This window comes from Lachnoclostridium sp. An14 (genome assembly GCF_002160755.1).
GTDB lineage: Bacteria > Bacillota > Clostridia > Lachnospirales > Lachnospiraceae > Lachnoclostridium_A.
The window spans coordinates 1-56236 of sequence record NZ_NFLE01000028.1 but is presented as its reverse complement, the minus strand read 5'-3'; the positions used below and the strand labels follow the sequence as shown (position 1 = coordinate 56236).

49 protein-coding genes, 5 tRNA genes and 2 pseudogenes are annotated in these 56236 nt (G+C 54.7%); 41 read left to right on the top strand and 15 right to left on the bottom strand.

The genetic code is table 11. The features are described 5' to 3' along the window. The first annotated feature begins 102 nt into the window (after positions 1 to 102). Positions 103 to 726 (top strand): site-specific integrase, encoded by a 624-nt coding sequence (locus tag B5E84_RS14650; RefSeq protein WP_162612869.1) that lies wholly within the window; start codon positions 103 to 105, stop codon positions 724 to 726. A gap of 27 nt (positions 727 to 753) precedes the next feature. On the opposite strand, the pseudogene B5E84_RS14645 reads toward B5E84_RS14650, so the two are convergent. Further along, positions 754 to 852 (bottom strand): annotated as a pseudogene (locus B5E84_RS14645) (FeoB small GTPase domain-containing protein); the annotation flags it as partial. A 145-nt stretch (positions 853 to 997) separates the two neighbouring features. Here B5E84_RS14645 and B5E84_RS14640 point away from each other — a divergent pair. Beyond that, a complete protein-coding gene (locus tag B5E84_RS14640; RefSeq protein WP_087224054.1) occupies positions 998 to 1732 on the top strand; it encodes a M15 family metallopeptidase in 735 nt (244 codons plus the stop codon). An 89-nt stretch (positions 1733 to 1821) separates the two neighbouring features. Here the strand turns inward: B5E84_RS14640 and B5E84_RS14635 are convergent, their stop codons facing one another. Continuing rightward, positions 1822 to 2058 (bottom strand): FeoA family protein, encoded by a 237-nt coding sequence (locus B5E84_RS14635; RefSeq protein ID WP_087224052.1) that lies wholly within the window; start codon positions 2056 to 2058, stop codon positions 1822 to 1824. A gap of 180 nt (positions 2059 to 2238) precedes the next feature. Beyond that, positions 2239 to 2940 (bottom strand): DNA/RNA nuclease SfsA, encoded by a 702-nt coding sequence (gene sfsA, locus B5E84_RS14630; RefSeq protein ID WP_087224050.1) that lies wholly within the window; start codon positions 2938 to 2940, stop codon positions 2239 to 2241. Between the two features lie 127 nt (positions 2941 to 3067). Between sfsA and thrC the strand changes: the two genes are divergently transcribed. From thrC to B5E84_RS14605, 5 genes are all read left to right on the top strand, one after another. Further along, positions 3068 to 4564, top strand: a complete 1497-nt coding sequence (thrC, locus tag B5E84_RS14625; protein WP_087224048.1) for a threonine synthase — start codon at positions 3068 to 3070, stop codon at positions 4562 to 4564. 182 nt (positions 4565 to 4746) lie between these two features. Next, a complete protein-coding gene (gene fba / locus B5E84_RS14620) occupies positions 4747 to 5610 on the top strand; it encodes a class II fructose-1,6-bisphosphate aldolase (protein ID WP_087224045.1) in 864 nt (287 codons plus the stop codon). Positions 5611 to 5765: 155 nt separating this feature from the next. Continuing rightward, complete coding sequence (locus tag B5E84_RS14615) at positions 5766 to 7883, top strand: glutamine synthetase III family protein (RefSeq protein ID WP_087224043.1); 2118 nt, start codon at positions 5766 to 5768, stop codon at positions 7881 to 7883. A 473-nt stretch (positions 7884 to 8356) separates the two neighbouring features. Further along, positions 8357 to 8614, top strand: coding sequence for an AbrB/MazE/SpoVT family DNA-binding domain-containing protein (locus tag B5E84_RS14610; protein WP_087224042.1), 258 nt, complete (start codon positions 8357 to 8359; stop codon positions 8612 to 8614). Next, entirely contained in the window at positions 8598 to 9014 is a 417-nt protein-coding gene (locus tag B5E84_RS14605; RefSeq protein ID WP_242963396.1) for a putative toxin-antitoxin system toxin component, PIN family, read from the top strand. Before B5E84_RS14610 ends, B5E84_RS14605 begins: the two co-directional genes overlap by 17 nt. A 199-nt stretch (positions 9015 to 9213) precedes the next feature. Here B5E84_RS14605 and B5E84_RS14600 read toward each other — a convergent pair whose 3' ends face one another. The 4 genes and pseudogenes from B5E84_RS14600 to B5E84_RS14590 form a co-directional block, all read right to left on the bottom strand. Further along, entirely contained in the window at positions 9214 to 11244 is a 2031-nt protein-coding gene (locus tag B5E84_RS14600) for a GH25 family lysozyme (protein WP_087224038.1), read from the bottom strand. Positions 11245 to 11264: 20 nt separating this feature from the next. Beyond that, complete coding sequence (locus B5E84_RS14595) at positions 11265 to 12101, bottom strand: hypothetical protein (RefSeq protein ID WP_442911399.1); 837 nt, start codon at positions 12099 to 12101, stop codon at positions 11265 to 11267. After that, a pseudogene (locus B5E84_RS21510) lies at positions 12096 to 12230 on the bottom strand (cell wall-binding protein); the annotation flags it as partial. The gene B5E84_RS14595 and the pseudogene B5E84_RS21510, both read right to left, overlap by 6 nt. A 345-nt stretch (positions 12231 to 12575) precedes the next feature. Next, positions 12576 to 14414: a phosphotransferase gene (locus tag B5E84_RS14590; protein ID WP_087224034.1), complete on the bottom strand. Its 1839-nt coding sequence runs from the start codon at positions 14412 to 14414 to the stop codon at positions 12576 to 12578. 392 nt (positions 14415 to 14806) lie between these two features. Here B5E84_RS14590 and B5E84_RS14585 point away from each other — a divergent pair, with 392 nt between their 5' ends. Next, on the top strand, positions 14807 to 16480 hold the full coding sequence (locus B5E84_RS14585) for a hypothetical protein (protein ID WP_242963395.1): 1674 nt from the start codon (positions 14807 to 14809) through the stop codon (positions 16478 to 16480). Between the two features lie 90 nt (positions 16481 to 16570). Then, positions 16571 to 18202: a hypothetical protein gene (locus B5E84_RS14580; RefSeq protein ID WP_087224032.1), complete on the top strand. Its 1632-nt coding sequence runs from the start codon at positions 16571 to 16573 to the stop codon at positions 18200 to 18202. 117 nt (positions 18203 to 18319) lie between these two features. On the opposite strand, the gene B5E84_RS14575 is transcribed toward B5E84_RS14580, so the two are convergent. Further along, positions 18320 to 19054 (bottom strand): UTRA domain-containing protein, encoded by a 735-nt coding sequence (locus B5E84_RS14575; protein ID WP_087224030.1) that lies wholly within the window; start codon positions 19052 to 19054, stop codon positions 18320 to 18322. Between the two features lie 171 nt (positions 19055 to 19225). Here B5E84_RS14575 and treP point away from each other — a divergent pair, with 171 nt between their 5' ends. The 4 genes from treP to B5E84_RS14555 all read left to right on the top strand — a co-directional run bounded on the left by treP (position 19226) and on the right by B5E84_RS14555 (position 24660). Continuing rightward, positions 19226 to 21211 (top strand): PTS system trehalose-specific EIIBC component, encoded by a 1986-nt coding sequence (treP, locus tag B5E84_RS14570; protein ID WP_087224028.1) that lies wholly within the window; start codon positions 19226 to 19228, stop codon positions 21209 to 21211. 19 nt (positions 21212 to 21230) lie between these two features. After that, positions 21231 to 22883: an alpha,alpha-phosphotrehalase gene (gene treC, locus B5E84_RS14565; protein WP_087224026.1), complete on the top strand. Its 1653-nt coding sequence runs from the start codon at positions 21231 to 21233 to the stop codon at positions 22881 to 22883. Between the two features lie 185 nt (positions 22884 to 23068). Further along, positions 23069 to 23782 (top strand): N-acetylmannosamine-6-phosphate 2-epimerase, encoded by a 714-nt coding sequence (locus B5E84_RS14560; protein ID WP_087224024.1) that lies wholly within the window; start codon positions 23069 to 23071, stop codon positions 23780 to 23782. After that, a complete protein-coding gene (locus B5E84_RS14555) occupies positions 23779 to 24660 on the top strand; it encodes an ROK family protein (RefSeq protein ID WP_087224022.1) in 882 nt (293 codons plus the stop codon). Before B5E84_RS14560 ends, B5E84_RS14555 begins: the two co-directional genes overlap by 4 nt. Before the next feature lie 228 nt (positions 24661 to 24888). On the opposite strand, the gene B5E84_RS14550 is transcribed toward B5E84_RS14555, so the two are convergent. Further along, positions 24889 to 25746 (bottom strand): MurR/RpiR family transcriptional regulator, encoded by an 858-nt coding sequence (locus B5E84_RS14550; protein ID WP_087224020.1) that lies wholly within the window; start codon positions 25744 to 25746, stop codon positions 24889 to 24891. Between the two features lie 391 nt (positions 25747 to 26137). On the opposite strand from B5E84_RS14550, the gene B5E84_RS14545 reads away from it, so the two are divergent. From B5E84_RS14545 to B5E84_RS14510, 8 genes are all read left to right on the top strand, one after another. Beyond that, complete coding sequence (locus B5E84_RS14545) at positions 26138 to 27751, top strand: ABC transporter substrate-binding protein (protein ID WP_087224018.1); 1614 nt, start codon at positions 26138 to 26140, stop codon at positions 27749 to 27751. A 70-nt stretch (positions 27752 to 27821) separates the two neighbouring features. Continuing rightward, positions 27822 to 28781 (top strand): ABC transporter permease, encoded by a 960-nt coding sequence (locus B5E84_RS14540; RefSeq protein ID WP_087224017.1) that lies wholly within the window; start codon positions 27822 to 27824, stop codon positions 28779 to 28781. A 19-nt stretch (positions 28782 to 28800) separates the two neighbouring features. After that, positions 28801 to 29694 (top strand): ABC transporter permease, encoded by an 894-nt coding sequence (locus B5E84_RS14535; RefSeq protein WP_087224015.1) that lies wholly within the window; start codon positions 28801 to 28803, stop codon positions 29692 to 29694. Positions 29695 to 29704: 10 nt separating this feature from the next. Continuing rightward, positions 29705 to 30733: an ABC transporter ATP-binding protein gene (locus B5E84_RS14530; RefSeq protein WP_087224013.1), complete on the top strand. Its 1029-nt coding sequence runs from the start codon at positions 29705 to 29707 to the stop codon at positions 30731 to 30733. Further along, entirely contained in the window at positions 30734 to 31744 is a 1011-nt protein-coding gene (locus tag B5E84_RS14525; protein ID WP_087224011.1) for an ABC transporter ATP-binding protein, read from the top strand. Continuing rightward, entirely contained in the window at positions 31741 to 32190 is a 450-nt protein-coding gene (locus B5E84_RS14520; protein WP_087224009.1) for a NanQ anomerase/TabA/YiaL family protein, read from the top strand. Before B5E84_RS14525 ends, B5E84_RS14520 begins: the two co-directional genes overlap by 4 nt. Before the next feature lie 61 nt (positions 32191 to 32251). Next, positions 32252 to 33169, top strand: coding sequence for a dihydrodipicolinate synthase family protein (locus B5E84_RS14515; RefSeq protein ID WP_087224007.1), 918 nt, complete (start codon positions 32252 to 32254; stop codon positions 33167 to 33169). Positions 33170 to 33250: 81 nt separating this feature from the next. Further along, entirely contained in the window at positions 33251 to 34687 is a 1437-nt protein-coding gene (locus B5E84_RS14510) for a glycoside hydrolase family protein (protein ID WP_087224005.1), read from the top strand. A gap of 96 nt (positions 34688 to 34783) precedes the next feature. On the opposite strand, the gene B5E84_RS14505 is transcribed toward B5E84_RS14510, so the two are convergent. Then, positions 34784 to 36130, bottom strand: coding sequence for a S8 family peptidase (locus B5E84_RS14505; protein ID WP_087224003.1), 1347 nt, complete (start codon positions 36128 to 36130; stop codon positions 34784 to 34786). A 339-nt stretch (positions 36131 to 36469) separates the two neighbouring features. On the opposite strand from B5E84_RS14505, the gene B5E84_RS14500 reads away from it, so the two are divergent. The 4 genes from B5E84_RS14500 (at position 36470) to B5E84_RS14485 (ending at position 41151) form a co-directional block, all read left to right on the top strand. After that, positions 36470 to 37504, top strand: a complete 1035-nt coding sequence (locus B5E84_RS14500; RefSeq protein WP_087224001.1) for an acyltransferase family protein — start codon at positions 36470 to 36472, stop codon at positions 37502 to 37504. 115 nt (positions 37505 to 37619) lie between these two features. Next, on the top strand, positions 37620 to 38702 hold the full coding sequence (gene serC, locus B5E84_RS14495) for a 3-phosphoserine/phosphohydroxythreonine transaminase (RefSeq protein ID WP_087223999.1): 1083 nt from the start codon (positions 37620 to 37622) through the stop codon (positions 38700 to 38702). Continuing rightward, complete coding sequence (locus B5E84_RS14490; protein ID WP_087223997.1) at positions 38702 to 39862, top strand: phosphoglycerate dehydrogenase; 1161 nt, start codon at positions 38702 to 38704, stop codon at positions 39860 to 39862. The genes serC and B5E84_RS14490 overlap by 1 nt, the downstream gene beginning before the upstream one ends. Positions 39863 to 39891: 29 nt before the next feature. Further along, positions 39892 to 41151, top strand: a complete 1260-nt coding sequence (locus B5E84_RS14485) for a DUF1015 domain-containing protein (protein WP_087223995.1) — start codon at positions 39892 to 39894, stop codon at positions 41149 to 41151. 140 nt (positions 41152 to 41291) lie between these two features. Here B5E84_RS14485 and B5E84_RS14480 read toward each other — a convergent pair whose 3' ends face one another. Beyond that, entirely contained in the window at positions 41292 to 41519 is a 228-nt protein-coding gene (locus tag B5E84_RS14480) for a helix-turn-helix domain-containing protein (protein WP_087223993.1), read from the bottom strand. Between the two features lie 59 nt (positions 41520 to 41578). Between B5E84_RS14480 and B5E84_RS20425 the strand changes: the two genes are divergently transcribed. The 9 genes from B5E84_RS20425 to B5E84_RS14440 all read left to right on the top strand — a co-directional run bounded on the left by B5E84_RS20425 (position 41579) and on the right by B5E84_RS14440 (position 48063). Further along, positions 41579 to 41800, top strand: a complete 222-nt coding sequence (locus B5E84_RS20425) for a hypothetical protein (protein ID WP_143469243.1) — start codon at positions 41579 to 41581, stop codon at positions 41798 to 41800. 451 nt (positions 41801 to 42251) lie between these two features. Next, positions 42252 to 43007: a C40 family peptidase gene (locus B5E84_RS14475; RefSeq protein ID WP_087223991.1), complete on the top strand. Its 756-nt coding sequence runs from the start codon at positions 42252 to 42254 to the stop codon at positions 43005 to 43007. A gap of 65 nt (positions 43008 to 43072) precedes the next feature. Next, a complete protein-coding gene (locus tag B5E84_RS14470) occupies positions 43073 to 43264 on the top strand; it encodes a hypothetical protein (protein ID WP_087223989.1) in 192 nt (63 codons plus the stop codon). Positions 43265 to 43348: 84 nt separating this feature from the next. Continuing rightward, entirely contained in the window at positions 43349 to 43717 is a 369-nt protein-coding gene (locus tag B5E84_RS14465; RefSeq protein ID WP_242963394.1) for a rhodanese-like domain-containing protein, read from the top strand. 227 nt (positions 43718 to 43944) lie between these two features. Further along, positions 43945 to 44511: a phosphodiesterase gene (gene yfcE / locus B5E84_RS14460; protein WP_087223985.1), complete on the top strand. Its 567-nt coding sequence runs from the start codon at positions 43945 to 43947 to the stop codon at positions 44509 to 44511. A gap of 12 nt (positions 44512 to 44523) precedes the next feature. After that, positions 44524 to 45681, top strand: a complete 1158-nt coding sequence (locus B5E84_RS14455; protein WP_087223983.1) for a THUMP domain-containing class I SAM-dependent RNA methyltransferase — start codon at positions 44524 to 44526, stop codon at positions 45679 to 45681. 3 nt (positions 45682 to 45684) lie between these two features. Next, a complete protein-coding gene (locus B5E84_RS14450) occupies positions 45685 to 46944 on the top strand; it encodes a lectin like domain-containing protein (RefSeq protein ID WP_242963393.1) in 1260 nt (419 codons plus the stop codon). Between the two features lie 16 nt (positions 46945 to 46960). Continuing rightward, positions 46961 to 47575: an RdgB/HAM1 family non-canonical purine NTP pyrophosphatase gene (gene rdgB / locus B5E84_RS14445; protein WP_087223981.1), complete on the top strand. Its 615-nt coding sequence runs from the start codon at positions 46961 to 46963 to the stop codon at positions 47573 to 47575. After that, entirely contained in the window at positions 47572 to 48063 is a 492-nt protein-coding gene (locus B5E84_RS14440) for a metallophosphoesterase family protein (RefSeq protein WP_087223979.1), read from the top strand. The genes rdgB and B5E84_RS14440 overlap by 4 nt, the downstream gene beginning before the upstream one ends. 134 nt (positions 48064 to 48197) lie before the next feature. On the opposite strand, the gene B5E84_RS14435 is transcribed toward B5E84_RS14440, so the two are convergent. Then, entirely contained in the window at positions 48198 to 48806 is a 609-nt protein-coding gene (locus B5E84_RS14435; RefSeq protein ID WP_087223977.1) for a cytidylate kinase-like family protein, read from the bottom strand. An 11-nt stretch (positions 48807 to 48817) separates the two neighbouring features. Further along, the gene (locus tag B5E84_RS14430) at positions 48818 to 50155 is read right to left on the bottom strand and encodes an MATE family efflux transporter (RefSeq protein WP_087223975.1); all 1338 of its coding nucleotides are present in this window, start codon (positions 50153 to 50155) and stop codon (positions 48818 to 48820) included. 517 nt (positions 50156 to 50672) lie between these two features. Between B5E84_RS14430 and B5E84_RS14425 the strand changes: the two genes are divergently transcribed. From B5E84_RS14425 to B5E84_RS14395, 7 genes are all read left to right on the top strand, one after another. After that, positions 50673 to 50747, top strand: a tRNA-Pro gene (locus B5E84_RS14425). 11 nt (positions 50748 to 50758) lie between these two features. Continuing rightward, positions 50759 to 50829 (top strand) — tRNA-Gly (locus tag B5E84_RS14420). A gap of 26 nt (positions 50830 to 50855) precedes the next feature. Further along, positions 50856 to 50929: transfer RNA gene (locus B5E84_RS14415), tRNA-Arg, on the top strand. A gap of 5 nt (positions 50930 to 50934) precedes the next feature. Beyond that, positions 50935 to 51008 (top strand) — tRNA-His (locus B5E84_RS14410). Between the two features lie 202 nt (positions 51009 to 51210). Further along, positions 51211 to 51283, top strand: a tRNA-Gln gene (locus B5E84_RS14405). Positions 51284 to 51417: 134 nt separating this feature from the next. Beyond that, entirely contained in the window at positions 51418 to 52215 is a 798-nt protein-coding gene (locus tag B5E84_RS14400) for a Fic family protein (RefSeq protein ID WP_087223973.1), read from the top strand. 188 nt (positions 52216 to 52403) lie between these two features. Further along, the gene (locus B5E84_RS14395) at positions 52404 to 53003 is read left to right on the top strand and encodes a hypothetical protein (RefSeq protein ID WP_087223971.1); all 600 of its coding nucleotides are present in this window, start codon (positions 52404 to 52406) and stop codon (positions 53001 to 53003) included. A gap of 135 nt (positions 53004 to 53138) precedes the next feature. Here the strand turns inward: B5E84_RS14395 and B5E84_RS14390 are convergent, their stop codons facing one another. Continuing rightward, on the bottom strand, positions 53139 to 54506 hold the full coding sequence (locus B5E84_RS14390; protein WP_087223968.1) for a restriction endonuclease subunit S: 1368 nt from the start codon (positions 54504 to 54506) through the stop codon (positions 53139 to 53141). Between the two features lie 9 nt (positions 54507 to 54515). Continuing rightward, the gene (locus B5E84_RS14385; RefSeq protein WP_087223966.1) at positions 54516 to 56093 is read right to left on the bottom strand and encodes a type I restriction-modification system subunit M; all 1578 of its coding nucleotides are present in this window, start codon (positions 56091 to 56093) and stop codon (positions 54516 to 54518) included. Between the last annotated feature and the right edge of the window lie 143 nt (positions 56094 to 56236).

Sequence of the window (56236 nt, the reverse complement as noted above, 5' to 3'; positions counted from 1 at the left end):
CTTGTTGCACTGATAGTGCATACCTGTACTTTTCTTTATGGGAAAAGTTCGGAAAATCGAGAATCTATGTGAACGACTATAAACGTCGGACGCTTGGATTCATTGACAAAAACACCAAACGATGTGAAATTTCCGAAAAAAATAAGAACCGAGGTTAGAGCGTTCCGGCCGGAGGAGGTATACGCCCTGTTGGGATGCGATGCTCCACAATGGGTCAAGGATGCGATCGTGATCGCGTTCCGGACGGGGATGCGCCCAGGTGAGATATTCGCCCTTAAATGGGGTGATATTAATTTGGATGCCGGCTACATATCCGTGCAGCGGGCGATCTCCAGGGCGTCATCAAAAGCAAAAGAAACTAAAACTCCATCAGGTACGCGCCGGATCGACATCGACAGCAAGCTAACGGCGTATTTGATGGGTATGGAGTTACGTGGTCTGTCTGAATACGTATTCCCAGGAACGCCGCAAGGTAAATATAAATACCGTATTCCGTGGAACATTGCTCAAATAATCAAGGGGATGTGCCGGGAAGTGGGAATTCCGGAACGGAATTTCTACAGTCTTAGACATACCCATGCAACGGTCCTCATGGAGTTGGGGATTCACCCCAAAATAGTCCAGGAGAGGCTGGGCCATAGTAGTATCCGGATAACAATGGATACCTACAGCCATGTGTCCCCCACCCTCCAGCGGGAGGCCGTAAACAGGTTCGAGGAGATATAGTTAATTTTGCCCCCTCTAACTTCATTAGCCGGTATGCTGCCTTAAGCCAGTCAGCCCATTGAAAATGGTGCTCTTGCCCACGTTGGGATTTCCGGCCAGGGCCACCACTGTGCGTTTTTCATCCATGAATGTCTCCCATATGAAATAGGCCTTATAGTTAGATATGCGGGGGACAGGGGCGGGGTGCGGAAAGGGGCGGCAGGGATTTCTGGGACAAAATCGTTTTTCCTTCATAAATTAATATAGAAAGAACGAAAAAGGAGAGAATCCTATGAGAGACATTTCACAGCTCTATCCCGCCCTTCAGGAAAAGCTCCGCCAGGTGCGCCAGGCCTGCGAGGAGCGGGGGCTGCCCATCGGCATCGGGGAATGTCTGCGGACGGTGGAGGAACAAAACGAGCTTTACGCCCAGGGCCGCACAAAGCCGGGCCATATCGTCACCAACGCCAAAGGCACCTCCTATTCCTCCATGCACCAGTGGGGCGTGGCCTTTGATTTTTACCGAAAGGATGGGAAAGGCGCCTACGAGGACGGGGACGGGTTTTTTGGCAAGGTGGGGGCCATCGGAAAGGAATTTGGATTGGAGTGGGGCGGTGACTGGAAGTCCATCACCGACAAGCCTCATTTTCAGCTCCCCGACTGGGGTTCCACCCCAAAAGAGCTGAAAAAGCAGTATAAAACGCCCCAGGCTTTTATGCAGACCTGGCCCGCGGGCGGCTGGCAGTTTGACGGCACCGGCTGGCTCCACCGGCGCACCGACGGCCTCTACACCCGCAACGACTGGGAGAAGATCGACGGATACTGGTACTGGTTCGACGGCGCCGGGCACGCCGTGGAGGAGAACTGGTATTCCTACAAGGGAAAATGGTACTACCTGGGCCGCGGCGGGAAAATGGTCACCGGCCTTCAGATCATCGGGGAAAAGGTGTACTATTTCTACGAGGACGGGATTATGGCCGAGGAAACGGTGACGCTGACGCCCGGGGAGGACGGGAGCCTGCGGTGACGGAGAAGAATGGGAGAAATTTCCGAAAAAAAGGGATTCCAGCGCCATGTTGGACGGTTGGAATCCCTTTTTGGGTGTCATCAGAAACCTCATTCCCCCAGCGGCCGCACAAAAATCTCCCGCGCGTTCACATACCGCAGGGCAATGACGGCATTCCGCACCAGATAGGCGCTCATGCCCCGGCGCCCCCGTTTCAGCACGCAGGAAACCGTCTCCCGGGGAGAGAATCCCAGATCCCGCAGCCGCCCAGCCATGCCGTCCTCGCTGGCGATCCACACCACCTCCGCGCTGGTTCCCGGGTCTATATCATTTAATGGAATGACCATATTGTTTCACCGTAAAGGTTCTGTTTACTTATTTATATGCGAGGTGGACGAGGAAATTGCCGCCGCAGTAGAAATGCCGCCGCAGTAGAAATGTCGCCGCCGCAGAAATTGCCGCCGCCGGGGAAATTGCCACCGCCAGTCCGCCGCAGTCTATCTGCTCCGCCTCGCGGCGCGCCGCCGCTAAGGCAGCCGCACTTCCACCTCTTTATCAATATTCAGCCGCAGCTGCCCGGTTTCTTCCTCATAGGCCACCGCGCAGTCCCGCGCCATCACCTTTACCCCGGCCTCGGCCGCCTCCCGCAGGGCCGCCCCAAACTCTGGCTGAGTGGCCATATTCGGCTCAAAATAGGAAATTCCCTTCATCTGGATCACAAACAGCACCGCCGTCTCCATCCCCTCCGCCGCCATCTGCGCCAGCTCCCGGATGTGTTTCAGCCCCCGCAGCGTAGGCGCGTCGGGAAACCGAGCCACGCCGTCCTGTTCCAGGGTCACCCCCTTTACCTCCATATATCCCTGCTGCCCGACCCGGGAAAAGGCCAGGTCAAACCGGGAATTTCCAAAGGTCACCTCCCGCCGTACCTGTTCCAGCCCCGGCTGGGTATTAAGCCACTCAAAGGCAGCCTGGTTGGGGGCCTGGGAGTCCATATTCACCAGCACATCTCCCTTCCACACCGCGATCAGGGAAAATTCCGTCTTTCTCCCAGCCGCCTTCGCCTCCGGGTGAAACTGCACCAGCACCTTCGCGCCGGGGATGAGCAGCTCCCTGCACCGTCCCGTATTTTTCACATGGCAGGTTTCCACCCTGCCGTCTATGTTCACCCGGGCCGTAAACCGGTTTGGCCGCTCCAAAAAGGTTCCCGCCCGCATCCGCTCATAAACCATATCCGTTCCTCCTTCTGTCAGTGGGGATTCACTGTTTTCCTACAAGATTCTACCGCAAAAATTCTTGTACGCCAAGGAAAAGTGTGTTAGAATTGGGGCAATTATTGAAGGAAGGAAGTGGACTGCCATGAATAGAACCTATCAGAGTACCAGAGGCGGAGAGAAAGGGCTGACCGCGTCCCAGGCGATTTTAAAGGGACTTGCCTGCGACGGCGGCCTGTTTATGCCCGATTCCATCCCCCAGCTGGACGTTCCCATGAAAACGCTGGCCGGCATGAGCTACCAGGAAATCGCCTACGAGACCATGAAATTATTCCTCACCGATTTCACCGAGGAGGAGTTAAAGGGCTGTATCGCGAAGGCTTATGACAGCAAGTTTGATACCGAGGAGATCGCCGAACTGGCGAAAGCGGACGGCGACTACTATCTGGAGCTTTATCACGGGAGCACCATCGCGTTCAAGGACATGGCGCTGTCCATCCTTCCCCACCTGATGACCGTTTCCGCGAAGAAAAACGGCGTTTCCAATGAGATCGTCATTTTAGCGGCCACCTCCGGCGACACCGGAAAGGCCGCCATGGCCGGTTTCGCCGGTGTGCCGGGCACCAGGATTGTGGTATTTTATCCCAAGGGCGGTGTCAGCCGCGTCCAGGAGCTGCAGATGGTGACCCAGAAGGGGGACAATACCGCCGTTGTGGCCATCCACGGAAACTTCGACGACGCCCAGACCGGAGTGAAACACATTTTCGGCGACAGCAGTTTCGCGGATCACCTGGAGAAGAACGGATTCCAGCTCTCCTCCGCCAACTCCATCAACATCGGCCGTTTGGTGCCCCAGGTGGCCTACTACGTGTACGCCTACGCGAAACTTCTGGAAAACGGGGAAATCGAGGACGGCGAGACCGTAAACGTGACCGTCCCCACCGGAAACTTCGGAAATATTTTGGCCGCCTACTTCGCGAAGAAAATGGGCGTACCCCTGGGCCGTCTGATCTGCGCGTCCAACGAGAATAAAGTGCTCTACGACTTCTTCTCCACCGGCGTCTACGACAGGAACCGCCCCTTTATCCTCACCAGCTCCCCGTCTATGGACATCCTGATTTCCAGCAACCTGGAGCGCCTGATCTATTTAAGCTGTGGCTGCGACACAGAGAAAACGGCCGCCCTCATGGCAAACTTATCCGGCGGCGGAAAATACGAGGTGACAGAGGAGATGCGCTCCTACATGGCCGATTTCTGGGGCGGCTTTGCCGGGGAAGGAGAGACGGCTGCCGTGATCAAATCCCTGTTTGAGAGCTGCGGTTACCTGATCGACACCCACACAGGCGTAGCTGCCGCCGTCTGCCGCCAATACAAGGAAAAAACGGGGGACAGCCATAAAATGATCATCGCCTCCACCGCCAGCCCCTTCAAATTTTCCGGCAGCGTCCTGGAGGCCATTGCCGGACCAGGGCAGGAAAAGGACGAATTCGCCATTGTGGACGAGCTGTCCCGCATATCGGGAGTGGCAGTGCCCGCCGCCGTGGAGGAGATCCGCACCGCGCCGGTGCGCCACACCAGAGAATGCGATCCGGCAGACATGGAAAAACAGGTGGCGGAATTTTTAGGCTGCCCGCTGGCGTAAGCCCCGGCGGAAAGCTTCCGGAAGGTTTCCCGTCAGCCCATTTCATAAAAATTTGTCAAAATGTGAAGGCGTGGCTGAACGGATACAATTTATTGCCCTTGTCCCCTTCTCAAACGGGGAAAAATATGTTATGATATGGGGCAGAATGTATCATACATTTCATTCATTGGAGGTGCTAAATTATGTTAGTTTCAGCAAAAGAAATGCTTGCAAAAGCAAGAGACGGCAAGTACGCCGTAGGTCAGTTCAATATCAATAACCTGGAGTGGACCAAGTCCGTTCTGCTTACCGCAGAGGAGTTAAAGTCCCCGGTTATCCTGGGCGTTTCCGAGGGCGCAGGAAAGTATATGACTGGCTTTAAGACCGTTGCTGCTATGGTAAAGGCTATGATCGAGGAGTTGGGAATCACCGTTCCCGTTGCCCTTCATCTGGATCATGGCTCCTACGAGGGCTGCTACAAGTGCATCGAGGCAGGCTTTTCCTCCATCATGTTCGACGGCTCCCACTATCCCATCGACGAGAACGTGGCAAAGACCCAGGAGCTGGTAAAGATCTGTGAGGAGAAGGGACTTTCCCTGGAGGCAGAGGTTGGCTCCATCGGCGGCGAGGAAGACGGCGTTGTCGGCCTTGGCGAGTGCGCGGATCCCGCAGAGTGCAAGATGGTTGCGGATCTGGGCGTGACCATGCTGGCTGCCGGCATCGGCAACATTCATGGAAAATATCCGGAGAACTGGCCGGGACTTCGTTTCGACGTGCTTGAGGCGATCAAGAAGGAAGTCGGGGATATGCCGTTAGTGCTTCACGGAGGCACCGGAATCCCGGAGGACATGATCAAGAAAGCCATCAGCCTTGGCGTTGCGAAGATCAACGTAAATACGGAGTGCCAGCTTTCCTTTGCAGAAGCTACGAGAAAATACATTGAGGCCGGCAAGGACTTAGAGGGCAAGGGATTCGATCCCAGAAAGCTCCTGGCTCCTGGCGCAGAGGCTATCAAGCAGACCGTAAAAGAGAAGATGGAGCTGTTTGGTTCCGTTGGAAAGGCCTGAGCTTGAGCGAGATCAGAAGGACGAAGGCGTTCTTCCCGGAAGGGGAGAACGTCTTTTCTTGAGTCATCTATGACGCAGAAACCTCCGGCGGGAGGTATGTTCCGCGCCGGCCGCCGGCAGGACCGCCATTTACAAAAATGAGAGGAAAAAAGAGGATGAGCGAACGGATAAACATTTCGGAAGTATTTGGAAAGAATGTATTTAACGAAAGCGTTATGAGAGAGCGCCTCCCCAAGAGCGTGTTCAAGAAACTGAAGGAAACCATAGAAAACGGCAAGGAGCTGGATCCGTCCATCGCGGATGTGGTGGCCCACGCCATGAAGGACTGGGCCATTGAGCGGGGCGCCACCCACTATACCCACTGGTTCCAGCCGCTGACCGGCATCACCGCGGAGAAACACGATTCCTTTATTTCCGCTCCCGGCCCCGACGGGAAGGTCATCATGGAATTTTCCGGCAAGGAGCTGATCAAAGGCGAGGCGGACGCCTCCTCCTTCCCCTCCGGCGGCCTGCGCGCCACCTTTGAGGCCAGAGGATACACCGCCTGGGACTGCACCTCCCCGGCCTTTCTGCGGGAGGACGCCATCGGCGTGACCCTCTGCATTCCCACTGCCTTCTGTTCCTACAAGGGCGAGGCCCTGGACCAGAAAACCCCCCTGCTTCGTTCCATGCAGGCCATCAACGAGCAGTCCTTAAGGATCCTGCGCCTGTTTGGAAACCACACCTCCAGCCGCGTCGTGCCCTCCGTCGGGCCGGAGCAGGAGTATTTCCTGGTAGATAAGGAAAAATATTTAAAGAGAAAAGATCTGGTTTACACCGGACGCACCCTGTTTGGGGCCATGCCGCCCAAGGGGCAGGAGCTGGATGATCACTACTACGGCGCCATCCGGGAGCGCATCGGTTCCTTCATGAACGAGGTGAACCGGGAGCTGTGGAAACTGGGCGTCACCGCCAAGACCCAGCACAACGAGGCGGCCCCGGCCCAGCACGAGCTGGCCCCCATCTACGCCCAGGTCAACCTGGCGGTGGATCACAACCAGATGATCATGGAGACCTTAAAAAAGGTAGCGGACCGTCACGGCCTCACCTGTCTCCTTCATGAGAAACCCTTTGCCGGTGTCAACGGCTCCGGAAAGCACAACAACTGGTCCCTGACCACCGATGACGGCATCAACCTGTTAAACCCCGGCGCCAGCCCCCACGACAATGTGCAGTTTCTGCTGGTGCTGGCCTGCATTTTAAAGGCGGTGGATGTTCACGCCGATCTGCTGCGGGAATCCGCCTCCGACGTTGGAAACGACTCCCGTCTGGGCGGAAACGAGGCGCCGCCGGCGATCATTTCCGTATTCCTGGGAGATCAGCTGGAGGACGTGATCAGCCAGCTCTGCGACACCGGTGAGGCCACCCACTCCAAGCAGGGCGGCACCTTAAAAACCGGCGTTGCCATGCTGCCGGATCTGGATCAGGACGTGACAGATCGGAACCGGACATCGCCCTTTGCCTTTACAAACAACAAGTTCGAGTTCCGTATGGTCGGCTCCTCCGATTCCGTTTCCCCTGCCAACGTGGTGTTAAATACCATTGTGGCTGAGGCGTTCAAGGAGGCGGCGGACGAGCTGGAGAAGGCGGATGACTTCCAGCTGGCTGTCCACGACATGATCAAAAAGCTCCTCACCGAGCACAGACGAATCATTTTCAACGGAAACGGATACTCCAAATCCTGGGTGAAGGAAGCAGCCAGAAGGGGCCTTCCCAACATTTCCTGTATGGTGGAGGCCATCCCGGCCCTCACCACGGAGAAAGCGGTAAAGCTGTTTGAAACCTTCCACGTGTATACCAAGGCGGAGCTGGAGTCCAGAGCGGAGGTAGAGTACGATTCCTACGCCAAGATCGTGCACATCGAGGCCCTGGCCATGACCAACATTGCCGGAAAACAGATTATTCCGGCTATCATCCGCTACACCGCCCGCCTGGCTGACTCCATGGCCAAGGTGCAGAGCGTCTGCCCGGAGGCGGAAATCAGCGTGCAGAGAGATCTCCTTTTGGAGGCGTCCCGCCGTTTGTCCGAGATCAAAGCGGCCCACAGCAAGCTCGTCGAGCTTCAGGACGAGTGCAAGTCCATCCGCAGCGCCAAAGAGAGAGCCATCGCCTGCCGCGAGCGCCTCGTCCCCGCCATGGAAGAACTTCGCCGCCCCGTAGACCTGCTGGAGCGCATCGTGGACAAGGATCTGTGGCCCATGCCGTCTTATGGAGACCTGCTGTTTGAGGTATAATAGACAGGAAAAAGAGATAGAGATGTAGATAACAGAAGGAGGAGACTTCCGGAGGAGGAAGGGCTCCTCTTTCTGCGTGTGGGGAGATTTTGGAAATGGAAGGTTTGCCTCATTTTGAGATTTTGTTTCATGAAACGATTTTATGAAACAGGGAGTTCACTAAATTTCCGGATTTTGTTCACTAAAATAATTTTATGAAACAAGAATTTCACTAATTTCCAAATTTTATTCACTAAAAACGATTTTAGAGAACAAGAATTTCACTAATTTCCGAATTTTGTTCACTAAAATGATTTTAGACAACAGATATTTCGCTGATTTCTTGAAAACTGTTCACTGAAATGATTTTAGTGAAGTGGGAGTTTGCTAATTTCCTGTTTTTGTTCATACAGGTTTACTTTCTTTATCTTATGAAATATAATAGAAGAAACAAAGAAAACTTTATTTCTCAAGAATTGAAAGGAGGAGTGTATATGAATTTGGCAAAAGTTTCTGCAAATGGCCAAATTACAGTTCCTGTGGAAGTCCGGCGGCAGCTTGGTTTGAAGTCCGGTGATAAAATCCTGTTTCTTCAGAACCAAAATGGGGAAATAGTCGTCAGTAACGCCTCCGCAGCGGCGATCCGAAAGGCTCAGGCTGCTTTTGCCGGAGTTTCGGAAACAATGGGGATTTCCAGCGAAGATGACATTCAGGCTCTTGTGGATGAAGTACGCTATGGAGAGGATCGGTGAAATGCGGATACTGATAGATACAAATGTTTTGTTTTCTGCATTACTCTTTCCGGGTTCAAAACCGGCAAAAGCGCTGCTTTATATCGCAGATCATTATGAAATAGTGTTGTGTGATCGAAATATCGTGGAGTTGCGGGAAATTTTGAGACGAAAAGCACCTAAATATCTGCCGGATGCAGAAGTGTTGTTTGCGGAAATGGCTTATGAATTGATTCCAGCGGTAGATCATGCGGAAAAACTGATCCGTGATGCAAAGGATCAGCCAATCCTGAATGCAGCTATTGTGGCGGATGTGGATATTATTCTCACTGGCGATAAAGACTTTTTAAGTTTGGATATGGAACATCCAAAATGTATGACGGTCGCGCAGTTTTTAGAAAGGGAAGATATAGAGGAATGATTTATCTGGTTCCGTTATTTACAAAATGGTGAGAAAAACGACGGTTCACCGGGATGTAAATAAAATCATTCTCATTTTAATAAGAAACATAAAACAGGCATATCCGCCCCAATTTCCACCTTTCAAGACACGGAATGATAAGGGATATGCCTGTTCTATTTCACTATAAAAATGTACAAAAGGAACCTTTTCTAATGCCTCACTGCAGCATCGCCCCAGGCCCCACCGGCGCGCCCGCGCCGCCGTCTGTCTGGTTAGCCGAATCCGTGCCCGCGCCGGAGGCCCCGCCTGTGCTGGCGCTGGAATCGCCTGCGTTCGTCCCGTCCGCCGCGCCGCTGCCCGTTCCGGCCTGTCCGTCAGCGGAATTTCCGGAATTTCCGTCATTTCCAGTCCCGGCGGTTCCGTCAGTCCCGGCTCCGTCCGTTCCGCCCGCCTGGGTTCCGCCGTCAGCCCCATCCGCTGCCTGGCTCAGCACGCCGTCCGCGCCGGCCTCGTAGGTCACGCCGTCCACCGTCACAGCTCGTCCGGCTGCCATGGCGCCGCCCGCTGCCGGGTCGAAGTAATAGTTCTTCCCGTCCACCGCAGTCAGTCCCGTCACCATCCTGCCGTCCGCGCCGAGATAATACCACACGTCATTTACATTCACAAGCCCGGTCTGCATGATTCCGTCGGAGCCCATATAATACCAGCTGCTGTCCAGATTCATCCATCCCGTCTGCATCACGCCCGCGCCGTTCAGATAGTACCGCGCGCCGTCTAAGTCGATCCATCCGGTCTGCATCCGTCCGCTCTGATCCATATAATACCAAGAGCCGTCCACTTCCACCCAGCCCTTCCGCATTTTCCCGTTCTCGTCAAAATAATACCAGGAGCCGTCCGTGCTGATCCATCCCGTCTGCATCACGCCGGAGCCGTTCATATAGTATTTCGCGCCGCCGTACTCAACCCATCCAGTCATCATCCGTCCGGAATCATTCAGATAGTAATGCTGTCCGCCGTCTTCCAGCCATCCGGTCTTCATCTTGCCGTCTTCCGCCAGGAAATACCAGCTGCCGTCCGGATTGATCCATCCGGATTTCCGGTCGCCGGAGGTCCCGAAGTAATACCAGGTGCCGTCAACGCTCGCCCAGCCTGTGGCCATGGCGCCCGACGGTTTCAGATAGTAGTGGGTGCCTTCAGATTCCAGCCACCCGGTCTGCATTTTGCCGTCCTCCGCCAGATAATACTGGCTGGAGCCTACGGTATTCCAGCCTGTCGCCATCACGCCCGTACCGGCAAAATAGTACCAGTCCCCATCCAGCTGCAGCCATCCGGTCTGCATCTTTCCTGTGCTTTCGTCCAGATAATACTGCTCCGAACCGGAAAGGAACCATCCTTTTTTCGTCTGCCCGTTCTCGTCGAAGAAATAGCGGGAGCCGTTGTCCTCCGCCCACGTATTCTTCTGCATGGCGTAATCCTTGTAAAAATAAGTCACCCCGTCAATGGTGCGCCAGAGCGTATCCGGAATCACTCCGGAGAAATCCTGGAACTGGAAATCAATATCCGTATTCCCTTCCACACCGGAAATGGAGCCGCTGCTGGTGGCCTGCCACATAACCGGATCCTCGTAAGCCGGTTTTCTTCCGTATCTTGCCACCCACACGTCGTAGTCGATGGCGCTTAAGTCAATTTTATTGGCCAGCCAGTTGTCATTGGCATAGACGATGGGGTAGTAGCCCGCGTCCGCGATCCGCTGGCAGAAGGCATTGATGATCTCGCTCACCTGTGCCGGTGTCAGGGTTCCCAGGGTGCCGTTGTCCTCCACATCGAAGGCCACGGGGTAGGAGATGGGATAGTCCTTGATCAGATTCAGGACGAAATCCGCCTCCTCCACCGCCATCTCCGGCGTGGTGGCGTAAGAATAAATGTACGCGCCCAGGGCGATCCCCGCCTTATGGGCGCCTTCCGCGTTCACACGGAAATAGGGATCCACATCCCCTTTATACCGCGTTCCCAGCATGACGAAGGAAACGTCGTCCGCCGCTACCGCGTTCCAGTCAATCTGCTGTTTCCAGTGGGAAACGTCAATGCCGCGGGCATATACATTTTCAATGGCCGTCCCGTCTTCCATGCGGTACACGCCGGAGCCGTCCTTATCGTAAGCCCCGTATGCCGTCATGGGAGCCAGGACCGCGGAAACGCTTAAAAGCCCGCTGAGCGCCAAAGCTGTCCAGGAATGATGTCTGTGCATAGGTTTGTCCTCCTCTGTACTCAGGCTACCGGCCCTGTGGTGGAAAACTCCGGGATTTCCCCGTCAGAGCTGGGTTTTTTGGAGTTGTAGTATTGGTAAGAGGAAGTGGTATTGCTGGAGCTGGAGGATCCCCCCGTACTTCCGCTGTTATCCGGCGGCCCGGTCACCACCGGGGTAGAGCCGGAGCTGCCGGGAGTGCCGGTTCCGGGAGAACTGGATCCAGGCGTATTGTTACTGTTCCCCGTGGAATTGGAAGGACTTCCCGTCACCACGTTGCCGCCGGAAGGCGTTCCGGTGGAAGGAGAGCCGGAGCCGTTTACCGGCGAACCGGAGGTAGGCGAGCTGCTGCCGCCGGTGTAAACGCCGTTGGAATCAAAGGAATACTGCTTTCCGTCGATGGTCACCGTCGTTCCCGCGTACATGACGCCGGTGCTGGGATCCAGGTAATAATAAGTACCGTTCAGGTTCTGCCAGCCAGTCTGCATATGGCCCACATCGTTAAAGTAGTACCACTTTCCGTCAATCTGTTTCCAGGCGATGGACATATCCCCGTTGGTGGCGTCCATGTAGTATTTGTTCCCGTTGCTGTCCGTCAGCCAGCCGGTGAGCATCTTTCCGTCCGTGTTCAGATAGTAATGCTTTCCATTGATCTGCTGCCAGCCGGTGAGCATCACGCCGGTGTTCTCATTCAGATAGTACCAGGTGCCGTCGATCTGCTGCCAGCCGAAGGCGCAGCGCCCGTCTGCCTTGAAATAGTACCAGTTGTTATTGATGGGACGCCAGCCGGTGACCATGACGCCGTCGCCTTTTACATAGTAATAGTCCTCGCCGATGTGGATCCAGCTGTTGTAAATCATGGCGCCGTAGTCGTCCTGCTTGGAATTCAGGTAGTAGTAGACCCCGTCCACCTGCTCCCAGCCCACGGCCATCTCGCCGTTGGACTTAAAGTAGTAGTATTTTCCGTTGATCTGTTTCCAGCCGGTGGTCATGCGTCCGGTGGTCAGATCCATGTAGTAGTATTTATTGTCCGTGGTGTGGATCCAGCCCTTGTAATAGGTGCCGTCGTCGTTCACATACACGTAGCTGGAGCCGTCCAGTTTCCAGGACGCGGCCTGAGCAGGGATAGCCTGGGCCAGTGTCATAAGCCCCACAAAGCCGACGCAGGCAGCCGCCAGAGGCAGTTTGTATTTCATATCCTGATTCCCCCTTATAGTAAAAATTGTATTGCTGAATGAAAAACGATGCCGGGACCGCCGGGCGCGAAACAGCCGTCCCCCGGCGCCTTTAGGTACAGTATATCACAAAGCTTCTCCCAAAAGATAACATTTTTATTACAATTTCTGTAGATTCTTCTGAACAATCCGTGAACAGTCCTTCGCGTACCGGTACATGATCAGGGTGTACTCCCCGAATTCGTCCCCCTGAGAGCTCTTATACACCGCCCAAAGGCTCCAGAGAAATCCTCCCAGAGCCATGCTGGCAAACACCACTGTCCGCTCCAATTCCTCCGGCTCCCGGTCCAAATACGCCTCCATCAGAGTTTCTGTTTCTTCTATATTATAATAGGAGTAAATGGAGCACATGGCCAGATCCATAAGCGGGTCGCACATCCCGGCGTATTCCCAGTCGATGAGCTTTGCCCGGCCGTCGGGCAGCATGAGGAAATTGTCAAAGTTGCTGTCAATGTGGGCCAGCACCTTCGGCCGCCCCAGCCCGTCCAGCCAGTCCATCAGCTCCCACATCCGCCCGCGGATTTCCCTGTAATCCTCAAAGGGAATGCCGCCGTGGTTCAGGCACAGGTTCTCGTAAAACATGATCCGCTCCCGGATATTAAAATCGTGTCCCACAGCCAGCCCCGACTGGTGGAAACGGCGCAGCAGCCCCATACACTTGGAAATGTCCTCCGGGTTGCGGGGATCCCCGTTTCTGGCCCCGTCGTAGTATTTGGCGATCTTGTAGCCCGTTTCCGGATCCAGGTAGAGGAGCCGCTCCGTAATGTCCAGATCGGCCACCACGCCGTAGACGTCAGCCTCCTGGCGGCGGTTGATGAGCATTTCCGTGCCCGGGCCGGGAACCCGGCAGATATAGGAAACGCCGCCGGCGTCAAAGAGGAAGGACTTGTTGGTCATTCCCGATTTCAGGCATTTGATATTTTGAATGTCCGACTCCGGTACCCCCAGCACCCGGGAAACCAGCTCCATGGCCTTGCTGTCGGAGTGGGTCTGATAGCGGGGGTCAAACTTCCGCAGCTCCTCCAGGTTTTCAAACTCGTAGACCTGGCCCTCCGGCTGGCAGTTGGCATACATCACCGGCGCCTCCCAGCCTTCCGGCAGAGAAACCCGGCCGTGGCGCAGACGCCGCTCCCAGTCTCCGTTTAAAATCTCCATGTAAACGTGCTCCCAGTAGAGCTGTTCCGTCCCCGGCAGCTCGTAGTAGCGCTCCAGCACCGGGAAAAACCGCTCCGAAAACTCTCTGGAGAAATAAGCCGGCCCGTACATATACCAGCAGTCCCGGCCTCCCACCTCCACGCCGGTGATCCGTCCCTTCTTATTAAAAGAGACGCACCACTCGGAGGTGTCTCCACCGGCGTGGGAGAGAGAGTACCAGGCGCCGCACTCGTGGGCGTGGTACATATTTTCCCGCAGCCAGTTGTCGGAGGAGAGGAGATACACATTCCTTCCTTTAAAGAGTTCCCTGGCGTGGTAGACGGTGGCCAGGGTGTTTTTGCAGGAATACTCCGGGTTATAGAGAAGTTTCACCTGGTATTTGTCGATCAGATACTCAAACTTTTCCTTTAAATAGCCCACCACCACGGTGATGTCCCGGATGCCCGCCTCCTGGAGCTGCCGGATCTGCCGCTCCACCATCCGTTCCCCGAATACCTCCAAAAGCCCTTTCGGCATCTCGAAGGTCAGCGGCACAAACCGGGACCCGAAACCGGCGGCCAGCACCACAGCCCCGTCCACCCGGTAGGTGTTCAAAAACTCCGTTCCCTGTTCCGTGAGGGAATAGGCCTTCCCATTCTCCTGTTCCACATAGCCCAGCGCCATACATTCCTTGATCAGGTTGTTTACTGTCCCCAGGGAAAGCATCAGTTTCTGTCCGATTTCCCGCTGGGTCATATGGGGATTTTCCCAAATGCTCCTGCATATCAGTCCGTGACGATCCATAAAAAGTCCTCCGTTTGGCTGTTTTTAATGAATGTTCAAAAACAGAATTTACTCAAAAGATATGAACATTATACCACGCCTCCCCCCATTTTCAAGGCCAAATTCCAGGATTGTACTCGAATCTGTACAATTTTCGTAAAAAACAGCGACTTCGTAATAATTACGTAAGAAAAACCACAGATAAAAGTTATGGTATTTTTAAAAGAAATGTACTATACTGTGTTTGTGATGAGGAGGTCACCTCCTTAGAGCAGGATTACAAAAAATTTTTGTTGTACCTTGACAAAAAAAGTATTGCTAATTTTCGCTTTAAGAAGTATAATGACCTCGTAGTGCAATTAAGAATTTCGAACAAAGAATTTCAAAAAAGGAAAAAGGAGAGTGCATTCATTATGAGAAAGCAGACTAAATTAGTTGCAGTATTATCTGCATCTGCCCTGTTAGCTCTTGGTGCATCCATGACTTCCTTCGCAGCTACTGGCTGGACCGAGGAGAATGGTACATGGGTATACTATGATAACGATGGCTATCAGGTAACTGACACTTGGAAGAAATCTGGAAACTACTGGTTCTGGTTAAACAGCGACGGCGAGATGGCTACCAACGAGCTTGTTGAGGACGACGGCGACTACTACTATGTAGACAGCAACGGCGCTATGGTTACCAACAGATGGATCCAGTTAGAGAATGACGACGCTGACGAGGATGATTCCGAGTACGTATGGTACTACTTCCAGAACAATGGTAAGGCTTACACCGCTTCTGAGGGCGACAGCGTATCCTTTAAGACCATCAATGGCAAGAAGTACACCTTCGATGACGAGGGAAAAATGCTCTGGGGCTGGGTTGATCAGAACGGCGACAGAGTAACTGATGAGGCTGATTGGGCAACTGGCCTGTACTACTGTGGAACCGCTGATGACGGTGCTCAGGTAACTGGATGGGCTAAGCTGCACGTATTAGATGAGAGCGTTGAGGAGAGATTCAACGACAGAGAGGATGAGGAGGAGCAGGATTACTGGTTCTACTTCAACTCCAATGGTAAGAAAGTATATGCTACTGCAGATAACATTAACGATGGCGTATATGTAACCAAGACCATTAATGGTCACAAGTATGCATTTGATGATGCTGGTGTAATGATGTTCGAGTGGACGGATGAGTTCGCCACCACTACTGAGGACTCTACTGCTACCGCTTCTACATGGCAGTACTACAATGACCGTGAGGCTGGTAACAGAGCTAAGGGCTGGTTCTATGAGATCCCGGCTGAGAAACTTGATGGCAGTGCATACGACGATGCAGAGGCGAAGTGGTTCTACTCCAAGAACGATGGTACTCTGTATGCTAACGTAATCAAGACCATCAACGGCAAGAAGTATGCTTTCAACGATAAAGGCGAGATGCTGAGCGGCCTGCAGGCTATTAAGTTTGATTCTGCTGGCAACATGATTGAGAGCTACAAGGTCGATGAGGAATCCGAGCTTGATAAGTATGTAGATGAGAATTCCGGCAGATACGCTGGCTCCGCGTGGGATATTTACTACTTCGGCGATAGCGCAGATGGTGCTATGAAACTGAGCAGCCAGAACGTAGAGATTGATGGTGAGGTTTATAACTTCTACTTCATGAAGACTGGTGAGAACAAGGGTAAGGGCTTTGGATCTGATAGAGTATACGAGGAGTATAAGCTGTCTAACGGAGCAAATGGCGGAAATGGCCTGTACGTAGAGAAGTCTCGCGTATATGATGACAAGGCTGTTTATACGAATGGCTTAAAGGTAACTGCTGACAGCGATCTGAGATATCAGGCTGTTGATGTTGAGACGGGTAAGACCTACAAGAGAAGCGACTTGAAGGGTGCAGCAACTAATAATAATCTTGTTCTGATCAACGCTTCTGGTTCTATCATGAAGAATAAGTCCAGCGTTAAGGATGGCGATGATTGGTACTACAGCACCAATAAGTATGGCGTAGTAACTGCAATTGCTTCCGATAAGGATTACCTTGATCCGAAGGATGAGAATCACGACAAGTGCATCTACACCAACACCATTGAGGACTAATTACTAGTTCACAGTTTTAGGAAAATGAAATTCTAATTGCCGAGCGGGTGGGGAATCTCCCCACCCGTTTTTATGAAAGGAGATACATACGTGAAGAAACACGGAAAGCTGTTGACAGAATGTCTTATGGTAGGCGGCTTTTGTATGACCATGGCTTTTTCTTCATTTGCAGAAGTACCGGATGAAGAAATGGTGGGATGGATTGAGACAGACGATGGCTGGATGTACTACGATGAAGACAGTTACCCTGTTACAAATGAATGGAAAAAAAGCGGCGATAATTGGTTTTATCTGGATGAGGATGGCTACGTTGTTTATGATCAGATCATTGAACATGAAGATTACATCTATTATGCCAATGAAGATGGAGCTATGGTAAAGAACCAATGGGTACAGCGGGCAAACGAGGATAATGATACTGCTGATGAGAAGAATGCCGCTGTAGATGTATGGTACTATTTCCAGAATAATGGCAGAGCTTATGTCGCTGGTGACAATGGGACATCCTTTAAAACAATTAACGGCGAAAAGTATGCGTTTGATTCTGATGGACGTATGCTTTGGGGCTGGGTGAATGATGTATCAGAAATGTGCAACGAAGATTATGACTGGCAGACAGCTATGTATTATTGTGGGGCTGAGAATGACGGTGCCAGAAAATCTGGATGGCAGCTCATTGATGTAGAAGAAAACAGAGAGAATCTGGCTAAAAATAAAGATAATGATAGCGTTATGTACTACTATTTCTATTTTAGAGAGAATGGAAAGAGAGTACAGGATACAACGAGAACCATTAATGGTCAGAAGTATTCTTTTGATGAATACGGAGCCATGGACTATGAATGGACGATGGCGACGGATTCCATAGCCAGCCTTTCTACTGCGACTGCATCTGTATACCAGTTCTTTAATTACGAGGATTATGGTAATCGTGTAAGTGGATGGTTCTATACAATCCCGTCTGAGGATATGCATAAGCAGGATCATGATGATGAGATTGAGCATTGGTATTATGCTACAGGAGGCGGAAACTTAATTACTGGCCAGTTTAAAACGATTGATGGGAAAAAATATGCGTTTAATCAGTATGGTGAAATGCTTTATGGACTCCAGGCAATCAGATTAAATGACAGTGATCCGACGATTATTGAAGATAGCTATTTAATTGATGATGAATCTGAGTTGGATGCTTACCTGGCGAGAGAAACTAATTATTCCGGTGACTACGGAACATTTAATTTTGATGGAACCCTGTTATATTATTTTGGCGAAGATAGCGACGACGGAGCCATGAAGACAGGAAAGATGAAATTGGAGTTTGCAGGAGATACATATAACTACTATTTCATCAAAACGGGATCCTACAAGGGAGCGGCTTTCGGCTCACTTGAAAAGGTAGAAGGAACTTACAAGGAAACCGAAGATGGAGAGTACGTATTCATTGATGATGAAAAGTACATTTATCGTGAAGGCCGCAGGATGGAAGCGGAAGATGATGTGAAGTATGAGCCATTCGATGCTTGGGGTGAGAAACCGGAAAGCATGGATGATACCACAAATGGTAGCTACTATCTGGTAAATACCGCCGGTAGCATTCAGAAGAAGAAAGAAAATCTGAAAGACCGCGATGGCTACTACTACTGCACCGATGCTAAGGGAGTCATTACATACCGTGGCGACGAAAAGTGTCAGAACCACAGCGACACCGAGCAGCATTCCTAATTAAAACACTATCAAAAACTCCGGCACACTGCCGGCAAAAACGGAGGGCGACCTCCCAAGCAAACCGCTTGGGAGGTCGCCCTCCGTTTTGCTGTCAACTCAGCAGAACCCGCCATCTCATCCTGCCGGCCGCCTCAATGCGTTGTCCTGAAACCGAAAGTAGTCCGGGCGGTGGCGGGATTGGGTGAATTCGAACATGACGCCGTCGCTGTTGTAGGTGTGGCTGGTGATTACCGCCAGGCAGTTGTAGTCGTTTACATCCAGCTCCAGGTATTTTTCGTCGATCTGGGTGATCTTTTCCACGGTCATCACCCGCTTGCTGTTGACGATGGTCATGTGGAGGCTGTTTTCCAGGTACTCGTAGATGGAGCTGGCGGCGATCTCCGGCGTCAGGCCGGGGGCGGCGCTCTTTAAAAAATAGTTGTGGTTTAAGATCAGCGGCTTTCCGTCCAGGGAGTGGACGCGCTGGATGTAGTAAAGCTCCGCGCCCACTGGAAACCCGGTGCGCTGGGACACACGTTCGTCGGCGGTGAGCTCGATAAACTGGAGAATCCTGGTGGTTCCCACCTTGCGGTTGCGGATGGAGGACTCCTTAAAGCTCTCGATGCCGCCGATGGTGTAGGAGGTCTGGTCCACGGGAATGAAAATATTGCGCACGCCCTTGCCCTGGATGGTCTGGACGTAGCCGTCAGTGACCAGGCGGGAGATGGCCCGCCGCAGGGTGTTGCGGGAACAGCCGTATATGGGAATCAGGGAGTTTTCCGATGGCAGCAGCTCTCCCTGCGGAAATTCCCCCGATTCAATCTTTAATTTCAGGTCTTTATAAATCGTCTCATATTTACTCTTAGGCATAAATGGTTTCCTCGCAATTTGCACAAAATAAAAATGGAAAAACTTGTTTAAACATCTGTGATTATTATATCGGTACAGGGGAAAAAAGTCAAGAAAAAGCCTTGACTTGTTTAAACAAGTGTGCTATTCTAAAGCTGTTCAAACAAGTTCGTGAATGGAGGAGGCACTATCATGGCGAAGTATCAAAATGAAGTTCGGGAGCTGCTGGACGCCATCGGCGGAAAGGCAAATATCTCCGCAGTTTCCCATTGTATGACCAGAATGCGTTTTGTACTGGCAGACGAGAAGAAGGCAGACGTAAAGGCGATTGAAGGCATCAAGTGCGTCAAGGGAACCTTTACCCAGGCCGGACAGTTTCAGGTGATCATCGGAAACGACGTTTCCACATTTTTCAATGAGTTTACCGCTTACGCCGGTGTAGAGGGCGTGAGCAAGGACGCGGCCAAGCAGGCGGCCAAGGGCAATCAGACCTGGATTCAGAGGCTTATGAGCAACTTAGGCGAGATTTTCGCCCCCATCATCCCGGCCTTAATCTGCGGCGGTCTTGTGCTGGGATTTCGGAACATCATCGACAGCATCGCGTTCTTTGAGAACGGCACCATGACTCTGGTGCAGATTTCCCAGTTCTGGGCCGGTGTGGACAGTTTCCTGTGGCTCATCGGTGAGGCGGTGTTCTGGCTGCTGCCTGTAGGCATTGTGTGGTCCATCACAAAGAAGATGGGCACCACCCAGATTCTCGGTATCATCCTGGGACTGACCCTGGTGTCCTCCCAGCTGCTCAACGGCTTTAACGTAGCCACCACCCCGGCAGACCAGATCCCCGTATGGGATTTCGGATTCGCTCAGGTGAGAATGATTGGTTACCAGGGCCAGGTGATCGCGGCGATGATGGCCGGTTTTGTGCTGGTGTACCTGGAGAAATTCTTCCGGAAACACTGCCCGGCAGTGATCAGCATGATCGTGGTGCCCTTCTGCTCCTTAGTACCGGCAGTGTTCGTGGCCCACATGGTAGTAGGCCCCATCGGCTGGGCCATCGGCAACGCCATCGGTGACGTGGTGTACGCGGGCCTGACTTCCAATATCCGTTTTGTATTCGCAGGCATCTTCGGCCTGTGCTACGCTCCCATCGTAATGACGGGACTTCACCACATGACCAACGCCATCGACTCCCAGCTGGTGACAGCTACGGGCGGCACCATGCTGTGGCCTATGATCGCCCTCAGCAACATCGCCCAGGGTTCCAGCGTACTGGCCATGAGCGTATTGCAGAAGAAAAATGACAGAGCCCAGCAGGTAAACGTACCGGCCCTTATTTCCTGTTACTTAGGCGTTACGGAGCCGGCCCTGTTCGGTGTAAACTTAAAATACGGTTTCCCGCTGGTGTGCGGCATGATCGGTTCCGGATGCGCGGCCCTGATCTCCGTGGGATTCGGCGTACAGGCCACCAGCATCGGCGTAGGCGGACTTCCGGGAATCCTTTCCATCTTCCCGCAGTTCTGGGGCATTTTCCTGATCGCCATGGTGACGGCCATCGTGATCCCCTTCGTGCTCACCTACATTGTGGGCAGCAAAAAGCTGACGGCAGAGGACCGGCTGGGCGAGGTCAAAGCGGAGGAGAGCAGTCCCGCCGCTGAGGCAGAGGGTGTGACAGAGATCACCGGCGCGGCCGGAAATGAGGCGAAGGCAGAGTGCGCCGGCGGCGCGGGTACCTTAAAGGCGTTCTTAAGCGGAACGGCAGTACCGTTGGAGAAGGTTCCGGATGAAGTGTTCTCTCAGCACATCATGGGAGACGGCATGGCCATCGAGCCCACGGACAACACCGTAGTGGCCCCGGCGGACGCTGAGGTGACCGTAGTGATGGAGGACTCCCGCCACGCCTGCGGCCTGACCCTGGCAAACGGCATGGAGCTGCTGATCCACGTAGGCATTGACACCGTAAATATGCAGGGCGACGGCTTTGAGATGTTTGTAAAACAGGGAGATAAGGTGCACTGCGGCCAGCCCCTGCTCCGGTTTGACCCGGAAAAGATCAAGGCGGCAGGATACCCCACCATCACCGTATTTGTGGTGACGGACGAAGGAAAGGCAAAGAATGTCACCTTTGCCACCGGCGAGGACGTGAAGGCCGGCGAGACGGACATTGTGCGGTTTGAGTAAGAAACAGGAGGCATTTATTATGGCAGATTTCAGAAAGAGCGTTGTATATCAGATTTATCCCAAGTCCTTTTACGATACCAACGGAGACGGGCTGGGAGATTTAAAGGGCGTGACGGCCAAGCTGGACTACATCAAGGAGCTGGGAGCCGATTACATCTGGATGACGCCGTTTTTCGTATCCCCCCAGAAGGATAACGGCTACGACGTAGAGGACTACTACAACATTGATCCCCGCTACGGCACCATGGAGGACTTTGAGGAGCTGGCGGCGGAGGCGTCCAAACGGGGCATCAAGCTGATGTTAGACATGGTGTTTAACCACACCTCCGACCGCAACCAGTGGTTCCAGAAGGCCCTGGCGGGAGATGAGAAGTATAAAAATTTCTACATCTGGAAAAAGGGCAAAGGGCCGGGCGTGCCCCCCACCAACTGGGAGAGCAAGTTCGGCGGAAACGCCTGGCAGTACGTGGAGAAGTTCGACGAGTATTACCTGCACTTGTTCGACGTCTCCCAGCCGGATTTGAACTGGGACAACGAGGAAGTGCGGGAGGAGGTCCGCAAGGTCGTCCGTTTCTGGATGAGCAAGGGCGTAAAGGGATTCCGGTTCGACGTGGTGAACCTAATCAGCAAAGGCGATTTTGAGGACGATTTTGAGGGCGATGGCCGCCGGTTCTACACCGACGGGCCCAACATCCACAAGTATCTCCAGGAGTTAAACCGGGAGACCTTTGGAACGGACGCGGAATTTGTCACCGTGGGCGAGATGTCCAGCACCTCCATGGAGAACTGCTACCGCTACGCCTCCGAGGACGGCAAGGAGCTGTCCATGGTGTTCAGTTTCCACCACCTGAAGGTGGACTTTATGGGAAATGAGAAATGGGTGCTGGTGCCCTACGATTTCCAGAAACTGAAAGACATCCTGTTCTCCTGGCAGAAGGGCATGGCGGAGCACCACGCCTGGAACGCGGTGTTCTGGTGCAACCACGACCAGCCGAGAGTGGTATCCCGCTTTGGCAGCGAGGGCAAATACTGGAAAGAGTCCGCGAAAATGCTGGGCACGGTGATCCACTGTCTCCGGGGCACGCCCTACATCTACCAGGGCGAGGAGCTGGGCATGACGAATCCTGGCTTTACGGATATTTCCCAGTACCGGGACGTGGAGAGCAAGAACCATTTCCGCATCCTTCAGGAAAAGGGCTTGACGGAGCAGGACGCCTACCGGATCCTTCAGGTGCACTCCAGGGACAACAGCCGCACCCCCATGCAGTGGGACGGCGGCGCAAACGGCGGCTTTACTACTGGCGAGCCGTGGATGGAGGTCACGAAGAACAGTTCCTACATCAACGCCCAGGCGGAGCTGGCGGACGAGGATTCCGTGTTCCACTACTACCGGAAACTGGTGCAGCTGAGAAAAGACTACGACGTGGTGGCCTACGGCGATTTTGAGGCCCTGGCGGAGCGCCATCCCCAGGTGTTCGCTTACCGCAGGACCTACGGCGGCGAGGAGCTTTTGGTGGTGAATAACTTCTACGGCAGGGAGACGGTCTGGGAGTCCGGGCTGGACACCGCTGGCTTTGAAAAGCTCCTTGGAAACTACGAGGGCGGCTGCCCGGCAGACGGGAAATTTGAGCTGCGGCCCTTCGAGACCATGGTGCTGTACCGGAAAAAGTAAGGCCACTGGTCATTTCGTTGAAAAATGGTAATAATTTTTATTCATAACGTATATTGAAAATAATTTTCTTCATGCTATAATGAGGGTAACAGAGGCGGACGGCAGCAACGGAAGGTACGGCCGTCCGCCTTCTGAGGTTGGTCCCGGAGGCGGGGCCCCTTATTATGAAAGGAGAGGTGTTAGTTATGGATAAGCAGGAGCTTTTGAGCAAGATCCGCGGGCAGATGATCATTTCCTGCCAGGCGGTGGAGGGAGAGCCGCTGTACGTGGAGGAGAAGTCGGTGATGTACCTGATGGCGAGGGCGGCAAAGCAGGCCGGCACCCCGGCGATCCGCACCAGCAGCATCCGGGACGTCATTGCCATCAAGGAGGAGACGGGCCTTCCGGTGATCGGACTGGTGAAGATTCAGTATCCGGGCTATGAGGGCTACATCACCCCCACCATGAAAGAGGTGGATGACCTGGTGGCCGCCGGTTCTGACGTGGTGGCTTTGGACTGCACCATGAGAAAGCGGGGCGACGGAAAGACCATCAACCAGTTTATCGAGGAGATCCGCGCCAAGTATCCGGACATCGTCCTGATGGCGGACATTTCCAACTATGAGGAGGGCGTAAACGCCTGGAAGTGCGGCGTGGACATCGTCGGCACCACCATGAGCGGCTACACCGACTACACGCCGAAGTTAGACCAGCCGGACTATGAGCTTATGAGACGGCTGTCCGCTGACCTGGACATCCCGGTGATCGGCGAGGGCAAAATCCACACGCCGGAGCAGGCTGTGGAGGCATTAAAGACCGGCGTCTGGGCCATCGTGGTGGGCGGAGCCATCACCCGGCCGCTGGAGATCGCCAACCGGTTTATGGCTGCCATCAAGGCCTCTGAGGGAGGAGCTCAATGAGGATCGCCGTTTTAGACATCGGCGGAACGTCCATCAAATCCGGCATCTGGGACGGGGAAACCCTCTCGGAGCTTATGGAGCGTGACACCAACGCCTGGGAGGGCGGAGCGCGGCTCATGGAGCGGGCGGCAGAAATCCTGGAGGAGTATGCCCCCTTTGACGCCATCGGCATCAGCACCGCCGGCCAGGTGGACACGGAAAGAGGGACGATTTACTACGCCAACGACAACATTCCCGGCTACACGGGAACGGAGGTGCGGAAACTCCTGGAGGACCGGTTTCACGTGCCGGTGACGGTGGAGAACGACGTAAACGCCGCAGCCCTTGGGGAAGGGAAATTCGGCGCCGGAGTGGGGGCGGAGGATTTTCTCTGCCTGACCTACGGCACCGGCGTAGGCGGCGCCATCGTGATCGGAGGAGAGGTCTGCACCGGCAGCAGCTGGTCTGCCGGCAGCTTTGGGGGGATTGTGATCCATCCGGAGCAGATCGACCCGCAGGTGGAGTTCAGCGGCTGCTATGAAAAATGCGCCTCTGCCACGGCCCTGGTAAAACGGGCCATGGAGGTGGATCCGGAGCTGAAAAACGGCCGGGCGGTGTTCGCGGCGTTTTCCAGGCCGGAGGTGCGCCAGGTGGTGGACGGCTGGATCGGGGAGATCGTGTACGGTCTGATCACCCTGGTTCACGTGTTCAACCCGGCGCGGATCGTGCTGGGGGGCGGCGTGATGGCCCAGCCCTACGTGCTGGAGCAGGTGCGGGAGCGCCTGGCGGCGGGGATTTCCCCCGGCTTTCGCGGCGTGGAGATCGTGACGGCCAAGCTGGGAAACCAGGCCGGCCTCATGGGGGCTGCCTACCAGGCGGTTTCAAAGCTGAAGGGATGACGGCAGGCGGGGAGTACCTGTCCGGCCGGAAATGAAAATACATAAAGGGGATGGCGGGGCGGAGGCCCTGCTGGTGAGTATAGGGATATAGAAACGGGAGAGGCCCAGGCTGGCGGTTCAGTCTGGGCCTCTCCCGCGTTTTTAGCTGAAAATGTGAGAAACCTGCGTGTTTCGCGGTGAAACTTTTATCGTGGCAAAACTTCTCCCGTGTCAAAATTCCCCCCGCCCCTACAGCAGTTTCCGCGCCGTGGCCTGGGCCGTGATTTCCTGGGCGGCCTCGCAGGCCTCGCTGTTTTCCCGGCAGTAGGCGTGGAATAGGTAGTCGATAATGAACATCTGGCCGATTTTAGCGGCGATGGAGCCGGATTGAAGGGGGCTTTCCGTGGAGCCGCAGAGCAGGACCACGTCGGAGAGGGAGGCTGCCGGGGAGTTGTAGAACCTGGTGATGAGAATGACAGAGGCGCCGCCTTTCTTAGCGGGACGGAGGACATCCAGCATATCCCTGGTGCTGCCGGAGTAGGAGAAAAAGAGGATCACGTCCTCGGACTGGCACAGGGCGGCCGCGGTGGCCTGCATATGGGAGTCCTCAATGTGGATGAATTTGGAGGCGGCGGTGGAAAAGCGGGCCCACGCCTCCATGGCGGTGACGTTGCTGCCGCCCTGGCCGAAACAGAATACCCGTCTGGCTTTCGTGAGGAGATCCACCGCCCGTTTGGTGTTTTCCGGATTCATCAGCTCCAGCGTTTCGCTGAGGGCCGCCACGTCCATCTGGTAGAGGTTCCGGCAGACGGATTCCAGCCCGTCTTCTTTGACCTCCCCGCCGTTTTCCGACGCGTTTCCCGCCTCCCCGCGGCCCGCCTGGGCCAGAGCCAGGGCCAGTTTCAGCTCGTTGTAGCCGGCCAGCCCCAGGGTGCGGCAAAACCGGGTGATGGTGGCCTCCGACACCCCCGCCGCCTCTGCCAGGGAGGTGATGGACATATATTGGACGGAGGAACGGTTGTTGAAAATGTAGTCGGACAGTTTCTTGGCGGATCGGGTCATAGAACTGTAGCTGCTGGAAATGGAATCTAATATGGTATTCTGCATGGTAAACCTTCTTTCTGATCGTTTCCTTCTATATGATATTAGGAAAAAGGCGTTTCCCCTTGTCTTTCGTGTCTTTCATATAAAATTCGATCCGGTCTGGTATTTCTTTTATTATAATGGATATTTTTCACAAACACAACTAACTTGTCATTAGAAGAAAAAATTTTTCATATATTATAGAACTTATTCACAGGGTGGACAGGGCTTAAAATCGGGCATTAAGGTCAAAAAATGTCGCAAAATCGGAGATAAAACAGGTGTCTTGTGCAATCTGCACTAAAAATAAAAATATTTTCATAAATATGACACATTGAAAATTATTACCAGAAATAGTATATTGGACATAACAAGAAGGGGCAAGAAGAAACCCCAAATAGAAGGAGGATGCAATATGAAAAAAATGTTAGCATTACTGCTGGCGACCACTCTGACGGCTGCCTCGCTTGCGGGCTGCGGCGGTGGCGGAGAGACTTCCGGAGATGCCACGAATGCCGCGACGGAGGCGGCTGCAAGCGGAGAGACCGCTGCTCCGGTGGCATCAGACGGTTCCTTAAAGCTGGCGGTGACCACCGGTGACGGTTCCACCACCGACGACAGGATCCCGACCCCCTGGTACAACCGGATTCTGGCGACGAACCTGATGTACCGCGGCCTGTTCCTGGCTGACAGCACTCTGACCGAGGTAGAGCCGGATATGGCTGAGAGCTATGAGGTGAGCGAGGACGGACTGGTATACACCATCACCTTAAAAGACGGCCTGAAATGGTCCGACGGCGAGCCGATCACCGTAGACGACGTACAGTGGTCCATCGAGACGGCTCTGGAGGCTGCTCAGATCAACTCCATCTACACCGCGGCGTTTAAGACGATTTCTTCCATCGCCACGGATGGCAACACCATCACCCTGACCCTGTCCGAGCCGTACGCGGCCATGCTGGACGTGCTGGCACAGTTCGCGATCCTGCCGAAACACTCCCTGGAGAACGCGGATCCGCTGAAACTGGAGTCTGACACCTTCTGGACCGCTCCCGTAACCTCCGGAATGTACGCTCTGGACGAGCTGAACGTAGGAAACTACTTCACCTTAAAGGTAAACGAGAACTACGAGGGCGAGGCTCCGAAGATCGAGAAGGTGACCTGCTACTTCGTATCTGATTATGTGACCGCAGCTCAGGCCGGCAACACCGACTACGTGTACGGCAACGCCGCTGACCTGGTAGAGGCCCTGCAGAACATGAGCAACTTCAACGCTCACGAGGTTGACGTGCTGTTCTACAAGTACTTCATCTTCAACATGAAGGGCATCGACGGAAACGAGAACCCGGCTATGCAGAATGTTGAGGTTCGTAAGGCCATCATCGAGGCCATTGACAGAGCTACTCTGGCAACCCTGTATCCGACGGCAAACGTGCTCAACAGCGGCGTTCCGAACTACGATCCGGCTTACAACGGCTTTGAGTACACCTTCGACGCAGAGAAGGCAAAAGCTGACATCGCAGCCTCCGGCTACGATATGAGCCGCACCTTAAAGATCTGCTACTACAACAACGACCAGACCACCATCGACCTGATCAACACCGTGGTTTACTACCTGCAGCAGGCCGGCCTGACAGTTGAGGCAACCCTTTCCAACGACGGTACGACGGACCTGTTCACCACCAGAGACTACGATCTTGGTTTCAAGGGCAAGAGCGCATTCTCCATCGACGAGTGGTACACAGAGTACATGAGCACGGACGGCCTGTTCGCCAACATCTTCGGCGGCGACACCTCCTTCGACGCTCTGGTAGCAGATCTCTCCAAGGCTGTTACGGAGGAAGACCGCAACGCGGTTCTGACCGAGCTCCAGGCGCTTGAGCAGGAGAAGGTTTACAAGGTACCGGTATTCACCGTTGGAACCTATGTATTCACCAGCAATAGAGTGAACATCCCTGAGGGAGTGGAGTTCTGCAATCCCCTTTATATGTGCGACCTGGATTTCGAGAACTGGGAGCTTGCACAGTAACTGAGAACGGTAGAATTTCAGGCGGCATTCCTCATGCCGCCTGAATTTATGAAAAGAATGGAGAGATCGTATGCTGAAATTCATCATTAAAAAGCTGCTCATGATGATTCCCATGCTGCTGCTTATCAGCTTTATCGTGTACTTCGGGCTTCAGCTGACCGGCATTGATCCGATCAACTTCATGGTCAGCCCGGAAATGCTTTCCGCAAACAAGGAGAACGTCGAGGCCTTAAGAGAGTCCTTAGGCTTAAATGATCCGCTGATCATCCAGTACTTCCGCTGGCTGGGCAACTGCCTCCGCGGCGATCTGGGATATTCCTTCGACGGATCCTCTATCGCGTCCATCATTAAAGTCCGCCTGCCCTATACCTTTGAGCTGGCTGGATACTCCTTAGTCCTGTCCGCCATCATCGGTATCGGCATCGGTATCATTTCCGCAGTGCGGCAGAACGGCGTCATCGACTACGTAGGCCGTGTGCTGGCAGTGCTTGGTCAGGCGGTTCCCCAGTTCCTGGTAGGCATTATCCTGATCCAGGTATTCTCCATCAAGCTGGGCTGGTTCCCGTCTGCAAACCGTGTGAGCCCCGATGCCACAAACGCCTTCGTGGACGCCTTCCAGCACCTGTTTTTGCCGGTGCTGACCTTGACCATCGGCATGGTTGCCGTGCTGATGCGTTACGCCAGAAACACCATGCTGGACGTTTTAAACAGCGACTACATCAAGACGGCCCGTTCCAAGGGAATCCCGGAGTGGAAGGTGTATTTAAAGCACGGTTTCCGCAACGCCATGAAACCGGTTCTGGTTATCCTGGTATTCCGTATTCCCATGCTGGTAGGCGGTTCCGTGGTTATTGAGAGCGTATTTTCCTATCCGGGCATCGGCCTGACCATGACCAACGCCATCGTGTCCGGTGACTATCCCATCGTGCTGGTCACCACCCTGATCATCGCGGCGGCGATGTTGATCTGTTCCTTCATGGTAGACGTGTTCAACGCCCTGTTAGATCCGCGGGTGCGTCTGGGCGAGTGATGAAAGGAGGAGTACATATATGAGCAATCCTGCAACGACAAGTATTAAAGAGCAGAATAAGAGCGCGGCCTCCTCTCTGTTCCGGCGGAATGTGCGCAAGTTTATGAACAACAAGCTGGCCCTTCTGGGGCTGGTGGTCGTGGTGGCCATCACCATCGCCTGTGTAATCGGCTTTATCGCCGGGGTGGATTTTAACACTCCCGTGCTTCCCGATATGAAGAAACCGCCGAGCTCCGTCCATCTGTTCGGAACGGACACCATCGGCCGTGACCTGTTCGCCAGAGTGCTGGTGGGCGGCTGCTATTCCATCCTCATCGGCGTGTTCTGCGCGGTGATGAGCTCTGTGATCGGCGCGGCTCTCGGCGCGGTGGCCGGATACTTCGGAGGAAAGACGGACACCTTCCTGATCCGTGTATCCGAGGTGTTCCAGGCATTCCCCCAGCTGGTGCTGGTTATGATGTTAGTTGCCATTGTAAACAAGAGAGGACTGGGAAACCTGCTGTTCATCTTCGTGTTTACCGGCTGGATGACCACCTTCCGTATGGTGCGCAATGAGTTTATGAGTATCAAGGGCGAGACCTACGTAAAGGTCTGCGAGGCCTTTGGAATGAGCAAGAACAACATCATGTTCAAGCAGATTCTTCCCAACGTAATGAGCCCGATCATCGTGTCCACAACCACGAACGTGGCCTTCTTCATTCTCCAGGAGGCGTCCCTTTCCTTCATCGGCCTGGGCGTCGCGGATACCACTCCCACCTGGGGCAACATCTTAAATGCTGCGAAATCCGTATCCGTGGTAACGAACCAGTGGTGGATCTGGCTGTTCCCCGGACTGGCGATCACCCTGTTTGTACTGGCGATCAACTTCTTAGGCGACGGCCTGCGCGATGTGCTGGATGCCAAGCAGCAGTAAGGAGGAAACCATGGATAGTAAAGAGATCATTTTAAATGTTGAAAAGCTGAATACCACATTTATTTCCGATAAGAAAAAGATCCGCATCGTAAAGGACGTTTCCTTCCAGTTAAAGAGAGGAAAGACTCTGGCGGTGGTAGGAGAGTCCGGCTGCGGAAAGAGCGTGACCATGAACTCCATCATGCGCTTTACCGGCAAGAACGCCATCGTAGAGGCGAAGAATATCCAGTACAACGCCTTAAAGGACGGAAAAGTCGAGGAGCACCACTTAGAGAGCATCAAGGAGCCCAACGGCCCGGAGATGCGCGCCTTAAGAGGCCCGGACCTTTCCATGGTGTTCCAGGATCCCATGTCCAGCTTAAACCCCGTTTACAAGGTGGGTGACCAGGTGGCGGAGGGACTGCTCCAGCACAACAAGGGCATGACGAAACAGCAGGCCAGGGAGAAGGTCCTGGAGATGTTCCGGAAGCTGGGAATTCCGGATCCGGAGGAGCGGATCGACTGCTATCCCCACCAGTTCTCCGGCGGTATGAAACAGAGAGTGGTGATCGCCATCGCCATGATCTGCAACCCGGAGCTGATCATCTGCGACGAGCCCACCACCGCCCTGGACGTGACCATCCAGGCCCAGATCATGGAGCTTTTAAAGGATCTGCAGGTAAACGACGGCAAGTCCATCATCCTCATCACCCACAACATGGGCCTGGTGGCGGAGATGGCGGACGAGGTGTGCGTCATGTACATGGGCCGCGTGGTGGAGTTTGGAACTCTGGAGGACGTGTTTGACCGCACCAGCCATCCCTACACCAAGGCGCTGCTGCGCAGTGTGCCGGTGCTGGGCCTGGCAGACGGCCAGAAACTGGAGACCATTCCGGGCGCTACGCCGAACCCGGCAGACTTAAAGGAAGGCTGCGAATTCGCGGACCGCTGTCCGGAGTGCACGGAGAAGTGCCGCAAGGGAGTGATCCCATGCTACGAGGTCAACCCCGGCCATCACGTTCGCTGCACGAAATATAGTTCCTTCCCGGAGGTGGAGTAAATGATGGATAACAAAGAAGTTATTTTTAAGATAGAGAATTTGCAGACCTGGTTTCCCATTACCAAGGGAATGTTTAAGAAGGTAGTGGGCCATGTAAAGGCCGTGGACGACGTGAGTCTGGAGGTCTACAAGGGCGAGACCCTGGGAATCGTAGGCGAGTCCGGCTGCGGAAAGTCCACCTTCGGCAAGACGGCCATGATGTTGGAGAAACCCACCGGCGGCCGCGTGCTCTTTAACTTCAACGGCGAGTTCAAGGACGTGACCAAGTTCAACAAGGACGAGATGTTCAGTTTCCGCAGAAAGGTGCAGATGGTGTTCCAGGATCCCTATTCCGCGTTAAACCCGCAGAAGAAGATCTACTCCTCCTTTGAGGAGCCCTTAAAGGTGCACGGCATCGACAGCATGGAGGAGCGGGAGGAAGTAATGCGCAAGGTGTTAAAGATGGTAAACATCCAGCCGGATTACCTGATGCGCTATCCCCACGAGTTCTCCGGCGGCCAGAGACAGCGTCTCTGCATCGCCAGAGCCCTGGAGGTTATGCCGGAAGTGCTGATCTGCGACGAGCCCGTATCCGCTCTGGACGTATCCATCCAGGCTCAGGTGCTGAACCTGATGAAGGAAATCCAGAAGGAGATGAATCTGACCTATTTATTCATCGCCCATGACCTGTCTGTGGTACAGTATATGTCTGACCGCATCATGGTAATGTACCTGGGAAGAATCGTGGAGGTGGCAGACTCCCGCGCTCTCTATGACGAGCCGCTGCACCCCTACACGAAGGCTCTGCTGTCTGCCATCCCGGTGGCGGACATCCACCACAAGAAAAACCGTCAGGTGCTGGAGGGCGAGGTACCCAGCCCCATCCACAAGCCGGACGGCTGCCCGTTCCACAACCGCTGCCCGCAGTGCATGGAGATCTGCAAGACCCAGGCTCCGAGAATGGTGCATCACGGGGCAGAGGGCCACATGGTGGCCTGCCACCTCTATGACAAGGAGGCGCCGAAAGCATGATCTATACGGACATGGAGCATTTAGGGAGATACCGGGGGATCACCCCGGCCCTGGACACGGCCATCGCCTACCTGCTGGAGCACGGCTTAGAGGGCCTGACCAGCGGCAGGAACGAGGTGGACGGGGAAAACGTCTACATCAACCGCTTTGCGTACACCACCATGCCGGAGGCGGAGACGGCTTTTGAGGCCCACCGGCTTTACGCCGACATCCACCTGCTGGCGGAGGGCGAGGAATATATCGGCATCACTCCCATGGAGCGCATGACCATCACGGGAGAGGATCCGGCCACGGACGGTATCGACTGCACCGGCGAAACAGAGGCCCTGTTTCCCATGGAGCCGGGAAAGGTGCTCATCGCCTTCCCGGAGGACGCCCATCGGGTGAAAATAAACCGCGGCGGCCCCTGCCATGTGGAAAAGGCAGTTGTAAAGGTTCGGGTTTAAGGACGGAACAAGGAATGGAAACGCGGGCCGGCGCGGCCGGCCCGGAGAATGGAGGCAAATCATGAAAGACATCACGAAATATCAGGGAATTATTCCGGCATTTTATGCCTGCTACGACGAAAACGGAGCCATCAGCGTTGAGGGCGTGAAAGCCCTGACCCGCTACATGGTGGAAAAGGGCGTGAAGGGCGTTTACGTAGGCGGATCCTCCGGCGAGTGCATCTACCAGAGCGTGGCAGAGCGCAAGCAGGTGCTGGAGGCTGTGGTGGAGGCCGCCGAGGGCAAGCTCACCATCATCGCTCACGTGGCCTGCAACAACACCGCCGACAGCATGGAGCTGGCCGCTCACGCTGAGAGCCTGGGAGTGGACGCCATCGCGGCTATCCCGCCCATTTACTTCCACCTGCCGGAGTATGCCATCGCCCAGTACTGGAACGACATTTCCTCCGCGGCGCCGAACACGGACTTCGTCATCTACAATATCCCGCAGCTGGCCGGTGTGGCTTTAACCATGCCCCTGTTCCACGAGATGTTAAAGAACCCGAAGGTGGCGGCAGTGAAGAACAGCTCCATGCCCGTACAGGACATCCAGATGTTCAAGATGGACGGCGGCGAGGACTTTGTGGTATTCAACGGCCCGGACGAGCAGCTGGTAAGCGGCCTTGCCATGGGCGCTGACGGCGGCATCGGCGGCACCTACGGGGCGATGCCGGAGCTGTACTTAAAGATCTACGAGCTGACCAAGGCCGGAAAGATTGAGGAGGCCGCGAAGGTTCAGTACGCGGCGGACGCCATCATCTACAAGATGTGCTCCACCAAGGGAAATATGTACGGAACGATCAAGGCCATCTTAAAGATCCGCGAGGGACTGGAGTTAGGCGGCGTGAGAAAGCCCCTGGCAAACCTGGTGGACAGCGATATGGACATTGTGAAAGAGTGCGTTGCCATGATTGACGACGCCATCAAGACGTACTGCTAAGTAAGATGCGGCTTGCGGGGCGCGGGTTTTAGGGCGTCCCGCAGGCCGTTTTTGCCGGGAAGCGTGAAAAGGAGAGACAGAATGGAAAAATATCTGATGCTGGACAGACGGCTTTTAAGCCCCCAGGGGATGGCAAACTTAAAGCTGGAGGCGTCCCATCCGGTGAAGGATGAGGAGCACAACCCCCTGTTTACAGAGGACCGTCCCTGGGAGGTGCGGATTGACAACGGCTATCCCAACGTGATCTACGACCGGGAGGCGAACTGCTACCGCTGCTACTACACCCTGTTTATCGAGGACGAGGACAGCCGGTGCGCCGGGCCGAAGGAGAGAACGGAGCGGGACTACATCCCCCGTCCGGACCGGGTGCCGGGCTTAGCCTACGCGGAGAGCGCCGACGGGATCCACTGGGAGAAACCGTCCCTGGGCTTTGTGGATTGGCACGGAAGCAGGGAAAACAACCTGATTTTCCCCTTTGCCCACGGCACCGGGGTGATGCTTGACGAGAGGGAGACGGATCCCTCCCGCCGCTATAAGATGGTGACGAAGATGGACCAGCCAGGCACGGAGGCCTACATGGCCGTTTCCTTCTCCCCTGACGGGGTTCACTGGGAGACGCCCACGCCGTGGCCGGAGCACAATCCGCCGGCGGACAGCCACAACCTGCCCTTCTGGAGCGAGGAGGAGAGCTGCTATATGGTGCTCTCCCGGGTGTGGAGAGACGGAATCCGGGTCACCACCTTGAGCCGCAGCCAGGATTTCATCCACTGGAGTGAGCCGAAGGAGACCCTGCGGGGCACCGGCTTTGAAAATCAGATTTACGCCATGCCGGCGTTTCGCTGGGGAAATATCTACCTGGGACTGGCGTCCATGATCCACGAGGGGGATCGGACGGAGCCGGATTTTGACCAGGTGGACTTAGAACTGACCTGGGCGGCGGATCCCTGGAAATTTGATTTCGCGGCGCCGGGACAGCCCATTCTGCCGAGAGGCGAAGGGAGCTACCCGGACGGGGCCTTCGACTGCTGCTGCATCTACGCGTCTCCCCTGGTGGCCGCTCCCGACGGGAGCCTGTGGCTTTACTACATGGGCGGAAACGGACAGCATACCAACTTCCGGGAAACCTCCCTGGGGAGAGCGAAGTGGGAGGCGGACCGGTTTGTTTCCTTAAGTCCAAGGCGGCCTCAGGAGGAATCCGTTCTTCCCACGGCCAGCTTGTTTATAAACGGCGGCCGGCTGGAGCTTTTGGCGGATCCGGCGGATCCGGGCCAGCCCATGGAGGTTTCGGCGGCCCTGGCAACCGCCTGGAACCGGGAGCCGCTCCCTGGCTTTGGCTATGGGGACAGCGAGGTGACCGCGGGAGAGGACGGCTGGCTGTCCATCCGGTTTTCCGGGGGGCTGGAAAACCTGGCCGGACAGAAACTGAGCCTGATTCTGCGGATGAAAAACGCCAAGGTCTGGGCCGTCAGGGGCGACATCGCCCTGGCCGGGCACCGTCTCTGGGAAGGCGCGGAATAGGAAAGAGGAGAAGATGATCATTTAAAATGGGGTGTGAAAGGAGCCGCGCCTGGCAGGGGGTAATGCCAGGTGCGGCTCCTTTGGAAATTGCGGCGCTCACTGCGCCGCCTTCTGCCACCCAAACGCCGCTCCCACGTCCAGCATCCCGCCGGTGGAGACCCGGCCTGTCAGGGTGTCCAGCTTTCTGGCGGACTGGAGCAGGGCGTCTTTTACGTCCAGCACGGTGAAATCCGGACGGTAGGAGTAGAGAAGGGCGGCGGCTCCCGTCACCATGGGGGCGGCCATGGAGGTGCCGCTTAAAAATCCGTAGCCGCCGGGGATGGTGCTGACGATGTAGGTGCCCGGGGCGGCGATGTCGGCGCTCAATGCCCCGTAATTGGACGAGGTGTCCAGGTTTCCGTCAAACATCAGGTTGGAGACGGTGATGATGTTGTCGAAGGGCAGGCTGGCCGGGTAGGTGGGGGTGGTGTCGATGCTGTAGCCGATGCCGTTTGCGTCCCCGTTTCCCGCCGCCACCACAAACAGCATGGAGGAATCCCGGATGGTGTCCGCCAGCTCCTGGGTGTAGGCGTTGGAGCAGAAACTTAAGTTGCAGATGGAGGCGCCGTTGGCCTCGGCGTAGCGGATGGCGGCGATCACGTCCTCCGGGGTGCCTACGCCCTGGGAGGTGCCGAGAGCCTTTAGGGTCATGATTTTCACGTGCTCCGAGCCAGTGATGCCAGCCATGCCGCCGTTTCCGCGGCCGGCGGCGATGGTGCCGGCCACGTGGGTGCCGTGGGTATCCTCGCTGGAGCCGCCGGAGAACACGGACGGGTCATTGTAAAAGAAATCCCAGCCAAAGTAGTCGTCCACGTAGCCGTTTCCGTCGTTGTCTATCCCGTCTCCGGGGATTTCGCCGCCGTTGGTCCAGATGGAGTTTTTTAAATCCGGATGGACGATGTCCACGCCGGTGTCAATGACAGCCACAATCACGTCCCGGTTGGTGTCGGAGCCGTCGTAGAGATCCCAGGCGGGGGCGATATTGATGTCGATTCCGGCCACGGCGTCGGTGGTGAGCACCTCGTAGTTGCCAGGCTCGTTGGGGATGGGAAGGCCCACGTGAGGGCCGTTTTCCGTGGGGGTGTAGGCCGAGCCGCCGTAGGCGAAACGGTCGCGGATCTCCACCATCCGCAGATCCCCGTTATTTTTCAGCCCCCATTGGTACTGGGCGTAATTGTCGCCGGAGGAGAGGGCGGAGATGCCGGGGCCGGCATCGGCGGCGCGGAATGAGGAAACGGGAAGGGCAGTCCCGGAGGCGGGCCGGGCCGCGGCGGTGATCTGGGCCGTGTCTGTGGCCCGGATTCCGGTTAAGGCCGCGGTCCCCGCCGGGACATTTCCCAGGGGGCTTATGGTACAGGCCGCCGTCAGACAGGCAGCCAGGGCTGTTCCTTGGAAAAAGGGCATAAACAGTCTCCTTTCACGATAAAATACAGGGAACGATGGAACGGAGTCCCTGTCAGGCGGGCGGGAAATGGTTCCTCTGCCCGTCAGGTGCTCCTAGTATATCATATTTTATAGTAAAAAGTCTGAAAAATATATGAAGATTTCTTTTAGAGGCTGAAAGGGTATGGTATAGTAATATATAATTATGATGATACCAGGGTCAAAAGGTCGGAAATCCGATGAAGGCTTGCTTGCAAGAGGATTTTTGACCTTGGGCCCCCAACATCTTATGAACACTTGGGCGGAAAATGTCCAGGAGAGAGGCAGGGAAATGCCTGAACCAGAAAGGAGGAACCCGGTATGACAAACGAACAGCAGTTTCGCAACAAAATCCGCTGGTTTACCTTTCTGTTCAGCATCCTGGTGGTCTGGGTCCACTCTGTGAACGCCGAGCTGTTTCTGGGCAATGCCCCCGCTGCCGCGCCTCTTAAAAAGCTGGAGTCGCTGGTGGGAACGGGCCTGGGCCAGTTCGCGGTGCCGGGATTTTTCATGATTTCCGCCTACCTGTTTTACCGGAATTTTTCCTGGGAAAAGCTGGGGCGCAAATGGAGGTCCAGGGCCCGCTCCCTGTTTCTGCCCTTCCTGCTGTGGAATGGCCTCTACTACTTAGGCTACGTGGCCGCCAGCCGCGTGCCGGGCCTGGCAGACATCGTGGGAAAGGGTATCATCCCCTTTGACGGGAAAACGGCCCTGGACGCGGTGTTTCACTACCGCTACAATTATGTGTTCTGGTATCTCTATCAGCTCATCTGGCTGGCGGCCCTGACCCCGGTGATCTATTTCTTCCTGCGTACCAAAGTGGGGGCGGCCGTTTACATAGGCGCTGCCGTCCTCTGGGTGTGGCTGCAGGTGGATTTCCCCTTTATCAATGAGGACTCCATGCTCTACTACGCCGTAGCCGCGGCCTTCGCCGTCCACAGGCCCGGGCTGGCGGAGGAAAACGGCGGGATAGCGGGCCGGCTGGAGGGCGCCGCCCTGATGGCTGCCGGAGGCCTGTGCGGTGTCCTGTACCTGAGGGGATGCGGCGTGGGATTTCTGGTGCTCTGCCGCCTTTTTGTGCCTTTGGGACTGTGGCGGTTTGTGGACGGGGCGCGGCTGCCGGAGGCGCGTCCGTGGATGGAGGATACCTTTTTCCTCTACGCCACCCATTTCGCCCTGGTGCGGCTGATCAATAAGACGGGAGCCGTCCTCTTTCCGGGGAGCCGGGCGGCAGCGGCGTTTCTTTTTGTGGCCATGCCGTGGCTGTGCCTGGGCCTGTCCCGGACGGCGGCGGGTGTGCTGAAACGGTGGACGCCTCCCTTATGGTCGTGGCTCAGCGGCGGCCGGAATGGCTGAAATCGGGGTGTTTTCCTGCAAATTTTCGGAAAATGGGAAACAGGCACTTGAAAAGGCTTGACAAAACGTGTATGATGAAAAATAAAACTATTTGTTAAGGATGGGAGGAGCGTATATGGGAAGAATTTACAACTTTTCGGCCGGACCGGCCACTCTGCCGGAGGCGGTTTTAAAGGAAGCTGCCGAGGAGATGCTGGATTATAGGGGTACGGGAATGTCCGTGATGGAGATGAGCCACCGTTCAAAAGCCTACGAGGAGATCCACAATGAGGCCATCGCGGACCTGAGAGAGCTGATGAACATTCCGGACAACTACAAGGTGCTGTTTTTACAGGGCGGCGCGTCCATGCAGTTTGCCATGATCCCCATGAACCTGATGAAGAACCGGGTAGCGGACTACATCATCACCGGCCAGTGGGCGAAAAAGGCTTACAAGGAGGCCCAGCTCTACGGAAAGGCGAACGCCATCGCCTCCAGCGAGGACAAAATGTTCACCTACATTCCGGACTGTTCCGATCTGCCCATTTCACCGGACGCGGATTATGTATACATATGCCAGAACAACACCGTATTCGGGACGGCCTACCACAGCCTTCCCGACACCAAGGGCAAGCTTTTGGTGGCGGACGTTTCCTCCTGTTTCCTGTCAGAGCCCATTGATGTGACGAAGTACGGGATCGTGTACGGCGGCGTTCAGAAGAACATCGGGCCGGCGGGCACGGTGATCGTCATTATCCGGGAGGACCTGATCACTGACGACGTGCTGCCCGGCACCCCCACCATGCTCCGCTACAAGACCCACGCGGACGCCAATTCCCTCTACAACACGCCGCCCACCTACGGCATCTACATCTGCGGCAAGGTGTTCAAGTGGCTGAAACAGCGGGGCGGCCTGGCGGCGATGCGGGACTACAATGAAAAGAAGGCGTCCATTCTCTACGACTATCTGGATCAGAGCCAGATGTTTACGGGGACCGTGGAGAAGAAGGACCGCTCCCTGATGAACGTGCCCTTTGTGACGGGAAATGCCGATCTGGACGCGAAGTTTATCAAGGAGGCCAAGGAGAAGGGCCTGGAGAATTTAAAGGGCTACCGCACCGTCGGCGGCATGAGAGCCAGCATTTACAACGCCATGCCCATGGAGGGCGTGATCGCGCTGGTGGAATTTATGAGGGATTTTGAGAGGAGAAACGGATAATGAAACGAATTCACTGCTTAAATGCGATTTCCAAATACGGCACGGACCTGCTCACCGGCGGCTATGAGCTGACGGAGCAGATGGACGGTGCCGACGGCGTGCTGGTGCGCAGCGCGGCCATGCACGATATGGAGCTGCCGGACAGCCTGTTAGCCATTGCCAGAGCCGGTGCCGGTGTGAACAACATTCCTTTGGACAAATGCGCGGAGAAGGGCATCGTGGTGTTCAACACCCCCGGCGCCAATGCCAACGGCGTCAAGGAGCTGGTGCTGGCCAGCCTGATCCTGGCCTCCAGGGACGTGATCGGCGGCATCCAGTGGTGCCAGTCCATCAAGGATGACCCGAACATCGCCAAGGCGGTGGAGAAGGGGAAAAAGGCCTTCGCCGGATGTGAGATCCGGGGAAAGAAGCTTGGCGTGATCGGCCTGGGCGCCATCGGCGTGGAGGTGGCAAACGCCGCTGCGGCCCTGGGGATGACGGTCTACGGCTACGACCCCTTTATTTCCGTAAACGGCGCCTGGATGCTTTCCAGGGATGTGAAACACATCATGACGGCGGATGACATTTATAAAGAATGCGATTACATCACCCTTCACGTGCCGCTTTTAGACAGCACCAGAGGCATGATCAGCGCCTCCGTTCTCCAGGAGATGAAGGACGGCGTGGTGGTGCTCAATTTCTCCAGAGACGTGCTGGTGGACGAGGACGCCATGGCGGAGGCCTTAAACAGCGGCAAAGTGAAGAAATACATCACCGATTTCCCGAACCCCAAATCCGCCAACATGGCCGGGGCCGTGGTGATCCCTCATCTGGGGGCGTCCACGGAGGAGTCGGAGGACAACTGCGCGAAGATGGCGGTGAAGGAGATCATGGATTACCTGGAAAACGGAAACATCCGCAACTCCGTAAACTACCCCAACTGCGACATGGGCGTATGCCGGGCGGTCTGCCGCCTGACGGTGCTCCACAGAAACATCCCCAACATGATCGGCCAGATCACGGCCGTCCTGGCGGCGGAGGGCATCAACATTTCCGATATGACCAACAAGAGCAAGGACAAATTCGCCTACACCATGGTGGACTTAGAGCAGAAGGCCGCCGAGGAGGCGCTGGAGCGGATCCGCTCCATAGACGGCGTGTTGCGGGTGCGGGCGATGTAAGACAGTACGAAGAAGGAGAATGAGAGAGCATGGCAGTGGTGAAACCATTCCGCTGCGTCCGCCCCACCCAGGGACAGGCGGACAAGGCGGCGGCCCTTCCCTACGATGTGTTTAACGAGGAGGAGGCCAGGAAGGCGGTGGAGGGAAATCCCCTTTCCTTTTTAAATATTGACCGCCCGGAGACCCAGTTTCCGGTGGGGACGGATCCCTACGGGGAGGAGGTTTACCAAAAGGGGCGGGAGCTTTTGGAAAAACGGATGCAGGAAGGCGTTTACCAGAAGGATACGGTGGCGGCCTACTATATCTACGAGCTCACCATGGACGGCAGGAGCCAGACGGGGATCGTGGGCTGTTCCTCCGTGGACGACTACATAAACGGCGTGGTGAAAAAGCACGAAAATACCAGGGAGGAAAAGGAGCAGGACCGGATCCGCCACGTGGATGTGCTGAATGCCCAGACCGGCCCCATTTTCCTGGCCTACCGGGCCTCGGAGCAGATCGACCGCCTGGTGGAGCTGCGAAAGAGCGGGAAACCGCCCATCTATGATTTCACGGCGGAGGACGGCGTGCGCCACCGGGTCTGGGAGGTGAAAAGCCTGGAGAAGGTGGAGGCCTTTGAGCGCCTGTTTGAGGAGCTGCCGGCCACCTATATCGCCGACGGCCATCACCGGGCCGCGTCGGCGGTGAAGGTCTGCTTAAAGCGCAGGAAGGAGCACCCGGACTACACGGGGGCGGAGCCGTTTAACTACTTCCTGTCGGTGCTCTTTCCCCACGATCAGCTTTTGATTCTGCCCTACAACCGGGTGGTGCGGGATTTAAACGGGCTGACGGAGGAGGAATTTTTAGACCGGGTGCGGGAGAACTTTTTCGTGGAGAAGGCGGGGGAGCGGAGACGCTCACCTTATCAGCCGGATCAGAAAGGGCGGTTCGGACTGCTGCTGGGAGAGGACTGGTACTGCCTGAGTGCCAGGCCGGAGCTTGTGCGCCGCACGGAGGGAGACCCGGTGCGGAGTTTGGATGTTTCCTTGTTACAGGAGTTTCTCCTGGAGCCGGTGCTTGGCATCGGGGACGTGAGAACGGACAAACGCATCGACTTTGTGGGCGGAATCCGCGGGCTGGCGGAGCTGGAAAAACGGACGGAGACGGATATGGCCCTGGCTTTTTCCATGTACCCCACCTCCATCGGGGAGTTATTCGCCGTGGCGGACGCGGGCCTTCTGATGCCGCCGAAGTCCACCTGGTTCGAGCCGAAACTGCGCAGCGGGCTGTTTATTCATGAGCTGGATTGAGCGGCGCCGGTGTGAGCGGTAGTGCACACGTTTTATATTGATTAAGAAAAAAAGAAAGATCCCCCGGAAATCCAGAGGGTGAGAGGCTGGATTCCCGGGGGATTTTCGCGTTCGCGTTCGCGGCGCGGCGGCGGGAGGCGTCAATTCTTCCGCCGCGATACCCACTCCGCGTCCGGTATGTGTTCGATGATGTCCTCGATCCGGCAGTGAAGGATCCGGCAGAGCGTTTCCAGGGTGTGGGTGGACACGTGCTTATTCTTTCGCAGACGGTCCAGCTGGCCGGAACTGACGCCGTAGGTCCGGATCAGCCGGTACTGGGAAAGCCCCATCTCGTCCAGCCGCTGCCAGAATTTTTTGTAGCTTATCATAAAAAGATCCCCCTTTTTCTATCACGGGCTGTCTGTCGGCAGCAAGAGTGCGGCGGGCCATGCGGCAGAAAGCGGCAGCCCCGCCTGAAAGATATGAATATAGAAGTGAAAGTGGAAATACAGGCCGTGAACTAAATGCGGATTCTGAATGTCCTCTTTCAAAAAGTATAGCATGGGCCAAATGGGAATTAGGGCAATCTGTCGCAAAAATTGTCGAAATTTGTGAAATTCATGTTTTTTCTGGCAAAAGTACAGATTTCCAGAGATTGGAAATTATGTAATTGTTCGGCTATGCTATTCATTATTTGATGGATTAGACAAAGCGGTTGATGTTAAAGATTGCTGGCCGCCGAAATGCTCTTAGCCATTAAATGATTCATGTCGGGCGTCTGCCTTATAGAAATATATGGAAAATTACTGCTTAGTGAGCGAGCGCCCACACAGTATTTTCCGTATGTTTCTGCGTAGTGAACGGTTACGAAATGGTGTAACAGCTCAGCCATGCCATTCATAATTTGACGGATTCTATAAAATTGGCTAACGTTAAACGTTCTTAGCTGTCAAATTATTCATGTCGGGCGTCTGCCCTATAGAAACATATGGCTGAACTGTTACGAAATAATTATTAAGAATTTATAAAAGGGTTGACGAGGAGAATTGTAAGAAGTATAATACAACCGTAACAAGATTTAACAATTATGTAACAAATAGAATTCGGGATGGGAGAATAGCATGAATATCAGACCACTACATATACTTGGGCTTGCAGCCTTCTGCGGGGCGATCACCGCGGCGAACCCTATGGAGACGATGAACGCCATGGCGGCCACTCAGGTGCTTAACGGCCCTGGCATGGAGCAGACCAGTATGATGACCGTGCTCAGTGACAGCGTGTTCGTGAAGACGGAGCTGGAAGGGGACGAGGTGCTCACGGAGGCAGTCCAGGGAGCGTCCTTCCATGTGACGGACACCACGGATGACGGTTGGATCCAGGTGGTAGTGGGAAATGAGATCGGCTACCTTCCTCTCACTGACGATATTACCATCAGCGAGAATGAGGAGGAGGCCATGGAGGTGAAGGAGGCCGTGCTGGCAGAGGCGGCTAAGGAGCAGGCTCAGGCGGACAGAAGGCAGAATCTGGTAGATTATGCCCTGCAGTTCGTGGGCGGCCCCTACCGCTACGGCGGCAGCGATCCTCACACCGGTACGGACTGCTCCGGATTTACCCGCTACGTGATGCAGAACGGAGCCGGCGTTTCCATCGCCAGAAGCTCCACTGCCCAGTCCAAGCAGGGACGAGCCATCAGCGCGGAGGAGATGCGCCCCGGCGATCTGATTTTTTATGGAAGCGGAAAGAGCATTAACCATGTGGGAATGTACATAGGAGACGGACAGATTGTTCACGCCTCCACCTATGAGACTGGAATCAAGACTTCTCCCTGGAATTACAGGGCTCCTGTGAAGATCGTAAACGTGCTGGGAGATTGATTGTATAATTTCAGCCGGAAACGCCATACTAACCTTGTAACCAAATTCAGTTAGGAGGTATGATTATGGCAAACAGAAATTACCGGGACATGGACGACAACAGCTCCAGAAACTCTCAGGACATGGACAGAAACAGAAATCAGAATATGGACAGAAACAGAGCCCAGAACAGTTCTGAGAACAACAGCAGCAGAAACGGCAGCCAGAACAGCAGCCGCAATGACAACCAGAACAACAGCCGCAACAGCAATCGGTAATACGGCGCCAGGGAGCCGCTTCGCGAACGCGAGGCGGCTTTTTGCATATGATAAGACAAGACCATATGGTTTGGAGGGAGATTCGTGAGAGTTCCCTATCCGATGATTACGGGAGATTTGCTGGACCGGTGGCTGGATCAGGGGGTGCCCTTGCTTTTGGCGGACCTGCGGAGCCGGGAGGAGTACGAGAGCGGGCATCTGCGGGGGGCGGTGAATGTGCCCTTTGAGGAGCTGTTTGGAGCGGCGGGGGAGTGGAGGGACGGCGCGGAGCTGTCTGACGGGCTGCGGGAGCTTTCCGGGGCGCTCCGGTCCCTGCCGCCTGGGGCCCCGCTGGTATTTTACTGCGGCAGAGGGGCTAAGAGTATGAGGGCCTGCGGCCGCCTCTGCCGCCTGGGCTGGCCGGTGGCGGATCTGGCTGGCGGCCTGCTTTATTACCGCGGGAAATATCTGTAACCGTTCAGCCATATGTTTCTATAGGGCTGACGCCCGGCATGAATCATTTGACGGCTAATGACGTTTCACGTTAGCCAATTTTGAAAATCCGTCAAATTATGAATGGCATGGCTGAACGGTTACAAATATCTGGAGACGGCCCCTTCTTCCCCAGCACAGAAATATTGACAGAAATACCTGCCAGGACTTACAATGGTAAAGAACGAAAAAAGTCAGGAGAATTGCTTATGAAATATATGTTCGCATCGGACATCCACGGCTCCGCGTACTACTGCCGGAAGACCCTGGATGCCTTCGACGCCTCCGGCGCGGAGCGCCTGATCCTTTTAGGAGATCTCTTATACCACGGCCCCAGGAATGACCTGCCGAAGGACTACGCCCCCAAGGAGGTCATCGCCATGTTAAACGGCCTTCGGGACCGGATCTACGCGGTCCGGGGAAACTGTGACACGGAGGTGGATCAGATGGTGCTCCAGTTCCCTATTCTGGCGGACTACGCCCTGTTTGTCTTAAACGGGATCACCTTCTACGCCACCCATGGCCACATTTTCAACCAGGATCACATCCCGCCCATGCAGGACGGAGACGTGCTGGTACACGGCCACACCCACCTGTTAAAGGCGGAGAACATGGAGTGCGCGGACGGGGAGAGAACGGTGTCCATCACCGTGTTAAATCCCGGTTCCACCTCCATTCCCAAAGGCGGAAACCCGGCGACCTACGCCATTTTAGACGGGCGTACCTTCACCATTTTCACCTTTGAGGGGGAGAAGGTGAAGGAGATCGAGCTGTAGGAGGACGAAGGCTTGGAGCGGAAATTTGAACTGATTGCCCCCTGCCATTTTGGCCTGGAGGCGGTACTGAAAAAAGAAGTGACAGATCTGGGATATGAGATTTCCCTGGTGGAGGACGGCAAGGTGACGTTCTGGGGAGACGAGGCGGCCATCTGCAGGGCGAACGTGTTTCTGCGGACGGCGGAACGGGTGCTCATAAAAGTGGGCAGTTTCCCGGCGACCACCTTTGAGGAGCTGTTTCAGGGGACGAAGGCTCTGCCCTGGGAGGAATTTATCCCGGAGGACGGAAAATTCTGGGTGGCTAAGGCCACTTCCATCAAGAGCAAGCTGTTCAGTCCCTCGGACATCCAGTCGATTATGAAAAAGGCCATGGTGGAGCGGCTGAAGGAAAAGTACGGGATCACCTGGTTTGCGGAGAGCGGAAACAGCTATCCCCTGCGGGTGTTTATCCATAAGGACATAGTGACGGTGGGACTGGATACCACAGGCGTTTCCCTTCACAAGAGGGGCTACCGCACCCTCACCAGCAAGGCGCCCATCACCGAGACCCTGGCGTCGGCCCTCATTCTGCTCACGCCCTGGAGAAAGGACAGGATCCTGGTGGATCCCTTCTGCGGCAGCGGCACCTTCCCCATCGAGGCGGCCATGATGGCGGCAAACATCGCCCCCGGCATGAACCGCAGCTTTCTGGCGGAGGACTGGGGCAACGTGATTCCCAGAAAATGCTGGTACGAGGCCGGCGACGAGGCGGGAGACCTGGTGGACGACAGCGTGGAGGTGGACATTCAGGGATATGACATAGACGGCGACGTGGTGCGCTCGGCCCGGGCCAACGCCCAGGCGGCGGGGGTGGATCATCTGATCCATTTCCAGCAGCGGCCGGTGAGCGAGTTAAGCCACCCGAAAAAGTATGGATTCCTCATCACCAACCCGCCCTACGGCGAGCGGATTGAGGAGAAAAAGAACCTGCCGGAGCTTTACCGCCAGCTGGGCGAGCGGTTTGCCGCCCTGGATTCCTGGTCGGCCTACGTGATCACCGCCTACGGGGATACGGAGAAATACATGGGCCGCAAGGCGGACAAGAACCGGAAGATCTATAATGGAATGATGAAAACCTATTTTTATCAGTTTCTGGGGCCGAAACCCCCAAAGAGGAAACAAGGAGAGTAGCATTTGAAGGCAGGAGCATGGGTATTGGGGCTGGCGGTGATGATGCTGGCGGCCATTGGAATGGACGGGGCGGCAGCCGGGAGAACGCGGCCGCTGCCGGAGCGTTATGACTACCGGGAGGCCGGCCGGGCCATTCCGGTGAAAAATCAGGGCAGCCTGGGGACCTGTTGGGCATTTGCCTCCCTCACAGCCCTGGAAACGTCTCTGCCGGAGGCGGAGCGGATGGATTTTTCGGAAGACCATATGTCCCTGTGGGAGCAGTTTCCCAAAGGGCAGGCGGACGGCGGCGACTACATCATGTCCATGGCCTATCTGCTGTCCTGGGAGGGGCCGGTGGCGGAGGCGGATGACGTCTACGGCGACGGCGTCCGCTCAGAGGGGATTCCGGCGGCGAAACACGTGCAGGAAATCCGCCTTTATCCTTCAAAGGATTACGAGCGGATCAAGCGGGCCGTTTACGAGGACGGCGGGGTGCAGAGCAGCATTTACACCGACCTGGCAGGGCCCTACAGCCAGTCTTCCTACTATAACAGCCAGACCGCGGCCTATTATTATGACGGCACGGCGGAGGCCAATCACGACGTGGTCATCGTGGGCTGGGATGACGCCTATCCCAGGGAGAATTTCCGCAGGCAGCCGGAGGGCGACGGGGCCTTCCTCTGCGTGAACAGCTGGGGAGAGGCCTTTGGGGACGGCGGCTATTTCTACATTTCCTATTATGATACCAACATCGGCACCAGCAACGTGGGCTACATCAGCGTGGAGGAGCCGGACAATTACGACCATATTTACCAGACGGATTTAAACGGCTGGGTGGGCCAGGTGGGCTACGAAGACGAAACGGCGTGGTTTGCCAACGTCTACACCGCCGGGGAAAGAGAGCGTCTGGAGGCGGTGGGCTTTTACGCCACCGGGCCGGATACGGAATATGAAATTTACATTGTGAGAGACGCGGACGGGGCGCCGAGCCTGAAAAACAGGACCCTGGCGGCGTCGGGCAGCTTTTCGGACGCCGGATTTTACACCGTTTCCCTGGATCGTCCCGTTTCCTTGAAAGACGGGGAGCGGTTCGCGGCGGTGGTAAGCATCAAAAGCCCTGGAAAAATCCATCCCGTGGCCATCGAATACGATCCCGGCGACGGGAAACGGAAGGTGGATCTAACGGACGGCGAGGGCTACATCAGCTACGACGGCAGAGGCTGGTTCCGGGCTGAGGAGGAGGGCTGCAATGTCTGCCTGAAGGCATACACGGCTAAACGGTGACACTTGGGAGGAGAATATGAAACACAAGATTGTATTTGCCACGGGAAACGAAGGGAAAATGAGGGAGATCCGGCTGATTTTAGCGGATCTGGGAATGGAGATCCTGTCTATGAAGGAGGCGGGGGTCTGCTTAGACATCGTGGAGGACGGAGCGACATTCGGAGAAAATGCCGCCATCAAGGCGAAGGCGGTCTGGGAAAAGACCGGCGGAATCGTGCTGGCGGATGATTCCGGTCTGGTGATCGACTATTTAAACGGAGAGCCGGGGATCTATTCCGCCCGGTACATGGGGGAGGACACCTCCTACGAGATAAAAAACCAGGTTCTCATCGACCGGCTGAAGGATGCTAAGGGAGCAGAGCGCAGCGCCAGATTCGTCTGCAACATCGCCGCGGTCCTGCCGGACGGCCAGGTGGTGCACACGGAGGAGACCATGGAGGGCCTGATCGCGGAAACGCCGGCGGGAGCGGGCGGCTTTGGCTACGATCCCATTTTGTATATACCGGAATTCGGGAAAACTTCGGCGGAGCTTTCCATTGAGGAGAAAAACCAGATCAGCCACCGGGGAAAAGCCCTGGAGGCCATGAAACACAAGCTGAAAGAAATCTTCGGGGAGGAAGAAGTGAGATGAAAATACTGATCGTCAGCGACACCCACCGCAGGGATGAGAATCTGAAGAAGGTGATTGAGGAAAATCTGCCCCTGGATATGTTTATCCATCTGGGAGACGCGGAGGGGAGCGAGAACCGCATCTGCGACTGGGTCAATAAGGAGTGCCGCATGGAAATGGTGCTGGGGAACAACGACTTTTTTTCCATGCTGGACCGGGAGCGGGAGATCAAAATCGGAAAATACCGGGCGCTGCTCACCCATGGCCACTACTACGGGGTATCCGTGGGCACGGAGCGGATCAAGGAGGAGGCGCGGGCCAGAGGCTGCGACATCGCCATGTTCGGCCACACGCACAAGCCTTATCTGTGGCAGGCAAACGGCCTGACGGTGCTCAACCCGGGCAGTCTTTCCTTTCCCCGCCAGGAGGGCCGGAAACCTACTTATATGATTATGGAGATTGACGGGGACGGCGAGGCTCATTATACGCTGAAACAGGTGGGGAAATAGGGCGGGAGAGTAAAAAAAACTCCTCTCCCGTCAGTCCAGCGGGAGGCGCACTCTGCGCAACGGAAACTGGCTGCTGGGCAGCTGCGCTCCGGCGCGAGTGTGCACTACTGCGCACACTCTTTATAATACAAAAGCTAAATACCAGTCAGAAAATATGCCAGTGCATTTGCTAATTTTTTTATATCGTTTCCGCTGGTATTGACACACAAATCGTAATGCGACTTGCCGCCCCAATTATGGTCAGTATAAAACTGGTAATATCGCGCTCTTTTTTTATCAACGGAAATGATTTTCTGCTGCACCTCCTTATCTGTCATCTGTGCTGTATCCGTTCCTTTCTCCCGACAGCGTTTAATTTTAGACTTCATATCTGCATAAACAAAAAGCCGAAAAGGATTCCTGTCATGTAAAACATAATCCGCACAGCGTCCGACAATTACACAGTCAGATTTCTCGGCCATTTCACGAATAATCTCACTCTCTTGTTTAAAAATAGACAAACGGTTATCCAATGGGTAGTTGGCGGGAATACCGAAGGTTCTGGCGGTTGTGATCGGGAGCAGAGGGAGCGGTTGACTTTCCTCCACCTGTAACACATAACTTTCTGCCAGTTTGGTTCGTTTCACCAGTTCCTCAACAATTTCACGGTCATAATAGGCAAGCTTTAGATTTTCAGCTAACCGCCGGCCAATTTCCCGGCCGCCACTTCCAAATTCACGCCCGATTGTGATAATACGATTCATAAATATCCCTCCTAAATTTTGCTATGTAAATCTTTTTTTGCTTTTTTCATAAGAACAAGTAATATAACGGCTGTAATTGCTGTAAAAGCTTCACTGGCGGAATGGCAAACCCATACTGCCTCACTCCCCAAAATCAATGGAAAAACAGCAATCATAATTGGCGGCCAAATTACACTGCGGGATAGAGATACCGCCAGTGCCTTGCTTGTCTGTTCATTTGCCTGCCAGTATGAAATCATCAAAATATTAAATCCAGCGAGGAAAAAACCGGAGAAGTAAGGCAGGCTCTTACTTTCCATAAAATTGATCAGTTCTGTGTCTCCCGGATTAAAAATGGAGAAGAACCCACGGGAGAAGAAAATAATCAGGATATAGCACAAAATCCCCAGCGCCAGAAATATTTTAATGGAAAAGTGAAGCAAATCCTTACTCCGTTTTTCCTCTCCGGTTCCCATAAAGTAACTGAATACTGGCTGTAACCCCTGAGCCATGCCAAGGAACAGCGTCAGGATAATCAACATCAGATAGCCAATTACAAGGTAAGCCGCAAGTCCGATTTCTCCAAAGCCATAATGTACAATGGCAAAATTATATACGAATGTAATAATGCCAATCGTAAACTCCATGATGAAGGATGGAAAGCCAAATACATAAACCGAACACAGATTGCGCCATTTGAATTTGAATTTTGTCAGGTACAAATCCCCTCGTTTGAAAAGAAAATGAGGGAGCATAATCAGTACACTAAAAATAGGGCCGAGCGCTGTTGCAAGCGCTGCTCCGGCGATCCCCATGTTCAAAGGGTACATAAAAACGTAATCCAAAATAATATTGGATACTGAGCCAAACATCAGGGCAAACATAGCAAGTTTCGGACGGTTATCGTTACGCACCAGACCGCTCAACAAGAAACTGAAAAGCAGGAATGGCGAAAAGGTAACAATGTACCACATATAGCTGATTGCCTCGTCATGGATCGCTGGTGTTGACCCAAGAAGTTCAGCCAGAGGGTGAAGAAATATATTTCCTAACACACAGATCAACACACCCATCACGGCAGTACAGAGAACAGACAGGCTAAAAATGTTACGGGCCTTGTCCTTTTCTCCTTGTCCAAGATGAGAAGAAATCATAACGCCTGCGCCTGTGGCAACCGCCATGGACAATGCGATTAGTATTTCTACCAAAGGGACAGAAACGGCTGCCGCCGCCATTGCGTCACGACCGAGCCGATTGCCAATGAATACGCCGTCAACAATCATATAAACCGAATTGAACAACAGTCCGATCATTTGTGGTACGGCATATTTGGCAAATAAAGAATGTGATTTGCCTTCATACATGATCATCAATCCTCCTTGCAAATAAAAAAGGCCTGCGTCATGTGTAACGCAGGCCTACTACACAATAAAATGAAACCCCGGCGGGTTGATTTTATTTTACCATCTTATTCAAATTTTAATGCTCACAGTTTCTTTTTTACGAGTTCAATCGCTTCTTTCTCCGTCATGTGGTCAATGCACATTTCCAGCACACAGAACGGTTTCCCTATTTAATATAGCGGCACATTCTTCTACGGATAAAGCCTACCGTTTTCTGCGCATTTTTCGAAACATAATATCACCTCGCTTATAAAAAATAAAGCGCCTTATCCACCATTCCTTTTTAAGCCTAATGGAATGGGGTAAGACGCGACCCGGCGGTCAATTAAGCTGAGTATAATGTATTTCGTTTCGAAAGTCAAGGAAAAAAGTGCGGCTTAATTACGAAAAAATTTGAAAAAAATGATTGACATTCGAGGAATCATAGTATATAATAACTTCTGCGTTGCTGATGAACAGTAGCAGTAAGTTGTGATTCCTAGCACGGGGTGTGGCTCAGTTTGGCTAGAGCACCTGGTTTGGGACCAGGGGGGCGCAGGTTCGAATCCTGTCACCCCGACTTATATATCTGCGGGTGTAGTTCAATGGTAGAACACCAGCCTTCCAAGCTGGATACGTGGGTTCGATTCCCATCACCCGCTTTGTCATGAGGTTCATGACGCCATACGAGTCTGTAGCTCAGCTGGATAGAGCAACGGCCTTCTAAGCCGTGGGTCGGGGGTTCGAATCCCTTCAGGCTCGTTATGGTGGGTATAGCGCAGTTGGTTAGCGCGCCAGATTGTGGCTCTGGAGGCCCAGGGTTCGAATCCCTGTACCCACCCTTATAAAAGCGCTCCGGCGCGAGAGTTCCGTTTTAGGGACTCTTTTTCTTTTAACAGGAAACTGGGTTTCCTGTTAAAAGAGAATGCTCCGCAAGGAGGCGCACTCCGCGCAGAGGAAAATGGCTGCTGACGCAGCCGCGCTCCGGCGCAAGTGTGCGCCAAGCGCACACTTTTTTAATATTTACACACAATTTATACTGATGGGCCATCGCCAAGCGGTAAGGCACAGGACTTTGACTCCTGCATCCCGCCGGTTCGAATCCGGCTGGCCCAGTTGTGAAATGGCCGAGATCCTTTATGTCAGAGGGATTCGGCCATTTTTTCTGTGATTTTGGCGAGGATATTCTGATAGATATGGCAATGGTTCTATGATATACTATGCTTATTATATTTTGGGAGGCAGATGCCATGCCGCGATCTGACAACGAAAATAGAATTTTACAGATCGAAACAGAAAGAGAAGAAATATTGAAACATATGGAAAATCCGCTGATCTGTCAGCCGTTTACGGAAGATTTTGCCAGGCGGTTTTCATGGAGTACGAACGCGATCGAAGGGAATACCCTTTCATTGGAAGAAACCATCGCAGTGATTGATTATGACGAAGTAAGGTCGAATCATACCTATTCAGAATATACAGATGTGAAAAATGCTTATTTTGCAGTTCAGGAGATGCTGATTCCTTTTGCGAAGACAGTTATTGATGAAGAATGGGTGAAAAAGGTAAATGGATATATCAGACATATGCAGGGAGAGTACAGAGATACCGCGGTTTATATTGGGAGCCTGTCGGAAACGGTATACTACCCTCCTGATCCGCGGGACGTTCCGGAGCTTATGAAAAACTGGATCCGGGAAACCAATATGAAAGCGGTGACAGTGAAAGAAGTTTTTGAAAAAATTGCGGCAAACCATGTCCTGTTTGAACGGATTCATCCTTTTTCAGATGGAAATGGCAGAACCGGGAGGATGATTGTGAACCAGCAGCTGATCAATCATGGATTACTGCCTATCTCAATCCAGCCGGCCGGGAAATACAGAGAAGCATTCAGAAGATATGACAAAAAAGAAGACATATCAGAAATGGTATACGTTTTGCTGAAAAGCGAACAGGAATCTTTTGACAGAGTCCGCAATCTGGTTTTGAAACTTTCGAAAGACCGGGAGAAACAGAAACAAGAAATGAAACGGATTCAAAGCATATAGGAATCGCAGAAAAGAGGGACGTATCAGAGGCGGATGCGTCTCTTTTATATTTTTGGCAATAGCCGCGGCGGCAGGAAATCGTGGATTGTGCAAAATGCTAAAATATTAACGCGCATTTTACAAACTGTTATGAAGAATCATGATATAATATCACCAATATCGTTTATAAATGACAAGGAGGACCCTATATGAGAAAATCACTGTTACTTTCCCTGTGCGCCGCAGCAGCGCTGAGTCTTTCCCTGCCGGTTATGTCCTATGCCGATGAGTGGCGCCGGGATGCCAATGGTTGGTGGTACGAAATCGACGACGACGATGACGACTTTGATGAGGACGATTTTGATTATGACGACTACGCGAAAAATGGATGGAAACTAATTGATCATAAATGGTATTATTTTGATGCCGCGGGATATATGAAGACCGGATGGGTTCATGTGGGAGATGACTGGTATTACCTGCAGGAGGACGGCTCTTTGCTGACCAATGCCCGCACTCCGGATGGATACTGGGTGGATGATGACGGTGAATGGGACGGAAAGGACGACGACCGTGATGACCGTTATGACGACGACCGGGACGACCGTTATGACGATGATCGGGACGACCGTTATGACGACGATTGGGACGACCGATATGACGATGATCGGGACGACCGTTATGACGACGATTGGGATGATCGGGACGACGACTGGGACGACCGTTATGATGATGACGACGATGACCGGGATGATCGTTACGATGACGATGATGACGACGATGACTGGGACGATCGTTACGACGATTAATAGGAACAGCGGTGCAGCGCAAACTGCACGGGAGAGCGCCTGGAAGGGCGCTCTTTTCCGTATATAAAGAGGTTTTGGCAGCAGTTTCAGGCGGGGAACCGGGAAACCGTATTTCCGCTCTGCCGCCGTCCCTGTCTATGGAAACATCATTTCCAGCAGTCCCTGCTTGCGCGCGTTTAAATCATCCAGCACCTGCGTCTCCGCCTCGATCTGCTGCCACAGAAGACCGGCCAGGCTGGCGATTTCCCGCTGGGTTTTCGGGTCCGGGACGGGGATGGAGATGGAGAGAAAATGCTCCGGTTTGACGGCCATCCGCTCGTATACGGTGCCCTCCTGGTAGCGCAGGGCCCGCCGGAGAAAGGCAGGGCGGGTGAGGGCGCATTCCACAAAGCCGGGGGAAAAATCCCTGTTTACAGTAAAGGTGACGTAAATGGGGGAAAAGATTCCGTCCCCCAGCCGGTTCCGGCTGATGACGCCAAATTTCAGGTTGGCAGGGTTATAGCAGATGTCACCGGTGCGGGTGATTTTGTAGGGCTTGTCCGGAGTTTTCACCAGGAAATCCCGGTCATAGCGGGCCGTTTTGGGGATAACTCCCTCCTTTGTGAGGGAGAAGTGTGGAAACTGCTCCCCTTTTCTGGCGTATTCTCTCCGCTCAGTGAGAATGGCGGAGAGGGGAATGAGGCGCCAGCCGGAACCGGACGGCTCTGTCCGCTGATTTTCGCGGAACACGGCAGGTTTCGGCGGGGAAACGGTGTCCGGGAATACCGGCTGAGTTTCGGTTTCCTTAAAGCCCGTTTCCTCCCGGAGCAGTTGGTCCCCCGGCGCCAGAAGGGTTTCCAGCACTCCGTCCCTCCGTTTTCTCAGGCTGTCCAGCACCTGCCTCTGGGCGGCGGTTTCCTGGTCGATGGACGTTAAGAAGGCGGCGATGGCCCGCTGTTCCTCGAGGGACGGGATGGGAATGGGGACGGCAGAGACCGTTTTCCAGTCGGCACGGGGCATACGGGTGCCGGAGGTGGCCAGGGCTGCCTGCTGGAATCTGGGGGTCTGAACCAGCTGAAACAGAAAGCCGTTGTCCGCCAGGATGCCGTTTAAAGCCCAGATTTCCTGGGAGCAGATGCCGTCAAAGTCCGGCCGGGCGAATTTGCGCAGGTTCGGGCGCAGCTTTCCAAAGAGGACGTCGCCCTGGTAAAACCGGTTTTTGGCCGTCATGGACGGAAGGGGATGGGTGAAACCGGTGATGGCGCCGGTGCCCGATTCCAGGTGCTCCAGCTCAACGCAGGGCAGAGGGGCGGCAGTGTCTGCGGCGTCGCGGGCGTCTGTGCTGTCACTGGCGGAGGAAAATGGGGCAGCCGCGGTGCCGTTTCCACTCTCCTGGTTGGATGGGGAGCCTGGAAGGCTCGTCCGCGGACGGAAAATGTCCGTTCTCAAAGCGGCGATTTCTCCGAAAGGCAGGGCTTTCCACGGGCCGGAAAATTCCGGAAACCGAAGTGCGGGAATATTCATAGTCACCTCCTAGAGCCCCAGCCGGGCCAGCTGTTCGTTTACCTGTTTTTCCAGCTCGGCGCAGCGGGCGCGGTGGCGGGCCAGATCCTGCTGTACCTGGGCCAGGTCCACCGGCGGTTTTGCCTCCGCCGTGTCCACGTACCGGGAAATGTTTAAGCTGTAGCCGTTTGCCGCCACCTGGGAAAGGGGAACGGGGCGGCAGAATTTCTCCTGCTCCGTCCAGGTTTCGCAGGCTCCCACGATCCGGTCGATGTGCCCGTCGGAGATGGTGTTCATCTTCTTTCCTGGGATAAAGCTGCGGGAGGCGTCCACGAACAGGATGGAATCAGGATGGCGGCGGTTTTTGGCCAGAACCAGACAGCACACTGGAATGGGGGTGCTGTGAAAGCAGCCCGATGGCAGGCCGATCACAGCGTCCACCACATTCAGTTTTCCCACAATATGGGCGCGGATGGCAGCTTCCGCCCCGCCTCGAAACAGCACCCCGTGGGGCAGTAGCACGGCGGCGCGGCCATTTTCCTCCATGTGGTAGATCATGTGCTGGAGAAAGGCAAAATCCTCGTAGGATTTGGGCGCCAGCCGTCCCGGGTCGGAGAAACGGGGGTCCGCCAGGTAGGACGGATCCGCGCTCCACTTTTGAGAGTAAGGGGGATTGGCCACCTGCACCGTAAATTTCAGCTGGTCAAAATGGTCTCTGGCAATGGTGTCACCGTGGTAAAAGGAAAACTGACCGCAGGGGATGCCGTGGATGATCATGTTCATGCGGGCCAGGTTGTAGGTGGTGCCGTTTTTTTCCTGGCCGTAGAAATGTCCCACTCCGGTCCCGCCGGTTTCCCGGATGATCTCTAAAAGCATGGAGGCGGAGCCCATGGCCGGGTCGCAGGCGGAGGAAATGGTTCCCAGCCCCAGGCACACCAGCCGGGCGCAAAGCCTGGAAAACTGGGTGGGAGTGAAAAATTCCCCTCCCTTTTTGCCGGCGTCAGAGGCAAACAGGCCGATGAGAATCATGTAGGCGGTGCCGAGAACGTCTACGGAGGCGTTTTCCGCGGAAAAGGGGATCCCGTCGATTTTTTCCAGGACAGCGGAAATAAGGTGGTTTCGCTGGGCCTCCTCCCGGCCTAACTCCAGATCGTTGAGGTTCAGGGAGTCGAAAATCCCTTCAAAGGCGGCCTGCGCCTCCGGGCTTTTGGCGGAGGAGGCGATGGCGGCGACGGCCCTCTCCAGGTCGCGGACGGAAAATACGCCGTCCCGGATCCGGTCGATCATGGAGGAAAACAGGTGGCAGGGCTCCAGCACACAGCCAATGTGGGCCAGGGACCAGTCCCGGATGAGAGCGGGCTGCCGCTGGAACATTTCCTCGTAGGAAAGGCCGGAGGAGGATAAGAGCTCCGTTTCCGCCCTGTTTTTTGCCAGCTCTGACAGGTAGCGGTAGAAGATCAGGCTTAAAATGTAGTCTTTGAATTTGGAGGCGTCCATGTTCCCCCGCAGGTCGTTGGCGATGGACCAGAGCCGGGAGGACAGCTCGGCGGCCTGGCCGATCTCCGGGGCGGGGCCGCCGGAAATGGGAGTGCGCGTGTAGTTTGTCATAGCAGTACCAGCCTTATCGTTCGTATTCGCCTGGCAGTTCACCTTGCCGAACTGCCGGCGGTCTTCCTATTATGATAGCATGGATGAGGGGAGTTGTGAACTGGAATGTTTTTTGTGATTTGAGGAAATCTGCCGGAAGTTTG

What these genes read in the sequence shown, in the direction of transcription:
- treP (WP_087224028.1), top strand. Translation starts at nt 19,226, where the DNA reads ATGGCGAAGTATCAAAATGAAGTTCGGGAGCTGCTGGACGCCATCGGC.
- B5E84_RS14510 (WP_087224005.1), top strand. Translation starts at nt 33,251, where the DNA reads ATGGAAAAATATCTGATGCTGGACAGACGGCTTTTAAGCCCCCAGGGG.
- B5E84_RS14490 (WP_087223997.1), top strand. Translation starts at nt 38,702, where the DNA reads ATGAAACGAATTCACTGCTTAAATGCGATTTCCAAATACGGCACGGAC.
- B5E84_RS14560 (WP_087224024.1), top strand. Translation starts at nt 23,069, where the DNA reads ATGGATAAGCAGGAGCTTTTGAGCAAGATCCGCGGGCAGATGATCATT.
- B5E84_RS14390 (WP_087223968.1), bottom strand. Translation starts at nt 54,506, where the DNA reads ATGAATATTCCCGCACTTCGGTTTCCGGAATTTTCCGGCCCGTGGAAA.
- B5E84_RS14395 (WP_087223971.1), top strand. Translation starts at nt 52,404, where the DNA reads ATGAGAAAATCACTGTTACTTTCCCTGTGCGCCGCAGCAGCGCTGAGT.
- B5E84_RS14640 (WP_087224054.1), top strand. Translation starts at nt 998, where the DNA reads ATGAGAGACATTTCACAGCTCTATCCCGCCCTTCAGGAAAAGCTCCGC.
- B5E84_RS14475 (WP_087223991.1), top strand. Translation starts at nt 42,252, where the DNA reads ATGAATATCAGACCACTACATATACTTGGGCTTGCAGCCTTCTGCGGG.
- rdgB (WP_087223981.1), top strand. Translation starts at nt 46,961, where the DNA reads ATGAAACACAAGATTGTATTTGCCACGGGAAACGAAGGGAAAATGAGG.
- B5E84_RS14525 (WP_087224011.1), top strand. Translation starts at nt 30,734, where the DNA reads ATGATGGATAACAAAGAAGTTATTTTTAAGATAGAGAATTTGCAGACC.
- B5E84_RS14535 (WP_087224015.1), top strand. Translation starts at nt 28,801, where the DNA reads ATGAGCAATCCTGCAACGACAAGTATTAAAGAGCAGAATAAGAGCGCG.
- B5E84_RS14440 (WP_087223979.1), top strand. Translation starts at nt 47,572, where the DNA reads ATGAAAATACTGATCGTCAGCGACACCCACCGCAGGGATGAGAATCTG.
- B5E84_RS14520 (WP_087224009.1), top strand. Translation starts at nt 31,741, where the DNA reads ATGATCTATACGGACATGGAGCATTTAGGGAGATACCGGGGGATCACC.
- fba (WP_087224045.1), top strand. Translation starts at nt 4,747, where the DNA reads ATGTTAGTTTCAGCAAAAGAAATGCTTGCAAAAGCAAGAGACGGCAAG.
- B5E84_RS14385 (WP_087223966.1), bottom strand. Translation starts at nt 56,093, where the DNA reads ATGACAAACTACACGCGCACTCCCATTTCCGGCGGCCCCGCCCCGGAG.
- serC (WP_087223999.1), top strand. Translation starts at nt 37,620, where the DNA reads ATGGGAAGAATTTACAACTTTTCGGCCGGACCGGCCACTCTGCCGGAG.
- B5E84_RS14555 (WP_087224022.1), top strand. Translation starts at nt 23,779, where the DNA reads ATGAGGATCGCCGTTTTAGACATCGGCGGAACGTCCATCAAATCCGGC.
- B5E84_RS14515 (WP_087224007.1), top strand. Translation starts at nt 32,252, where the DNA reads ATGAAAGACATCACGAAATATCAGGGAATTATTCCGGCATTTTATGCC.
- B5E84_RS14470 (WP_087223989.1), top strand. Translation starts at nt 43,073, where the DNA reads ATGGCAAACAGAAATTACCGGGACATGGACGACAACAGCTCCAGAAAC.
- B5E84_RS14430 (WP_087223975.1), bottom strand. Translation starts at nt 50,155, where the DNA reads ATGATCATGTATGAAGGCAAATCACATTCTTTATTTGCCAAATATGCC.
- B5E84_RS14530 (WP_087224013.1), top strand. Translation starts at nt 29,705, where the DNA reads ATGGATAGTAAAGAGATCATTTTAAATGTTGAAAAGCTGAATACCACA.
- B5E84_RS14550 (WP_087224020.1), bottom strand. Translation starts at nt 25,746, where the DNA reads ATGCAGAATACCATATTAGATTCCATTTCCAGCAGCTACAGTTCTATG.
- B5E84_RS14505 (WP_087224003.1), bottom strand. Translation starts at nt 36,130, where the DNA reads ATGCCCTTTTTCCAAGGAACAGCCCTGGCTGCCTGTCTGACGGCGGCC.
- B5E84_RS20425 (WP_143469243.1), top strand. Translation starts at nt 41,579, where the DNA reads ATGCGGCAGAAAGCGGCAGCCCCGCCTGAAAGATATGAATATAGAAGT.
- thrC (WP_087224048.1), top strand. Translation starts at nt 3,068, where the DNA reads ATGAATAGAACCTATCAGAGTACCAGAGGCGGAGAGAAAGGGCTGACC.
- B5E84_RS14400 (WP_087223973.1), top strand. Translation starts at nt 51,418, where the DNA reads ATGCCGCGATCTGACAACGAAAATAGAATTTTACAGATCGAAACAGAA.
- B5E84_RS14545 (WP_087224018.1), top strand. Translation starts at nt 26,138, where the DNA reads ATGAAAAAAATGTTAGCATTACTGCTGGCGACCACTCTGACGGCTGCC.
- treC (WP_087224026.1), top strand. Translation starts at nt 21,231, where the DNA reads ATGGCAGATTTCAGAAAGAGCGTTGTATATCAGATTTATCCCAAGTCC.
- B5E84_RS14540 (WP_087224017.1), top strand. Translation starts at nt 27,822, where the DNA reads ATGCTGAAATTCATCATTAAAAAGCTGCTCATGATGATTCCCATGCTG.
- B5E84_RS14600 (WP_087224038.1), bottom strand. Translation starts at nt 11,244, where the DNA reads ATGCACAGACATCATTCCTGGACAGCTTTGGCGCTCAGCGGGCTTTTA.
- B5E84_RS14480 (WP_087223993.1), bottom strand. Translation starts at nt 41,519, where the DNA reads ATGATAAGCTACAAAAAATTCTGGCAGCGGCTGGACGAGATGGGGCTT.
- B5E84_RS14610 (WP_087224042.1), top strand. Translation starts at nt 8,357, where the DNA reads ATGAATTTGGCAAAAGTTTCTGCAAATGGCCAAATTACAGTTCCTGTG.
- B5E84_RS14595 (WP_442911399.1), bottom strand. Translation starts at nt 12,101, where the DNA reads ATGATTTACAACAGCTGGATCCACATCGGCGAGGACTATTACTATGTA.
- B5E84_RS14575 (WP_087224030.1), bottom strand. Translation starts at nt 19,054, where the DNA reads ATGCCTAAGAGTAAATATGAGACGATTTATAAAGACCTGAAATTAAAG.
- B5E84_RS14590 (WP_087224034.1), bottom strand. Translation starts at nt 14,414, where the DNA reads ATGGATCGTCACGGACTGATATGCAGGAGCATTTGGGAAAATCCCCAT.
- B5E84_RS14635 (WP_087224052.1), bottom strand. Translation starts at nt 2,058, where the DNA reads ATGGTCATTCCATTAAATGATATAGACCCGGGAACCAGCGCGGAGGTG.
- B5E84_RS14615 (WP_087224043.1), top strand. Translation starts at nt 5,766, where the DNA reads ATGAGCGAACGGATAAACATTTCGGAAGTATTTGGAAAGAATGTATTT.
- sfsA (WP_087224050.1), bottom strand. Translation starts at nt 2,940, where the DNA reads ATGGTTTATGAGCGGATGCGGGCGGGAACCTTTTTGGAGCGGCCAAAC.
- B5E84_RS14485 (WP_087223995.1), top strand. Translation starts at nt 39,892, where the DNA reads ATGGCAGTGGTGAAACCATTCCGCTGCGTCCGCCCCACCCAGGGACAG.
- B5E84_RS14435 (WP_087223977.1), bottom strand. Translation starts at nt 48,806, where the DNA reads ATGAATCGTATTATCACAATCGGGCGTGAATTTGGAAGTGGCGGCCGG.
- yfcE (WP_087223985.1), top strand. Translation starts at nt 43,945, where the DNA reads ATGAAATATATGTTCGCATCGGACATCCACGGCTCCGCGTACTACTGC.
- B5E84_RS14585 (WP_242963395.1), top strand. Translation starts at nt 14,807, where the DNA reads ATGAGAAAGCAGACTAAATTAGTTGCAGTATTATCTGCATCTGCCCTG.
- B5E84_RS14500 (WP_087224001.1), top strand. Translation starts at nt 36,470, where the DNA reads ATGACAAACGAACAGCAGTTTCGCAACAAAATCCGCTGGTTTACCTTT.
- B5E84_RS14605 (WP_242963396.1), top strand. Translation starts at nt 8,598, where the DNA reads ATGGAGAGGATCGGTGAAATGCGGATACTGATAGATACAAATGTTTTG.